Origin of the sequence: Actinoplanes sp. NPDC051346, from assembly GCF_040682215.1 — a bacterium.
Lineage (GTDB): Bacteria > Actinomycetota > Actinomycetes > Mycobacteriales > Micromonosporaceae > Actinoplanes.
Window position 1 is genome coordinate 845,483 of sequence record NZ_JBFBAJ010000002.1, and the last position, 57,671, is coordinate 903,153.

General features: G+C 70.1%; 38 protein-coding genes and 4 pseudogenes (2 of these 42 running past the window's edge). 19 read left to right on the top strand and 23 right to left on the bottom strand.

What is annotated here, in order from left to right; all coding sequences use genetic code 11:
- On the top strand, positions 1-451 hold the 3' portion of the coding sequence (locus AB0M36_RS08015) for a hypothetical protein (RefSeq protein WP_364154298.1). Its footprint begins 122 nt before the window's first position; 451 of the gene's 573 nt are visible here — the last part of the coding sequence; its start codon lies beyond the left edge, outside the window; it ends in the stop codon at positions 449-451.
- Here AB0M36_RS08015 and AB0M36_RS08020 read toward each other — a convergent pair.
- The 5 genes and pseudogenes from AB0M36_RS08020 to AB0M36_RS08040 all read right to left on the bottom strand — a co-directional run bounded on the left by AB0M36_RS08020 (position 385) and on the right by AB0M36_RS08040 (position 8,040).
- The gene (locus AB0M36_RS08020; RefSeq protein ID WP_364154101.1) at positions 385-1,737 is read right to left on the bottom strand and encodes an LLM class flavin-dependent oxidoreductase; all 1,353 of its coding nucleotides are present in this window, start codon (positions 1,735-1,737) and stop codon (positions 385-387) included. The two genes, AB0M36_RS08015 and AB0M36_RS08020, sit on opposite strands and share 67 nt — an antisense overlap.
- Positions 1,734-2,651, bottom strand: a complete 918-nt coding sequence (locus AB0M36_RS08025; protein WP_364154103.1) for a TauD/TfdA family dioxygenase — start codon at positions 2,649-2,651, stop codon at positions 1,734-1,736. The genes AB0M36_RS08020 and AB0M36_RS08025 overlap by 4 nt, the downstream gene beginning before the upstream one ends.
- Before the next feature lie 94 nt (positions 2,652-2,745).
- Positions 2,746-3,773, bottom strand: a pseudogene (locus AB0M36_RS08030) (ABC transporter substrate-binding protein).
- A gap of 632 nt (positions 3,774-4,405) precedes the next feature.
- The gene (locus tag AB0M36_RS08035; protein ID WP_364154105.1) at positions 4,406-5,035 is read right to left on the bottom strand and encodes a hypothetical protein; all 630 of its coding nucleotides are present in this window, start codon (positions 5,033-5,035) and stop codon (positions 4,406-4,408) included.
- 62 nt (positions 5,036-5,097) lie between these two features.
- The gene (locus tag AB0M36_RS08040; protein WP_364154108.1) at positions 5,098-8,040 is read right to left on the bottom strand and encodes a tetratricopeptide repeat protein; all 2,943 of its coding nucleotides are present in this window, start codon (positions 8,038-8,040) and stop codon (positions 5,098-5,100) included.
- 84 nt (positions 8,041-8,124) lie between these two features.
- Between AB0M36_RS08040 and AB0M36_RS08045 the strand changes: the two genes are divergently transcribed.
- Positions 8,125-8,532 carry a cellulose binding domain-containing protein gene (locus tag AB0M36_RS08045; RefSeq protein ID WP_364154111.1) on the top strand — a complete coding sequence of 136 codons (408 nt, stop codon included), beginning with the start codon at positions 8,125-8,127 and terminating at the stop codon, positions 8,530-8,532.
- A gap of 453 nt (positions 8,533-8,985) precedes the next feature.
- Positions 8,986-9,204, top strand: a pseudogene (locus tag AB0M36_RS08050) (tyrosine-type recombinase/integrase); the annotation flags it as partial.
- Here AB0M36_RS08050 and AB0M36_RS08055 read toward each other — a convergent pair.
- Entirely contained in the window at positions 9,201-9,617 is a 417-nt protein-coding gene (locus AB0M36_RS08055) for a hypothetical protein (RefSeq protein WP_364154114.1), read from the bottom strand. The pseudogene AB0M36_RS08050 and the gene AB0M36_RS08055 overlap by 4 nt on opposite strands.
- Before the next feature lie 534 nt (positions 9,618-10,151).
- Between AB0M36_RS08055 and AB0M36_RS08060 the strand changes: the two genes are divergently transcribed.
- Together AB0M36_RS08060 and AB0M36_RS08065 are read left to right on the top strand one after the other, a co-directional pair.
- Positions 10,152-10,712: a hypothetical protein gene (locus tag AB0M36_RS08060; RefSeq protein ID WP_364154117.1), complete on the top strand. Its 561-nt coding sequence runs from the start codon at positions 10,152-10,154 to the stop codon at positions 10,710-10,712.
- Between the two features lie 4 nt (positions 10,713-10,716).
- A pseudogene (locus tag AB0M36_RS08065) lies at positions 10,717-11,235 on the top strand (transposase); the annotation flags it as partial.
- 86 nt (positions 11,236-11,321) lie between these two features.
- Here the strand turns inward: AB0M36_RS08065 and AB0M36_RS08070 are convergent.
- Complete coding sequence (locus tag AB0M36_RS08070) at positions 11,322-11,687, bottom strand: hypothetical protein (protein ID WP_364154119.1); 366 nt, start codon at positions 11,685-11,687, stop codon at positions 11,322-11,324.
- A gap of 59 nt (positions 11,688-11,746) precedes the next feature.
- Positions 11,747-12,139 carry a hypothetical protein gene (locus AB0M36_RS08075; RefSeq protein ID WP_364154121.1) on the bottom strand — a complete coding sequence of 131 codons (393 nt, stop codon included), beginning with the start codon at positions 12,137-12,139 and terminating at the stop codon, positions 11,747-11,749.
- A 269-nt stretch (positions 12,140-12,408) separates the two neighbouring features.
- On the opposite strand from AB0M36_RS08075, the gene AB0M36_RS08080 reads away from it, so the two are divergent.
- From AB0M36_RS08080 to AB0M36_RS08090, 3 genes are all read left to right on the top strand, one after another.
- Positions 12,409-13,473 carry a LuxR C-terminal-related transcriptional regulator gene (locus AB0M36_RS08080; protein ID WP_364154124.1) on the top strand — a complete coding sequence of 355 codons (1,065 nt, stop codon included), beginning with the start codon at positions 12,409-12,411 and terminating at the stop codon, positions 13,471-13,473.
- Positions 13,473-14,063, top strand: coding sequence for a hypothetical protein (locus AB0M36_RS08085; protein ID WP_364154127.1), 591 nt, complete (start codon positions 13,473-13,475; stop codon positions 14,061-14,063). The genes AB0M36_RS08080 and AB0M36_RS08085 overlap by 1 nt, the downstream gene beginning before the upstream one ends.
- 107 nt (positions 14,064-14,170) lie before the next feature.
- The gene (locus AB0M36_RS08090) at positions 14,171-14,431 is read left to right on the top strand and encodes a hypothetical protein (protein ID WP_364154130.1); all 261 of its coding nucleotides are present in this window, start codon (positions 14,171-14,173) and stop codon (positions 14,429-14,431) included.
- A gap of 87 nt (positions 14,432-14,518) precedes the next feature.
- Here the strand turns inward: AB0M36_RS08090 and AB0M36_RS08095 are convergent, their stop codons facing one another.
- Positions 14,519-14,797 carry a hypothetical protein gene (locus AB0M36_RS08095; protein WP_364154132.1) on the bottom strand — a complete coding sequence of 93 codons (279 nt, stop codon included), beginning with the start codon at positions 14,795-14,797 and terminating at the stop codon, positions 14,519-14,521.
- Between the two features lie 43 nt (positions 14,798-14,840).
- Positions 14,841-15,284: pseudogene (locus AB0M36_RS08100) on the bottom strand (Hsp20/alpha crystallin family protein).
- On the opposite strand from AB0M36_RS08100, the gene AB0M36_RS08105 reads away from it, so the two are divergent.
- A complete protein-coding gene (locus AB0M36_RS08105) occupies positions 15,271-16,059 on the top strand; it encodes a hypothetical protein (protein ID WP_364154135.1) in 789 nt (262 codons plus the stop codon). The pseudogene AB0M36_RS08100 and the gene AB0M36_RS08105 overlap by 14 nt on opposite strands.
- A 55-nt stretch (positions 16,060-16,114) precedes the next feature.
- Here AB0M36_RS08105 and AB0M36_RS08110 read toward each other — a convergent pair whose 3' ends face one another.
- Positions 16,115-17,008 (bottom strand): FAD-dependent oxidoreductase, encoded by an 894-nt coding sequence (locus AB0M36_RS08110; RefSeq protein ID WP_364154137.1) that lies wholly within the window; start codon positions 17,006-17,008, stop codon positions 16,115-16,117.
- 106 nt (positions 17,009-17,114) lie between these two features.
- Between AB0M36_RS08110 and AB0M36_RS08115 the strand changes: the two genes are divergently transcribed.
- The 3 genes from AB0M36_RS08115 to AB0M36_RS08125 all read left to right on the top strand — a co-directional run bounded on the left by AB0M36_RS08115 (position 17,115) and on the right by AB0M36_RS08125 (position 19,508).
- A complete protein-coding gene (locus AB0M36_RS08115) occupies positions 17,115-18,008 on the top strand; it encodes a LysR family transcriptional regulator (protein ID WP_364154140.1) in 894 nt (297 codons plus the stop codon).
- A 140-nt stretch (positions 18,009-18,148) separates the two neighbouring features.
- The gene (locus AB0M36_RS08120) at positions 18,149-19,009 is read left to right on the top strand and encodes a hypothetical protein (RefSeq protein ID WP_364154142.1); all 861 of its coding nucleotides are present in this window, start codon (positions 18,149-18,151) and stop codon (positions 19,007-19,009) included.
- Positions 19,010-19,085: 76 nt separating this feature from the next.
- Entirely contained in the window at positions 19,086-19,508 is a 423-nt protein-coding gene (locus tag AB0M36_RS08125; RefSeq protein ID WP_364154145.1) for a GGDEF domain-containing protein, read from the top strand.
- Between the two features lie 472 nt (positions 19,509-19,980).
- Here the strand turns inward: AB0M36_RS08125 and AB0M36_RS08130 are convergent, their stop codons facing one another.
- A complete protein-coding gene (locus AB0M36_RS08130; RefSeq protein WP_364154148.1) occupies positions 19,981-20,439 on the bottom strand; it encodes an SUKH-3 domain-containing protein in 459 nt (152 codons plus the stop codon).
- Entirely contained in the window at positions 20,436-29,504 is a 9,069-nt protein-coding gene (locus tag AB0M36_RS08135) for a LamG-like jellyroll fold domain-containing protein (protein ID WP_364154150.1), read from the bottom strand. The genes AB0M36_RS08130 and AB0M36_RS08135 overlap by 4 nt, the downstream gene beginning before the upstream one ends.
- A gap of 258 nt (positions 29,505-29,762) precedes the next feature.
- Between AB0M36_RS08135 and AB0M36_RS08140 the strand changes: the two genes are divergently transcribed.
- Complete coding sequence (locus tag AB0M36_RS08140) at positions 29,763-30,791, top strand: carbohydrate binding domain-containing protein (RefSeq protein ID WP_364154153.1); 1,029 nt, start codon at positions 29,763-29,765, stop codon at positions 30,789-30,791.
- Positions 30,792-31,231: 440 nt separating this feature from the next.
- Here the strand turns inward: AB0M36_RS08140 and AB0M36_RS08145 are convergent, their stop codons facing one another.
- The 5 genes from AB0M36_RS08145 to AB0M36_RS08165 all read right to left on the bottom strand — a co-directional run bounded on the left by AB0M36_RS08145 (position 31,232) and on the right by AB0M36_RS08165 (position 35,476).
- Positions 31,232-32,611: an MFS transporter gene (locus AB0M36_RS08145; protein ID WP_364154156.1), complete on the bottom strand. Its 1,380-nt coding sequence runs from the start codon at positions 32,609-32,611 to the stop codon at positions 31,232-31,234.
- Positions 32,612-32,660: 49 nt separating this feature from the next.
- Positions 32,661-33,428 (bottom strand): glycerophosphodiester phosphodiesterase family protein, encoded by a 768-nt coding sequence (locus AB0M36_RS08150; protein WP_364154159.1) that lies wholly within the window; start codon positions 33,426-33,428, stop codon positions 32,661-32,663.
- 120 nt (positions 33,429-33,548) lie between these two features.
- Positions 33,549-33,926 carry an FAD-dependent oxidoreductase gene (locus AB0M36_RS08155; protein WP_364154162.1) on the bottom strand — a complete coding sequence of 126 codons (378 nt, stop codon included), beginning with the start codon at positions 33,924-33,926 and terminating at the stop codon, positions 33,549-33,551.
- Between the two features lie 57 nt (positions 33,927-33,983).
- On the bottom strand, positions 33,984-34,295 hold the full coding sequence (locus AB0M36_RS08160) for a MarR family transcriptional regulator (protein WP_364154165.1): 312 nt from the start codon (positions 34,293-34,295) through the stop codon (positions 33,984-33,986).
- A 326-nt stretch (positions 34,296-34,621) separates the two neighbouring features.
- Entirely contained in the window at positions 34,622-35,476 is an 855-nt protein-coding gene (locus AB0M36_RS08165; protein WP_364154168.1) for a DUF4142 domain-containing protein, read from the bottom strand.
- A gap of 76 nt (positions 35,477-35,552) precedes the next feature.
- Between AB0M36_RS08165 and AB0M36_RS08170 the strand changes: the two genes are divergently transcribed.
- The 3 genes from AB0M36_RS08170 (at position 35,553) to AB0M36_RS08180 (ending at position 36,885) form a co-directional block, all read left to right on the top strand.
- Positions 35,553-35,825, top strand: coding sequence for a hypothetical protein (locus tag AB0M36_RS08170; RefSeq protein ID WP_364154174.1), 273 nt, complete (start codon positions 35,553-35,555; stop codon positions 35,823-35,825).
- Positions 35,786-36,139: a zinc ribbon domain-containing protein gene (locus AB0M36_RS08175; RefSeq protein ID WP_364154177.1), complete on the top strand. Its 354-nt coding sequence runs from the start codon at positions 35,786-35,788 to the stop codon at positions 36,137-36,139. Before AB0M36_RS08170 ends, AB0M36_RS08175 begins: the two co-directional genes overlap by 40 nt.
- A gap of 542 nt (positions 36,140-36,681) precedes the next feature.
- Positions 36,682-36,885: a cold-shock protein gene (locus tag AB0M36_RS08180; RefSeq protein ID WP_364154180.1), complete on the top strand. Its 204-nt coding sequence runs from the start codon at positions 36,682-36,684 to the stop codon at positions 36,883-36,885.
- Between the two features lie 231 nt (positions 36,886-37,116).
- On the opposite strand, the gene AB0M36_RS08185 is transcribed toward AB0M36_RS08180, so the two are convergent.
- Positions 37,117-37,566, bottom strand: coding sequence for a peptidase inhibitor family I36 protein (locus tag AB0M36_RS08185; protein ID WP_364154183.1), 450 nt, complete (start codon positions 37,564-37,566; stop codon positions 37,117-37,119).
- Positions 37,567-37,625: 59 nt separating this feature from the next.
- A complete protein-coding gene (locus tag AB0M36_RS08190) occupies positions 37,626-38,540 on the bottom strand; it encodes a hypothetical protein (RefSeq protein ID WP_364154186.1) in 915 nt (304 codons plus the stop codon).
- A 147-nt stretch (positions 38,541-38,687) separates the two neighbouring features.
- On the opposite strand from AB0M36_RS08190, the gene AB0M36_RS08195 reads away from it, so the two are divergent.
- The 3 genes from AB0M36_RS08195 to AB0M36_RS08205 all read left to right on the top strand — a co-directional run bounded on the left by AB0M36_RS08195 (position 38,688) and on the right by AB0M36_RS08205 (position 50,857).
- Entirely contained in the window at positions 38,688-42,407 is a 3,720-nt protein-coding gene (locus AB0M36_RS08195) for a hypothetical protein (RefSeq protein WP_364154189.1), read from the top strand.
- A 1,227-nt stretch (positions 42,408-43,634) separates the two neighbouring features.
- On the top strand, positions 43,635-49,877 hold the full coding sequence (locus AB0M36_RS08200; RefSeq protein WP_364154192.1) for a DNRLRE domain-containing protein: 6,243 nt from the start codon (positions 43,635-43,637) through the stop codon (positions 49,875-49,877).
- A 242-nt stretch (positions 49,878-50,119) separates the two neighbouring features.
- Entirely contained in the window at positions 50,120-50,857 is a 738-nt protein-coding gene (locus tag AB0M36_RS08205; RefSeq protein ID WP_364154194.1) for a hypothetical protein, read from the top strand.
- 341 nt (positions 50,858-51,198) lie between these two features.
- Here the strand turns inward: AB0M36_RS08205 and AB0M36_RS08210 are convergent, their stop codons facing one another.
- The 3 genes from AB0M36_RS08210 to AB0M36_RS08220 form a co-directional block, all read right to left on the bottom strand.
- Positions 51,199-52,083 carry a transposase gene (locus AB0M36_RS08210; protein WP_364154197.1) on the bottom strand — a complete coding sequence of 295 codons (885 nt, stop codon included), beginning with the start codon at positions 52,081-52,083 and terminating at the stop codon, positions 51,199-51,201.
- A 922-nt stretch (positions 52,084-53,005) separates the two neighbouring features.
- Complete coding sequence (locus AB0M36_RS08215; RefSeq protein ID WP_364154200.1) at positions 53,006-54,370, bottom strand: hypothetical protein; 1,365 nt, start codon at positions 54,368-54,370, stop codon at positions 53,006-53,008.
- Positions 54,371-55,014: 644 nt separating this feature from the next.
- On the bottom strand, positions 55,015-57,671 hold the 3' portion of the coding sequence (locus AB0M36_RS08220; RefSeq protein WP_364154203.1) for a DUF5682 family protein. The gene runs 721 nt beyond the window's last position; the window shows 2,657 of its 3,378 coding nt (coding positions 722-3,378); its start codon lies off the right edge, out of view; the stop codon is at positions 55,015-55,017.

Sequence of the window (57,671 nt, forward strand, 5' to 3'; positions counted from 1 at the left end):
GACCTTGCAGACTGCCCCGGCGCTGCCGCCCCGCTTCGTCGACCGGGTACGGGTACCCCCAGGCCGCGAGGTCGGCGAGGCGCCGATAGGCCTCGTCGACCGTGCGGAGCATCCAGCCGCGATCGGTGAGGTGTCCGGCGCGCGCCTCACGCTTAGCCACGGAGTGATCCCGGGCGGCCGGGTCGCGCGGTACGTACCAGACGTTGTTGCCGCCCGCGGCGGCCGCGCCGCTGGTGCCGCAGTAGCCCTTGTCGGCGAGCACCATCCGGGCGTCGGCCCCGGCGGCGGCCCCGGCGGCGGCGACGGCGGCGGCGACGGCGGCCCAGGTGCCCGCCGGGCCGCCGCCGAGGACCAGGACGTCCGCGTCGAGCCGCAGATCGTCTGTCACGGCCGGGCAGCCGTCGGCTGTCGGGCGGCGGTGTTGCGGTTCGCGGGCCGGGGCAGCCCGTAGTGGTCCCGCAGGGTGTGGCCGGTGTAGTCGGTGCGGAACCGGCCGCGCTCCTGCAGGATCGGCACCACCCGGTCGACGAACTGCTCGAGGCCGTCGGGCAGCACCGGCGGCATGATGTTGAAGCCGTCGGCGGCGCCCGCGTCGTACCAGCCGGTGATGGCGTCCGCGACCTGCTCGGGGGTGCCTGTGAAGGTCAGGTGGCCGCGGCCGCCGCCGAGCCAGGCGATGATCTCGCGGACGGTGAGCCGTTCGCGGCGGCCCAGGTTGACCACGAGCGTGCGGCGGCTCTTGGCCCCCTCGAGCTCGTCCTCCTCCGGCAGGTGCGCCGGGAGCTCGGCGTCCAGGCGCAGGTCGGCAACGTCCACGCCGAGCAGTTCCGCGAGGCCGGGCAGGGCGAACTCCGGGCGGATCAGCCGGTTGAGTTCGGCGTCGAGCTCCCGCGCCTGCGCCTCGGTGTCGCCGATGACGGGCACGATCCCCGGCAGGATCTTGACGTGGTGCGGGTCGCGGCCGTGTTCGGTGGCGCGCCGCTTGAGGTCGTCGTAGAACTGCTGTGCGTCCGCCAGCGTCTGGTGTGCGGTGAACACGGCCTCCGCGTACTTCGCCGCGAAGGTACGGCCGTTCTGCGACGAGCCGGCCTGGACCAGCAGGGGGTGGCCCTGCGCGGAACGGGGCACGTTGAGCGCGCCCGCGACCCGGTAGAACCTGCCCGCGTGCGCCGGCGGGTAGATCCGGTCGCTGTCGCCCCAGACCCCGCGCTCCTTGTCCGCGAGGATCGCCTCGTCGTCCCAGGAGTCCCATAGCTTGAGCGAGACGTCGACGAACTCGGCGGCCCGCTCGTAGCGCTCGGCGTGCGCGGGCAGATGGTCCAGGTTGAAGTTGCGCGCCGCGTCCAGACCGGCGGTGGTGACGATGTTCCACCCGGCCCTGCCATCGCTGATCAGGTCCAGCGACGCGAACCGCCGGGCCAGGTTGTACGGCTCGTTGTACGTGGTGGAGGCCGTGGCGATCAGCCCGATCCGTTCCGTGGCCGCGGCCAGCGCGGTGAGCAGGACGGTCGGCTCCAGAGTCCCGGACGGACGCCGTTCCACCTGGTCCCACAGCACCGGGCCGTCGGCGAGGAAGAGCGAGTCGAGCTTGCCGCGCTCCGCGATCCGGGCCAGGTTCCGGTAGTGCGCGACGTTCACATGGGCGTACGGGTCGCTCTGCGGCAGGCGCCAGGCGGCCTCGTGGTGCCCGACCCCCATGAGGAACGCGTTGAGGTGCAGCTGTCCCGGCCGGCTCATGCGGCGTCCGCCTGCGGGGTGTAGTGCCCGGCCTCGTCGCCTTCGATGACGTAGCTCCGGGCGCCGTCCGAGCCGACCGGCACGTCACCGGCCACGGTCACCCGGTGCAGCTTGCGGGGCAGATCGCCGTAGTCGTCGGCGGCGTAGTGCTGGGTGGTCCGGTTGTCGAAGATGACCACGTCGCCGACGGCCCAGCGGTGGCGCAGGGTGTTCTCCGGCCGGGTCACGTACGCCTGGAGCAGCCGCAACAGGTCGCGGGACTCCGTGGCCGACAGCCCGAGGATGCTGCTGGCGAAGCCGCCGATGAACAGGTTCGGCAGGCCGGACTCGGGATGGATGCGGACCACCGGGTGCGCGGTGCGGTAGCGCTGGGAGACGAAGACCTTGTGGTACTGCTCGGCCTCATCCGTGCGGAACTGCGGGTGCGGCGCATAGTCGTGCTCGTTGGTGTGCACCGCCCACAGCCGGTCGGCCAGGATCCGTAGGTGCTCCGGGAGGTCGGCGTACGCGGCGGCGGTGTTGGCGAACAGCGTGTCCCCGCCGTACGGGGGGATGACCAGGCTGCGCAGCGTGGTGGCCTTGGGCGGGGCCACCACGAACGTGACGTCGGTGTGCCAGGCGTTGGCGCGGGCGCCCTCGCCGCCCTCCACGTTGAGCACGTTGGCGTTGCCCTCGACGGACGGCACGGTGGGGTGCGCGGTGGTGAGCGGTCCGAATGCGGACGCGAACCGGACGTGGGCGTCGTCGTCGAGCTGTTGGCCGCGCAGGACGAGCACCTTGTGCTCGACGAGGGCGGTGTTCAGCGCGCGGATCGTGCCGTCGTCGAGTGGCCGGGCGAGGTCGAGGCCGACGATCTCGGCGCCGAGGCGACCGCCGATGCGGCGGACGTCCGGGATGCTGGGTGCGAGGGTCACGGTGAGGGTCCCTTCTAGTTGGTCGTGCGCCAGGTCGAGGAGCGGCGTTCGGTGAGGACGAGGAGCTGGTTCACGATCAGCTCGATTTTGGTGGTCACTTCGCCGCCCCGGCGGCGAACGGATTGAACTCGTTGGTGTAGACATTCGCGGCGCTGACCTGCTTGCCCTTCAGCTCACCGGACCGGTCCAGCCAGTCGATCCAGGTACTGAACTCCTTGTCGCTGATCAGACCGCCCTGCCCGGCGACCCCGAAGCTCTTGAAGTACCGCAGGGTGCTGGTGTCCTCGTTGCGACCGTGCGCATTGATGATTTTCTCGAACCGGGCGATGACCTCCGAGCGCGGCGTGCTCCGCGACCACTCGATGGCCTTGGCCACACCGGCGACGAACGCGCGTACCGTGTCCGGGTTCTTCTTGATGAAGTCCTGCCGAAACACGTAGCTGCCGGCGCTGAACTCGCCGAGCAGGTCGTAGTCGGTGTACAGGGCCCGCACCCCGCCGCGGGCGACCGCCTTGTCGCGCAGCACCCCGCTGAGCGCGGCCACGTCGATCTGCCCTGCCGCAACGACTGATCGGTGTTCACCGGCGGCACGACGACCAGCTCGACCTGCTTGATCTCGGCATCGGTCAGGCCGTTGCGGGTCAGGTAGGTTTTGGTGATCGCCTCGGCGTGCGCGCCCAGGGTGTTGACGCCGATCTTCTTGCCGATCAGGTCTCGGGCATTCCTGATCGGGCTGTCGTCCAGAACGTAGAACCCGTTGAACGTGTCCTTGTTCGCGCCGTAGTAGCCGATCACCGCTTTGATCGGGGCCTTCGAGGCGGCGAGCTTGACGACGGCGCCGTTGAAGGCGCCGCCGAAGTCGACGTCGCCGGTCGTGGCCGCCTGGATGTCCTGCGGGCCGCTGATCGTGTTGCCGATCCACTCGAGCTTGACATCGCCCAGGTAACCGAGATCCGCGGCCAGCTCCGGCAGCGTCACCTGCCCCACCCAGCCTTGATACCGCAGCTCGGTCACCTGTTTGCCGTCGGCGGCGCTACTGGCCTTTCCGCAACCGGCGAGAGCCGACGCGACGAGCAGGGCGCTTGCGAGGACGGCCGCCAGGGCGGATCTGTGGAATCTCATCGGAACTCTCCTCGTGGTCGGGTGACAGCGGCCAGTCGGGCTGGCGGTCGCTCGTGGACGGTGGCCATCGCTGCGCAAGCGGCGGCTCTGGTGCGTGCGGAGACTCGGCAGGCGTGCTCGTCCAGCGAAGGCACAGTCGTGGGTGAACGCGGGCGCGCTCGGCGTACGGTGCTCAGAGGTCGCTCTCGGATCACCCGAGGCGCTGCCGGCAGATGGCGGAGTCGGCGTTACCGGAACGCAGCCAGATCCGCGGGTCGGGTCCGTGGAGGTTCGGTCGCGGCGGGACGGGCTGACCGGACGGCACCGTTGCACGGCTGGATCGGTCCGTGGGAAGCGACCGGAGCCTGACGCTCGGTCAGGACGCGGGTGTGCTGCGCTTCGCCGGCGGACTCAACAGGTGCAGGTGCACACCCGGAGAAAGTCGACGAAGCGGCGCCGGGTAAGACGCTTGCTCCGTTTCATGCGAGCAACGTAGCTGGTGGACGTCGCTCGGGGTGGTGTCGCAAGGGGCACTCCACCCTGGGGAGGGGATGACGAGGTGAGGAGAGCGGCGGCCATGACGCAGGACGTTCCATTCGCGCCGGCGCCCACACCGCATTGCCGCGGCACCTGAGGCAGCGGGCATGCCTATCTCAGTAGACCTCCAGACCGATGGAGAAGCCGTCCGGGTCGTAGGCGTTCGAGTCGTATGCCCATCCGCTGAACCCGCCGCCGTCGTACAGCCACGGCGTGAACTGCCGGAGTCCGTTCTGGTCCCGCCCACCGAGGTCGACGGTCTTGATGGAGGCTCGGATGTCGTAGAGGTCGATACCGGCCGGCATTGTCCGGGTCTCCAGGCAGACCCGGACCCGGTCGGGGTCGAAGAAGTTGGCGTCGAACGCGTCCGGGCTCATGCTGCCGCCCTCGCTCGCCCACCTGGTCCACTGCACCGGCCCGCGCTCGCTGCCGTTGCGGTCCTCGACCTGGATGCCGAACCGCAGGTCACGGTCGCCGAGCCGGCCGCGCGGGGCCGGCATGAGCTGCACGCGGGCGCCGTCCGGGTCGAACGCGTTCGGGTCGCCGGCCCACTCGGAGCAGCCGCCGCCGAAGGTGGCGAACGGGGTCATCTGCATCTGCCCGACCTCGCTGCCGTTGTCGATGAGCTGGATGCCGAGCTGGAAGTTCGGCAGGTCGGAGTCCGCCATCGCCGGGGTGGCCCCGGCGAAGGCCAGCATTCCGGCGGCCGTGGCGATCGCCAGCGTACGAAGGATCGCTCGTCGCATTTGTTCTGTCCCTCCTGGTCATCGGTCGATGTGCCGGGACGGAACGTAGGACGGAGCGCTGGTCAGGCACTGGACGCCGGCGGGCCGGTGCTGGACAGCCCGCGGACGGCTCGCTCCCGCTGGTGGTGGTCGCCGATCTCGGCGGCCAGGGTGAGCGCCGCCTCGTGGTATGCCCGCGCCTGTTGCACATGCCCCGAGGCGGCCAGCGCCTCACCGAGGCTGTTGCCGGCGTTCGCCTCACCAGCCCGCTCACCGAGGCGGCTGAAGGTAACCAGCGACTCCCGCAGCAGGTCCAGCGCGGCGGCGTGGTCACCGGCACCGAGCCGGGCCAGGCCGAGCGCGTCGAGCGCGTACCCCTCGCCGGCCGGCTCGTTGTTGTTGCGGCACAGTTTCAGGGCCGTCCCGCACAGTTCGGCGGCCCGGTCGTGGTCGCCCTGCCGCAGCGCGATGTGCCCCAGGCTGATCAGCGCGTACGCCTCGCCGACCGCGTCGCCGGTGCGCCTGTTGATGGTGAGCGCCGCGCGCAGCCGCTCCTCGGCCGGGCCGGGCAGCCCGCGCCGCAGCAGCACCTGGCCGAGGTTGCCGAGGGCGCGGGCCTCGCCGGTGCCGTCGCCGGCCGCCCGGCACAAGATGATCGCCTCGTCGAGCCGGTCGGCCGCCTCGGCGTACCGGCCCTGCCGCTCGTGCAGGTGGCCGAGGTTGCCGAGCGCGCGGGCCTGCGCGACCGGGTCGGAGATCTTCGCGGCCAGATCGGCGGCGTGCCGCAGCCGGAGTTCCGCCTGCGGGTACCGCCCCTGTTGGGCGAGGATGACGGCGAAGTTGGTCTCCAGGTGCGCCTGCTGGCGGGTGTCGCCGAGCTGTTCGGCGGCCCGCAGCGCGTGCGTGTGCAGGGTGGTGGCCTCGTCGTGGTGCCCGCCGGCCTCCACGTAGCGCAGCAGTACCAGGGTCAGTGCGGTGGTGTGCGCGGGCAGCCCGTGTCGTTCGGCGTGCACGGCGACCGCGACCAGGTTGGCCCGTTCCGCGTTCAGCCAGGCGAGGCTGCGGGCGGCGGTGTCCAGCGACGGCCCCGGTGTTTCCGGGGCTGTGCCGGCAACGAGGCGGTGCCGTTCAGCCGGGTACATGGTCTCGACGGCGGTCTGCGCGGTGTGCCGGTAGTAGTGCAGCAGCCGGTCCAGGGCGGTGTCCCGTTCGTCGTCGTCGGCGGCGAGCCGGGCGGCGTAGGCCTGCAGCAGGTCGTGCAGCACGAACCGGTCGTCGTCGTGGCGCCGGATCAGGTGCGCCCGGGTCAGCTCGTCCACCGCCCGCCGGGTGACGGCCGGTTCCCCGCCGCAGAGCGCGGCCAGGGCGTGGCCGTCGATGTCCGGGCCGGGATGCAGCCCGAGCAGCCGGAACACCCGGGCTGTCGCCGGTGGCAGGTGGCCGTACGACCAGGAAAGCACCACCCCGACGTCGGTCTGCGGGTCCGACCCGGTGGCCAGCAGGTCCAGGCGCCGGTGCCGGTCGGACAGTTCGTCGACCAGCGCGGCCAGCGGCGCGGTGCGGCGCATCAGGGCCAGCTCGGCCGCGATCCGTAGGGCCAGCGGCAGGCGGGCGCACTGGACGGCGAGAGCGGCCACCGCATCCGGTTCGCCGTCGGTTCGTGACCGTAGCAGCCGGCCGGCCAGCGCGACCGCGTCGGCGAGCGGCAGCAGGTCCAGTTCAAGGCGGTCGGCGCCCTGCCTGGCGACCAGCCCGGCCAGCGAGTCCCGGCTGGTCACCAGCACCACACACGATCCGGTGCCGGGCAGCAGTGGGCGGACCTGCTCGACCGTGGCCGCGTTGTCCAGCAGCAGCAGTACCCGTCGGTCGGCGAGCAAGCTGCGGAGCCGGGCGGACCGTTCGGCGAGGTCGGCCGGCACCGAGTCGGCGGGCAGCCCGAGCGAGCGGAGCAGCCCGGCCAGCGCGTCACCGGCGGCGACCGGCTGCTCCGGGTGGTATCCCCGCAGGTTGACATAGAGCTGTCCGTCCACGAACCGGTCCCGCGCGCGGTGTCCCCAGTGCACCGCGAGGCTTGTCTTGCCGACCCCGGCGGTCCCGGACAGCACGATGATCCGTAGCGCCTCGCCGGGGTCGTCCACGAGCCGGTCCAGCTCGTCGAGTTCGGCCTGACGGCCGGTGAAACCCCCGGTGTCGGGCGGCAGTTCGGCGGGCGGCGGCGCCGTCCGCGCCTCCGGCGGATGCGGGGGTACGGCGACCGGCCGGCCGGTCGATGCTGACATCGTCCGGCGCACCGGCTCCTCGGCCAACAGGGCTTCGTGCGCCGCGGTGAGTTCCGGCCCGGGGTCTACGCCCAGTTCCTCGGCCAGTTGTCTGCGTACCGTCTGGTAGGTGTCGAACGCCTGGGCCCGTCGGCCCGCCGCCTGGTAAGCGCGGATCAGCCGGGCCTGACCGGTCTCGTCCAATGGGCGGGCGGCGGCCGCCTCGGCGAACAGCCGGACCGCCCGGTCGGTGCGCCCGTCGGCCAGCATCGCCGCGGCGTACCGGGTCAGCGCCGTCCTCCGCTCTTCGGCGAGCGCGATCACCGCCGGATGGTGGCTGAGCACCGGCACGTCGGCGAACGGCTCGCTGTGCTGCCACAGCAGCAGCGCCTCGCCGAGCCGACGGTCGTCGTGCTCCTGCCCGGCCAGTCGGACCAGCCGCCGGAACTCGGCCAGATCGACACTGCCCGGCGGGGCGTTCAGCCGGTACCCGTCCCCGGCCCGCGGGATCAGCTCGCTGGGCTGCCTGGCCGAGCGCCGCGGTTCCAGGTGGCGGCGCAGGTGCTTCACCCGGGTCTGCAGGATGTTGACCGCGCTGTCCGGCGGCTCGTCCGCCCACAGGGCCTGGACCAGTGCGGACCGGCTCACCGGCTGCCCCTCGGCGAGAAGCAGCAGCCCCAGGACGGCCCGCTGCCCGGCCGGGCCGAGATCGGCCGGTTCCCCGCCGACCCAGGCCCGGGTCAGGCCGAGAACCTGTATCCGTAGCACCAGTCTCCATCCAGTCGTTGTCCAGTGGCGACCGTCATCGTCTGCTATCGAGCATGGAGAGCACGAACGCAGAGGGGAACGGGTATGTCGCGAATCTTTCGGTTACTGGCCGCGGGGCTACTGGGCCCGGCGATCACCCTGCCAGCCGCCCTGCCGGCCCCAGCCGTCGTGGCAACTGCGGCGGTGGGTTGTTCCGTCGACTACCAGGGGCGGCAGGTGGACGCATCGGTCCATCTTGCAATGTTGATGATCACCAACACCGGCACCGAGCCGCTCGAGGGCTGGACGCTGCGCTTCACACTGCCGTCCGGGCAGACGATCCTGCTGATCAAGGGCGCCTCCCTGGAGACAACCTCGGGCGCGATCGTCGCGCACGACATCGTCACGAACGCGACCGTCCGCCCCGGCGGTACGGTCACCGTCTCCTACCAGGCCTCCGGCCAAGCCACCCGGCCAGCCGCGTTCACCGTCAACAGCGTCCCCTGCACCTGACAGGATCCCCGGCCAATCTCCGCTGGCCCAGCAACCCACTCCTTGAACACGGCCTCCGCGACGGCACCCAACAGGCGTATCGACAATGAGAAACTGCGTCATTGTTGGACCAAGTCGACCAAGCCGATCATGAGACCGAGGATCCGCGCCCAGTTCAACCGCCGCCTGCGTTTGCGCAGGTCATCGACGGTACTTCGTCGGGCTGGCAGTGTGCTGGCTCAGGACATCGCAATGGGTGTCTCGGGTATCGGCATGGCGCCGTAGCCGACCCGCTGACCTGCCGGCGGGTGCGGCGTGTCGAAACGTCACCTCGGCATCACCGCAGTCCTGGCCGGCACGTCGCAGTCCGACTTCGCCCGCACCAGCGGCGTCTCGCAAGGCTGGATCAACCGGATCCTGACCCGCGCCGGGCAGGTGACACCCGCTCCAGGGAGATCAACCGAGCCGCGCTGTGACCGGGTGCCTTGGGGTGCTCAGTTGCACGCGTTGCGGCAAACGTCCGCGACGCGGTTGGCGGAGGATGGGGCGAACGCGTCGGAGATCAGGCGATCGCTGGGGCATCGGTCGTCGACGACGTCGCAGAACTACATCGAGGTGACGGCGGCGCAGACGCGCGCGGCGGTGCGGGCGAACCGCACCAACCGCGCGCTGGACGGTCTGGTCAGGTCTTAGACGATGACCTCCCGGCCGCCGTACTGGATGACGGTGCCGGGCGGGCCGCAGATGCCGCGCAGGTCCTGCTGGCCGGTGACGACGGGGCTCCAGTAGGTGACGTTATCGTTGCAGACGATGAACAGTCGGACGGCGCCGGCGGTGATGTTGCAGACGAAGTCGACGTAGTAGACGGGTCCTGGTGGGATGAAGACGTTGCAGCTTCCCTGAACGAGGTTGGTCTGGAAGCCGGACATCGGGATGCCCTTGCCAGTGGTGGTGGCCGGCGCCTTGCCGAAGCCGAGTTTGGCGGCGGCGAGGGCGGGCGCGGCCTGTCGCGGACCCGCGACGGCGGTGGCCGGTGTGCCGATCAGGAAGCAGGCTGCGGCAACTGCGGCGAGCGCCATGGTCACGAGGGATTTCGGTCGGTGCATGTTTCCTCCCTGGTAGGTGTGACCAGTCTGTGAGGGGGGCTTGGACGGGAACTGGACGGCGGCTGGACGGCATTGGCCGTGCCTTCTCCGCGGCCTGGGAGCGGATCTGGCGGACAGGGCGCCATCGGGACGGCCACCGTCACCCGAACAGCAGCGAGTCTTCGTCCGTCCCAACGGTCATGTAGGGCGAAGGACGTCACTCCGGTAGGTGGTCGCGGTCGACCTTCGAGTGCCTCTTAGCGAACGCTGGCGTCGGCGAGCGCGGCTGGCGGCAGGCCGGCGTGCTGCCACATGCGGGCGTACAGGCCTGCGGCGCTGGCGTTGAGCCATACGCGCTGGCTGATTTCGTACAGTGAGCCGTTTCAACCTGACGTTGCAGCTCAGAACCGCTGACGGGTGGCGCATGGGCCGGTGTCGAGGTCAGGAGAGGCTTTCATGGTCGCCGGTCACTGACCCGACACTGACGGGACCGTGACGCCGCAGTGCCAGCCTTCTCACGGCCGCAGGAAGCGGCTCAGCAACGAGGAGGAAGCCATGGCCCTTTCCAGCCCGCGGCGCTGGATCATCGCGGCGGTCGGCGTGCTGCTGCTGGGCGTGCTCAGCGCCGGGCAGTCGCGGGCCAGTCAGCCGTTGAAGATTTCGAGCGAGGTCCTCTCCGACGACATCGTCTCCTGTAACGGTGGCGCGCAGGAGCAGGTGCTCGTACAGATCAACAACGCCCCGACGCCGGTCGTAGAGAACGGCGCGTGGGCCCCGCTGCCCGGCATGCAGGTCAACTTCAACGTGCCGAACGGCGACTCGGACCACTTCCTGATCCAGGTCAGCTCCGAGACGATCCTGGACAACCAGGACGCTGGCTACAACTGGCCCGGCGACCATGTCGCCATCCAGATCCTGATCGACGGTGCGGTCGTGGTGACCGACCACATCCTGACCACCGACGCCGGGCAGTCCAACGCGCTGCAAACGTGCAAGCGGCTCGGAGCCGGTGCGCACGTCGTGACGGTCGAATGGATGGCGGTCGACCTGCTAGGCAACGCGATGCTGACCGGTGAGATCGACAACACCGTCCTCCACGTCCAGCGCAGCGACTAATCCGGTACGAGCTGCGAACGCCTCCACGCCGGGCGTGGAGGCGTTCGGCCGTACGGCGTGCAGCGGCGGCCCACCTCAGAGGCCGGTTGTGACGTTCTGGTGGGCTTGGCCGTGGACACGCTCGGGCTGATCATCGCGGTAGTGGTGACCGCGGCATCGGTCACCGACACCGTGATCGGCGTGCGCCTGCGGAACAAGGTGGCCGAGCACACTGCGACCGTTACGCGGGCCTGGGTCGACGCCGGGTTCAAGCACGACTTGGCGATCCACGGTGCCGTCCTCGGTATCGACGTGGAGGTGGAGGTGGTCAAGCGCAGCGACACGAAGCCGGGGTTCGTACCGATCGCCAAGCGGTGGGTGCTCGAGCAGGTCCAACGGCACATTGATGCTGCACCGCCGCCTGGTCCGCGAGTACGAGAGCCGTCCGGAGTCCTCGGTGTCACGCACGCTCTGGGCCTCGGCAGCCAATCTCATCCGCCGGCTGACCGGCACCAGCACACCGTCCTGGCGGGACCCGGCATGAAACACGGCCACGATCCTCACCGGCCTCTGAAAGAACGGAGGGGGTCCGTGCCGGCGCACGGTCCCCCTCGTCATCGGCGCGCGGGATCAGGCCAGCGAGCCGCCGCCTCCGCTGCCCGAGGACTGCAGGCAGACGGCGAAGTACATGCTGCTCAGCCCCTCGATTGCCTTGCTCTTCGACTCGAAGTCACTCCAGAAGTTGGCCGTCACACTACCCACTTCGATGCCGTTGTATGAGTCGTAAACCCGGCATGTGACCTTGCCCGAACCCGGCCGGGCGGTGACGGTCACCGCATTGTCCCTACCGGCCGTGACGTGACCGGTGGTGCAGCTCATACTCTGAATCGAGCACCCACTGGAGGCGAATGCCGGTGAGGCCCCCACGCTGATGACGGCGGCGCCGGTCAGGGTCGCGAGCGAGAGGCCGATCACCCGTCGTGCCTTCTTACCCATAATCGTTCTCCTTTGCTGTGATGGATCGCTTACGCGGTCGTCGGTCGTCGTGGGCCTGCCTAGCCGCTGATCGATCCCTCGCCGCGACTATCGGCAGAGCCTGTGCAGACCAGGAAGTAGCTGCCGTACACGCCGCTGATGTGCTTGGACGTCCGCCACCACGGGGTGCTGGAGGTGACCGAGCCGACCTGGACGCCGTTGTTGGCATCGTGCGCGCGGCAGGTGATCGAGTTGCCGGGCCAGGTCGACATGGCCGAGATGCCGATCTGGTGGTTGCTGTTCGCCGTCACCGTTCCGCTGCTGCACCCGTACTCGTTTAGTCCGAACGAGCAACTGGCCGCGCCGGCCGCCTGGGCCGGCGCGGCCGGCAGCGCCACCAGAGCCCCCGCCGTGAGGGCGGCGGCGACAACGCCGCCGCGCATGGCCCTGGTCAGGGATCGCTTACGCTCCATGAAGTCCTCCGTGTATCTCGTCGTCCCGGTGCCGATTCGGCTCGATGGCGTGGCAATTGCGCCATCCGGGTACCGCCGCCGTCGAGATCCGCGGGCAGATTGGCTGCGCAACCGCGCAACGATGGTCGACAATGTCGGGCCGGCCCGTCGGAGGGCCCGGACCGCCCGGCCGCGCGTTGCGCAAATGAGCAAGGAAACGGCGAAGGGGACTAGCGCCGGAAGGGTCGGACGCGGTTCAGTTCGCACAGTTGTCACGGGGGAGGCAGCAGGTGACGTTGGCGCAAGGACCGGCTACGCGGCAAGGAGCGGCTACGCAGCCGCGCTTCGGTCCGGCGGTCGTGCCGTCGCTGGGCCGGTGGGGCCTGTCGGCGCACGCGGACCTGGCGTACCGGACACTGGCTCTGCTCGGGCCTGGTACCTCCCGCCTTCTGGCCCGGCACCTCGGTGTCGAGGTGGTGCGGATCAGCCGGGCGCTGGACGAGTTGGCCGCCGTCGGCGCGGTGCGGATCCGCGTCCAGGGGCGTTCGCGGTACTGGCATGCCGTCGCCGCCGACCAGGTGTTGTCAGTGCTTCAGCAACGGCGTGCCCCACAGCCGTGGAGTGAGCAACTTCGCCGACACGTGGCCGCGGTGTCCAGCCTGCACCTGGAGCGGATCCCGACGGCTGCCGTGTGCCGACTGCCGACCAGGCCAGCCGCCCGGACCCGCATCGCCGAACTGGTCGCCGCGGAACGCTGCGAACATCTGGCCATCAACACCGAGGACGTGATCAGCGCGGACGCCGCCGCTGCGGCAGCCCCGCTCGACCGGTCACTGCTGTCTCGGGGGGTCCGGATGCGCATGCTGGGACTGACACCCCGCAACGGCAGCCACGGCAAACGACTCCCCACCGGGGCCGATTACCGCGAAGCCGCGTCGTTGCCGTTGAAGCTGATGGTGTTCGACCGGCGCGCCGCCCTGCTCCCCGCGGATCCGGCCAACTTCGAAGCCGGGGCGGTCCTGCTCACCGACCCGGACGCCGTGGGCCACCTGACCCAGCTCTTCTACAAGATCTGGAGTACCGCCCGCGACCCCTACCAGCACGAGGTGCCCACCATCATGCTCAGCGCCCGGGAACAGGCCATCGTGTCCCGGCTCAGCGCCGGTCACAGCGAAGCGGCAGCCGCCGCCGAACTCGGGCTGAGTCGCCGCACCGTCGTCTACACCCTGCGCGCGTTGATGGATCGCCTCGGCGTCGACAACCGCTTCCAACTCGCCCTGGTCCTCGGTGCCGCCCGCGCCGTACCTCTCCCGGATGTCTGTCCATCGACCACCCGGAACACGCAGGAGTCCTGATGCGAAATCCTCGCCACCGTGCAGTCACGATCGCCGCGGCGCTGGCCACCCTGTTCCCCGGCGCTGTACCCGCCGCTGCTCAACCGGCTGCCCGGCAGGCGGAGCCGGTGCCCTGGGCCATGGCACCATGTGCCACCGCACACCTGTCCGAGACCGAACTGGACCCCGACGGGAGCTGGTTCGTCACATTCGGCGGCGCCGTCCAGTGCGTACCGGTGGTCAGCGGTGGTGGGATCCGTCTCGCCACGTATCCGGCGGGCGAATCCACCGGTACCGCGCCCGGATACAACGTCCGGTTGTTCCCGTCCGCGGATCCCGGCGCGTCCCGCGCCTTCGGTGCCGCGACCATGCCGCGGCGGGCCACGGGCGAGTACGGCGTCTGCGTCCTGGCGGGCGACGATTCCCGCATCTCGTGCGCACGGGTGACCATCTCCAAGGACAGCTCAGGCGTTCCACGCGCCGCGACGGAACCGCTCGATCCCGACGCCCCACTGGTCACCAAGCAGGTCGTCGCCGGAACCTACACCGGCACCGTGCATCCACCCACCCGACCCGGCAACCCCGTCGGCGTCTGCGGGACCTGTTTCTGAAGCATCCTCGCGCACCGTCGGGCCTGAAGACCCGCGGACGGGGACGTCTGGAACGCGGTCACGGTGACCCTGTCCACCAGGCCATCATGTCGTGCTGCACCGGCGGCGTGGTCTCCGTCATTGGCGTGTACGGCGGCCTGCTCGACAAGTTCCCCGCCGGCGCCTGGATGAACCGGTCCTTGACCCTGCGCACCGGACAATGCCACGTGCAGCGCTACATGAAGCCTCTGCTGCAGCGCATCGAACGCGGCGAGATCGATCCCACCCGGATCATCACCCACACTCTGCCACTCGACGAGGCCGAGCGCGGCTTCGACATCTTCAAGAACAAACAAGAGAACTGCGAGAAGGTCGTCCTCAAACCCTGACCGGACGCGGCCTTGAACCGGCCGGGAGCCCCGCGGAGGGAGGGGCTCCGCGGGGCTGTTGTGCTCGGTGATTTCCGTCGACTGGTCTCACGGAGGCGAGCGTTGATGCCGCCACCCGTTGTCCGGCTCGCGATGCGTCAGCCGCCGTTCGGCTTCGATGACGGGCGCGAACGAGTGTCCGGCTGCCGGCGCGGACCGTTGCGGGGATGCCGGTGGCGGAGGCCCGGGTGGTGTTTGCCAGGATGCCGCGATCAGCTCGTCGAACTCCGCGCGGAGCAGCTGCTCGTCGTGGCAGACCAGGTCGATGAACGCCGAGCCGGCCAGCGGGGCAGCTGGCGGCTCCGCGCCCGTCACTGCGGTGTCCATGGCAGCCTCCTGCAGAGTTCACTCGACCAGAGGAGTGCTCCGGTCAGGCATTGATCGCGGCCTGCTCGCCGGCGTGGACGGCGACCTTCACCTTGCGCGGTTTCGCCTTCTCCACCACGGGGATCCGCACCACCAGCACGCCGTTGTCGTAACCGGCCTGAATGCGCTCGCTGTCGAGCACGTCACTGAGGATCAGTTGCCGGGAGAACACCCCGAGAGGCCGCTCGGACGCTTAAACCTGCGCGTCGCCGCCGAACTCCAAGGGGCGCCGCTCGGCCTTGACGGTCAACACGTTGCGTTCGATGTTGACGTCGATACTCTCGGGTGCCACGCCGGGCAGGTCGAAGGCCACGATGTACTCGTTGTCGGTGCGGTAGGCGTCTATCGGCATCGCGACCGGCCGTGACCACGTGCCGGGCCGGGGATCGCCGAACAGCTGCCGGGTCAACCGGTCCATTTCCTGGAACGGGTCGGTGCGCATCAACATTGCTCTACCTCCGAAGTTCGGCTACTACGGGTTGCCAATGCGCTTATCAACCGTTTTACCATGTCGTCGGAAAGACGACAAGAAGGACGTCAACGAAGTGATGACGGGGTGGCGTGTGGGCGAGTCGGAGCACGACGACGGCCAGACCGGCTTGGCCCAGATCATGGCCGCCACCAGCGCGGCCGAGCCCCCGAACCGCGAGGTGGCGCTGGCGGCGCTGATCACGCTGCGCCGCCTACGGGAGCGCCTGAATGCTTGCGAACCCGAGCTCATTGCCGCCGCCCGCGCGGCGGGGGCCAGCTGGGCCGACCTGGCTCCCGCGATGGGGGTGACCAGCCGGCAGGCCGCTGAACGCCGCTACCTGCGAATCCGCCGTACCGACCGGGATGAGGCCAGCGTCACCGCTGACCAGCGCGTCACCGCCGAACGCGACCGCCGCGCCGGCACCCGCGCCGTCGCCGAATGGGCCCGCGCCAACAGCGCCGACCTACGTCAACTCGCCGGCCAGGTCACCGCCCTCACCAACCTGGGCCCCCAGGCCCAGGCCGGCATCGACCAGCTGCACCACGCTCTGGGCACCGCCGACCCCACCACGCTCCTGCCCCTGCTCGCCGCCATGCAAGAACACCTGCAAGCGCACCACGGCACCCTCGCGCAACAAGTCAGCACCGTCTCTCACCACGCTGACCACATACGCCAGAGCACCCAACAACGACGCGAATACGACCGCCACGCGGGCTCGACACAGACAGGCCGGACGGCAACGACCCCCTGACGCGGAGCAAGACGGACCCTGCTGGGGGGTCGCCAACGAACGGTCCGAATAGGGATCAGCCGAGGACCAGATCGGCGACATCGTCGGCGCAGCCCCACGACATGGTCATGCCTGCGCCTCCGTGTCCGTAGGCGTACACGATGCGCCCTTGCGGGCTGTCGACCGCCTCGACCCGCGGTCCGCCGCGGCGGGCGGGGCGCAGCCCGACCCGGTCGCCGAGCACCCGCGCTCCGCGCAGTTGGGGGACCACGGCCGTGCACCGGTCGATGATCGCCGCCCGTTCCCGCGGGTCGGCCTCCAGGCCGGTACGGTGCGGCTCGAAGGTGCCACCGAGGACGGTGTCATGGCGACGCGGGTGGACGTAGGTGATACCCGCCGGGTTGTCTTCGTCGCGCACCGACTCGTCGAGGCCGGGATTGGCGACCAGGACGAGTTGGCCGCGTACGGGATAGACGTCGGGATCGGTCGCGGCCAGACCGGTGGCGTTGACCACCACCGTCGACTGCCCGAGGAGTTCCGACGGGTCCTCGACGTGGCGTCGCACGAAGCGGCCACCCGACGAGACGATCCGGTCGCGCAACCACGGGAGGTACAGGTCCATCTCGGTCAGTGGTGCGGTGAAGCGCAGCTCGTGCGCCGAGATCGTCGCATCCGGCGGCGCCCACCAGGGCAGAGCGGCGCGTACCAGCATCCGGGTACGCCGCAGCAGCACCCCTGGCACCCCGGCCTCGGCCTGCCGCAGGAACTCGGCGTAGCTTCGCTCGACCCACCGTTGCACCCGAGGTTCCGGATCGGTGTGGGTCGGGTACCAGACCGCAGCCGCGACCGCCGACACCGTCTCCAGGGTGTCGGCGGCACAGACGACCGTCACCCGCGCCCCACGTTGCTGAAGCCGGATCGCCGCGGTCATTCCGATGATCCCGCCGCCCAATACCGTCACATCTGTCATGGGCGCATCGTGCGCAGGGCCCGTCCTGCGTGGCCAATAACTGGTGCCGTACTGCCCATAAGAAGCGGCTATCACGGCGGTCCACCTGCGCGGATAGGGTCGGTGCATGGCTGACGAGCGGATGACCGGAGCAGATTTGGACCGGCTGCGGTCGTTCCGGGTCCTCGCCGAGGAACTGCACTTCACCCGGGCCGCCGCCCGCCTGCACCTGACTCAACCGGCGCTGAGCCAGCAGGTCCGGGCGCTGGAACGCCAGCTCGGTGCCGAACTCGTGCGCCGCGACGCCCGCGGTTGCACCCTGACCGAGGTGGGCCACCTCGTCGCCGCCGAGGCGCAGCGCCTGCTGGCCGACGCCGACGCGGGTGCCGCCCGGATCAGGGCGGCTGTCGGCGGGCTCGATGGGCGCCTGCGGCTGGCGTACACCCGGTCGGCGCGCGGGGGCCGGGTCGATGCTTTGATCGCCCGGTTCCGGGAGATGTATCCGCAGGTCGAGCTCGTCGCGGAAACGGCTTGGACAGCACCGAATGTGGCCGGCCTGCTCGTCGGGCGCTACGACGTGGCGTTCGTGCGCACCCCGATCGAGGAGCCCACGCTGACCTGTCGGCACGTCGACCGCGAGGAGCTGCTGTTGGCCGTGCCGCAGCGGCATCGCCTGGCCGCGTGTCGACGCATCCAGCGCAGCGACATCGTGGATGAACCGGCGGTGATGTGGCCACGCGAGAACGGCCCTGGAATGTACGACCGCATCATCGCGCAGGTCTGGCCGCACGGCGGCTTCCGTCTGGTTCACCACGAGCCCGACGACGAACAACTGCTGCTGGCCGTGGCCGGGGGCAAGGTGATCGCGGCGGTGCCGGCGGGCCGCGCCCGGGCGTTGACCATGCCGGGGGTACGCCTACGCCGGTTCGCCGCCCCTGTCCCCACAGTGGACACCGCCCTCGCCTACCAGACGAATTCCACCAACCCTGCTGTGCGCCGCCTCGCCGCCTTGTTGGCGTAGGACACGGCCGCAGGTGCGACTCGTCGAATGAAGTAAAGACGAGGAGCGCGTCGCCGGCGACGACGTGGTTCAGCAGTTCAGCAGTAGCGGCCTCGTTCGCGGGCGCCGTTGACGGACCGATGACGAAGTGGGGAGATGGCATGGCGCAGTCCGGAAATGGCAGCGGTGTGCAGGTATGGAGAGTGGTCGTACTCATCGGAGCCGCGGGGACCGCGGTAGGCCTGATCGGGAAGGTCCCGTGGCTGGGCTTGGTGGGCGGTTTGTTGAGCATTATCGGCGCACCGGGGCTGTTGGTCGCGCGGCGCGCGTCGGCACGCTCCGCTGCCGTCGGGGCGCGCGAACCGGGCACCGTGCGGCCCGGGTCCGAGCCGGCCCGGCCGGGCCCGGCACGCACCGCGCGGCGCCGGCCGGCGCGGGTGTGGGTCTGGGTGGGTGCCGCGGTTGCGGTGGCGATAGGAGCGGCAGTGCTGCTGGTCCATCCGTGGCGGGATGACCAGTCGGCCAAGCCGGAGGCGGCCGGAATGCCGCTGAATTTCTACCTGGTGCAGGACGTCAGGCAGGGCCCGTGCGGGTCGGGTCCGGCATCGACGCCTGTCCCGGGGGGTACGTCAGCGACGGGGGCCACCGCCTCCACCGGTGCCTCCCCGTCAGCGCTGGAGTACACCGCGTTCGGCGGCAGCGAATGCACGCGAGTGTCGGCCGACGGCGGGTTCGCGGTGCGGCAACTGGAGCAAGTGCGGGTGCGCGACGAGACGGACCAGGGAAACGATTGGACGGTGGCGGTGACTTTCGCGAGCCAGGACGCCGCCCGGTTCGCCGACCTGACCGGGCGTCTGAGCGTTCTACCCCAGCCCCGCAATCAGCTCGCCATTGTCATGGGCATGCGCATGCTCAGCAATCCGACGGTCGAGGAACGAATTACCGGCGGCAGCGCAGTGATCGCCACTCGTCTGACCCAGGCCGAGGCCAAAGCCCTGGCCAGCGAATTGGGCGCGCGTTGAGCGACGGTCCGGTGAGCTGCTCCTGCTGATCGTCGAGCAGCGCGACGCTGGAAAAGGTTTCCGGTATCGCGGGCGCATGATGGTCTCACGCCATCGCTGTCAGGGCGTCCGTCCCGGACCGGGCCCAGTCCGAGAATGCGTTCTGATCCGGCTGGTATCCCTTGCCCTGGAGGGGGTCCACAGAGGAACAATCGGCTCGGTCCGCCGCCGACGGTGCCTGCGGCGACGAGCGCTCGCTGCGGTAGGCGAGGAGTTCGTCCTGGTCCTGCCCGGTGTCGACGCCGACGAGTCGGTGCGGCGCTGCGAGCGGCTGCGCCGCTCGATCGCCGGGCACGCGTGGCGCCCGATCACCGGCGACCTGCCGGTCACCGCCAGCATCGGCGTCACGACCGTGGCGGACGGCGCCAGCACGCCGTCGGCATTGCTCGCCGCGGCGGACCGGAATCTGTACGCGGCCAAGCGCAGCGGCCGCAACCGGGTCGTGGCCGACCCCGCCTGAGGGGACCGGCGCAGTACCTCCCGACGCCCGGCCATTGCTGCCCTGGCCGCTCAGTGCGTCGGGGCCTTGGGCGAGGTGTTCATATCTGTGGCAGCGCAGCAGGCGCACGTGGGATGGAGCCACCGCCACTGAAGGGCTTCCTGATGCGCTGGAGTGGCGAAGATCTGCCCGGGGCGCTCAGCTGAGCGTTGGATCGGTGTCCGGCTCTGCCGGGTAGTGTTCTGGGTCCGGCGAGTCGGTGACACGGTGGTGGGCGGCCTCTGCCGTGGTGGCGAGCCGCTTTTGAACAGGGTCGTGGTGAGGTCGGGGACGGGTGGCGTCGACGGCGCGGATGCGGGCGGTTGTGGCGAGTACGGCGTCGGCTAGCTCTTTGATGCCGGTGTTGAGGCGTTGTGCGCGGCCCGGCGCCCCCCGCCATACCCGCTACCAGGCCGATCTCGCTGCAAGACGCAATCCGCGCCTTCGTTGATCTCTAGAAGAAGGTTTTGTCCCAATCGTCGGCGAGCAGCGCTTGCACCGTTTCCTCGAAGCCGTTTGCCACCTTCTGCAGACCGGCGTCGCCGCCGAAAAGTATTTCGCCGTTTTCTGCCAACAAGACACGCTCTTCCGTCATGAAGACCATACCCACAGGCAGCAACGGACGACCCAGCCGCTTGGAGTAGATCCGAATGTTCCGGATCGGTGCTTCGAGAGCATCTTCGACAGTCGTGGTGAGCTCGTTGTCATCGCCACCATAGGTCGCGGGCCATGACACCGTTATCTCTCCGTACCGATTGACGAACTCTAATAGCCAAGGGGTTACTGCGTAGCCGGCCGCCTCGTACTTCCGGCACGCACTCTCTGAGTCAACATGGCCGAAGTGAATCCGTGCCGGCGGTCTGACTATCCGCTTCAACGCTGCCTCGCGGGGAGATGCCGATTCGTTTGTCATCCTGTGAGCACCTTATTCACTGCGCCTGGAACCCAGGATGCACAGTTTAGACACATTGGAAACTTATCACCCTTGGGGTTCAGCGTGATCATATCAAGATTGGCAAGGTCGGCCCCGTCGGCACGGGCATTACTGCACATCCGCACCTCGGCACAAACTCCCGGCGGGCGGCCTCCCGCATGCAGGGACTTACTCGGCAGCAGACCGGTAACGTCAGGATGCAGCCCTACCGCGGGTCCACTCTCACCGTAGTAAACGATCCCCGTCGTTCGATCTCGACCGACGCTGAATGCGCCCGGTAGCACTTGATCGTCATCGAGGGAAGCCTTGACGGCTTTGATGCGCTCTTTCCCGATCGTCGTCAGCGATTTCTTGATCTCTGCATCGGTCTCGCAGGCACCACAGGAGCTGCCGGCGCTCGAGTTGGTCCGGCCGCTCGGTGGGTCGGCACCGGGAGTGGAATGTCTCGGCGGGGCGGCCTTCGCCGGGGACGGGTCCTGGCCGCGGGGAAGGGGACGGTCGGGGCCGCCCGTGGTGGCGGCGGGCTTCCCGGCGGAGGTGACCCGGCCGGCCCGTTCGGCGTCGCGCCCCACTTCGGCCGCGCGTTCGGCGGGACGGCCGGCGCGGAGCGCCTTGTAGCCGCGCTTAAGAAGCTTTCCGGCCCGGGTGAAGATGCCGAGCGCGGGCACTGCCGTGAGAGCGAGGTTGACCACGCTCCAGGCGCATGAGGAGATGTCGTGGTCGTGGAGGCATCGGTGGAGATCCCCCGCGCCGGTGATTTCGACGGCGGCGTCGACGAGGTTGCCCGTGAATTCCCCCAGCGGGCCGCAATACTGGCAGTCGGGAAATACGTCCGCCACCCAGTCACCAGCGGTCACCTCGCCGTCGCCGTCGGTGTCCGGGTCTTTGTGGGGACCCACGAGGCTCCGCTCCGGACTCCCGCTGCAGAGTGGGCCGAAGATGCAGCGGCCGCTGCTCATCGACGCCGTCCCTTGCCTGGTCGCTGGGACTTTTGCGTCGCGTATCCGAGCGGTGGCTTTCACCACCTTCCGGGTGGCGTTGGCGACCACGACCACTCCGGCCCGGACGGCCGCCCTGAACACTCGCTGGGCCTGCTGCTTGGCCTGGCTGACCGCCTGGGTCACTGTGGCTTTGACCCTCACGGCGGCCTTGAGGACCGGCTTGACTATCGGCTTGAAGACCTTCGTGACCGCCTTGAACGCCCGCTTGACGAACTTCGGCCAGTGCCCGGTCGGGTCGGTGGTGAGCAGTGGTGAGTTGTCGGCGTAGGCGAAGCGGTTCGCCGAGATGGGGTTGGGCACGGGGCTGTTGGCAACCGAGTCGCGGCTGTCGAACTGGCCGGTGTCCGGGTTGTACCAGCGGGCGAGCATGTTGACGCGGCCGGTGCCGCTGTCGGTCCACTCTTGCTGGTAGCCGAGGGAGCCGCTCATGGTGCTGCTGTTGAGGACCTTCCCGAGCGGGTCGTAGGTGGTGGAGCCGGTCAGGGTGGTACCGGTGCCCGTGAACTGGCCGACCTGGTCGCTGTGTTGGTCGGTCCAGGAGTACCGGGCCGTGCCGGCGGTGACGGTGCCGAACAGGTCGTCGGCGGGGTCGCGGAGGTAGCCGGAGACGCCGTCGGAGGCGAGGGTGTTCCCCAGCCCGGAGTAGCTGAAGCCGGCGCGCATGACCCGGCCGAGGGCGTCGTAGCCGTACGCCTGGGTCTGCCCGTTGGCGGCCTGCTGGTCGATGATCTGCCCGAAGGCGTCGGCGTGGGTACGCGTGGTAGCGCCCGCTTTGACGGTCTCGGCCAGGTTGCCGCGGGCGGTGTACGCGTATTGGGTGCCGTCGCTGGAGGACAGGAGCTGGTCACGGGCGTCGTAGCTGAGGGTGCGGTCGCCGATCCTGGTGCGGTTGCCGGCGGCGTCGTACTCGTACGCCACCTCGGTGACGCCGTTGTCCCAGGAGGTGAGCTGGTCGGCGAGGTCGTAGGTGTATGCGTTTTCCGTGGTGGTGCGGCCGAAGCCGGTGGTGGTTTTGTCGGTCACGTTGCCGGCGACGTCGTACAGGTAGTCGATGGCGGCGACCTCTGCGCCGGCGGGGGTGTGCATCTGGTCGCGGGAGAGGCGGCGGAAGGCGTCGTACTCGAAGGTGCGGGTGTTGCCGCCGGCGTAGCGGATGGCGGTGGGCTGCGACAGCGCGTTGTAGCCGTACGTCGCGGACAGTCCCGCTTGGGTGTTGGCCAGCGTGCCGAGGCGGCCGGCGACGTCGTAGGTGTAGGAGGTGGTGCCGGCGGTGTCGGCACGTGAGATGGGTTTGCCGTCGGGGTTGTAGGCGAAGGTGGCGTCGCCGGACGGGCCGGTGGTGGTGCGCAGCAGGCCACGGTCGTCGTAGGTGAAAGTGTTGGTGCCGCCTGGCGCGGAGGCGGAGGTCATCCGGTTGTCGGCGTCATAGCCGAAGACCCGGTCGGTGGTGGCGACCTCGGCGCCGGTGCCGCTCTGCCGAATCAGGTTGCCGGCCGGGTCGTACTGGAAGGCGGTGTTGACGTTGCCCGGCGCGCGTTCGCCGACCAGCTGACCGGCCGCGTCGTAGCTGCGGGTGAAGGTGCGGTCGGCCGGGTGGGTGAAGCGGCTGGTGACCGGCTCGATCACCGACTCGGGCAGGTTCAGGCTGTTGTAGGTGGCGACGAACGCGTGTCCGCGCCCGTTGGTGTAGCGGGTGCGGTTGCCGAGCACGTCGTAGCCGAAGCTGGTCTGGATGGCCTGGGTGGCCGACATCGGCTGGCGTTCGGCGGTGAGCTGCCCGGCGGCGTCGTAGGTGAAGGTGGTGCGGGTGCCCCGCTCGTCGACCGACGCGGTGCTCTGGCCTGCCAGGTCGTACTCGGTGAAGGTGTCGGCCAGGTATTTGCCGGTGGCGGAGAGTTCCCACGTCTTGACCGGGCGGCTGGCGGCGTCGAAGAGGACACCCGTCTCGGTGCCGTTGGGCAGGGTCGTGACGTCCTGGCGGCCGAGTTCGTCGTAGTACAGCTTGGTGACGCTGCCCGCGGCGTCGGTGCTGGTGACGACCTGCCCGACGGCGTTGTGGGTTTGCGAGGAGGTGACGCCGGCCGGCGACTTCACCGCGGCGGCCCAGCCGCCGGCGTTGTAGCTGTAGGTGGTGGTGTGTGCGGCGCCGTCCTGCCGGACCGCCGCGGTGCTGGTGAGGACGTGACCGAGGTAGTCGTAGGTCGCGGCGGTGACGCTGCCGCCGGGTGTGGTGGTGGAAAGCCGGTCGCCGAGCAGGTCGTAGGTGTGCCGGGTGACCCGCTCACCCGGTTCGGTGCGGGATGCGACCCGGCCGAGCTGGTCGTAGGCGTAGGAGGTGGTCTGGTTGAGTGCGTCGGTCACGGTGCGCAGCTGGCCGAGTTTGTCATAGGTACGGGTGAGCTGCGGCGTCACCGGGGTGTCGGCGCCGGGTGCGGTGTAGTTCGGCAGCCGGGTCGTGGTCACCCGGTCGGCGTTGTCGTAGGTGTGTGCGGTGATCAGGCCGGCCGGGTTCTTCTCCTCGACGGCGTTGCCGAACGTGTTGTAGCCGGTGGTGGTGGTGGGCCGGGTGCGAACCGGTGCGCCGCCACCGGTTTCGGTCTGCACGGCCGGGGCGGCCACGACGGTGAGCCGATCCGCCTCGTCGTAGGTGTAGTCGGTGGTGTCGCCGTTCGGGTCGGTGGCGGCACGCACCAGCCCGCCCTCGTCCACCCGGTAGGAGGTACGGATCACCCGGGCGTCGCCGCCGGGGCCGTCGCCGTCGCGGGCGGCGGTGACCTCGGCAGCGGTCAGGGCCTTCTGATAGAGCTGGACGTCGTCGATCTGGCCCTGCCAGAAGTCTGTGACGGTGCCGTTCCACCGGCCGGCTCCCACGGTGAGCCCGCCGGAGGAGGCGAACGGGTGGGCACCGGTGTCGGTGTCCTCCGGCGCGCCGTTGACGTAGAGCCGCATGGTGGCGCTGCTCGCGTCGTAGACGCCGGCCAGGTGGGTCCAGGTGCCGGTGGCCGCCGTCGAGGTGGAGGTGGACGCAATCGCGGTCGGCGCGCTGGAGTCGAACTGGCTGGTGATGAACTGCCACCGGTTGATGGTGGCGTCGTAGCGCAGCTGGAACGGGCTCTGCTTGCCGCCGTCCGCGCTGACCGCCTGGCGGGTCCGGCCGGTCGCGTCCAGCTTCACCCAGGCCGCGACGGTGAAGCTGCGGCTGCTGTCGACCGGGGTCGCCGCGCTGGTCAGCCGGGCGTCAGTGCCGGTGAGCGTGGCGGCGCCGCCGCGTTCGGCGGAGAAGGTGACCCCGCCGGTGGGCGTGAGCGCGCCGTTGCCGACGTCGTCGGTGGCCCGGCCGTCGGTGAGCCCGTCGAGCCGCCAGCGGGCGGCCCGGTCGGCGCCCTTGAGCCACAGTGCTTCGGAGATCTGGTTGCCGGCTGCGTCGTACGCGTACGAGATCCGCTCCTTGACCGGGCCGGTGCCGACCCGGCGGTTGGTGGCCATCAGCGCGTCGTCGTCGCTGTACTCGTACTGGGTGATGCGGTTGACGCCGGCCGGGTCCACGGCCGATGCGGTGGTGCGCCCGGCGGCGTCCACGGCATGGGTGGTGAGCGTGACGCCATTGTTGGTCTTCTGCGAGGTCAGGTTGCCGTTGGGGTCGTAGGTGTTCTGTTCCTGCACGAAGGCGGCGCCGGTAGCCGGGTCGCGGCGGGTGATCGTGGCAGTGAGCCCGTTGTCGGTGTACGTGTACGCGGTCACCCAGTTCATCGCGTCGACGTCCGAGGCGAGCCGGCCGGCCGGGTCGTACGTCTTGGTGCTGATGGTCAGGTCGCGGGCCGGCGACGGGTGATTCGGGTCGCCGGTCCAGCCCACCATCGTGGTGCTGGTCAGCTGCCCGTTGAGGTCGTAGGCGTTGCGGGTCACATCGCCGTCGGGTTCGGTCTCGGTCAGGATGTGGCCGAGCACGTCGTAGGTGTAGCGGGTCTGGTTGCCGGAGCTGTCGGTGACGGTGGAGTGCTGGCCATGCTCGTTGTAGGCGTATGTGACGGTGCGGGGGGCGTCGCCGCCGGTCTTGTCGACAGTGCTCTGCTCGACGACGAAGCCGTCGGAGTCGTAGACCAGGGTGGTGGACGCGGTGTGCACCACGCCGGTGACCTTGTTGGTGACTGGCGGCTCGGTCTTGCCGGTCACGCGGCTCAGCGCGTCGTAGCCGTAGGAGGTGGTGCGCCCGCCCGGGAAACTCGAGGTGGTTGCGGTCTCGGCGGTCAAGCGTCCGGCCCGGTCGTAGACGTAGGACGTCACCTTGCCGGTGGCCTCGGTGACGGCGGCGACGTCACCGGTCCGGTAGTAGGTCGCGCTGCGGCGGGCGCCGCCCGGCGTGGTGACGGCGGTGGGGAGCCCGGCCGGGACCAAGCCACCGCCGACCGCCGCGCCGGTGCCGTCGGAATACGTGATCCGGGTGATGCGGCCGAGCGGATCGGTGACCGCCGTCCGGTTGCCTTTCGCGTCGTAGGTCAAGGTCGTCAGGTAGCGGTCGTCGGTGGCCGACGAGGACCGTCCGTCGCGCACGGTGAGCAGGACGTCGTTGCGGGGGTCCGGGGTCAACGTCGTCGAGGTGGCGTCCGGGTAGTAGGTGTAGTAGACGGTGGAGCATTTACCGGCGGCCTGGTTCTGGCAGGTAGTGGAGGACACGATATTGCCGCGTACGTCGTGGTCCTCGGTGGTGACGTGGCCGTTGGGGTCGGTGGTCGTGCGCAGGAAACCGCCGGTGTCGTAGCCGTATCGGGTGGTCTTGCCGAGCGCGTCGGTCGAGGAGACCTTGCGGTCCTCGGGCAGCTCGTAGACGTCGGTGAGCCACTTGCCGTTCGGGTCGGTGGTGATCACCGTCCTGACCGGCTGCCCGGTCGACTTGGCGCGGGCGCCGAACTGTCCAGCGGCCTGCGCGGCCGACAACTCTGAGCGGTAGTAGGCGAACTCGGCGATGTGCCCGGGGAAGAAGCCGTTGGTGCGGTCAGCGGCCGGCGACGGCCAGTTCAGCGTGGTACCGGCCCCCACGTAGGCGTGCAGGGCGGTGGACGCATCGACCGTGCGGTTGGCGGTGCCGACCGCGGCGCCGTCCAGATAGAGCGTCTGCATGTCGGCGCCCGCGGCGAGCGCGACGTGGTGCCACTGGCCGTCGTTGACGGTGCCGCCGGTGGTGATCGGGGTGGCACCGTCGCAGTAGCAGAACTGACCGCGCAGCTTGCCGTCGGCGCCGACGTAGAGCGCCGGCACCCAATTGTCGGCCTCTTTGTCCGGGGCGTCCCAGATCTCGTGGGACTGGAAGGAGTACAGCACCCCGCCGGTGCTGGCGCCCGCGTTCATCTTGAACCAGAGACCGACCGAGACCGGCCCAGCCTGCGGAACATTCGCGCCGGTGAGACCGACGTGCGACGCTTCACCGTCGAAATAGGCGACCGGATCGTCGAGCGGCCCACCACTGCGGCCCAGCCCCACAGAGCTGTACCAGGACGGGTTGCCGATCACCTGATTGACCGGCTGCCAGGTGCCGGACTCGGCGAACCGCAGGTAGTCGGTGGGCCGGGCGGCCAGCACCGACGCCTGGTAGATCTTGCTGGAGCCCGAGACGCTGGGCTTGCCCAGCCGCCACACACCGCCGTTGGAGTCGGTGACCGCGCTGACCGTGCCATCGGCCCGGTCGTAGTCGATCGCCGTCGTGGCGTTCCCGGACGGGCGCAAGATCTTGACCACGGGATGCGAATCGGTGGTGCCCGCGCGGTGCATGGTGGCGATCTCGTCGGCGGTCAGCGGCCGCTCGAACCGGGCGGCCTCGGCCAGCGAGCCCTTGAAGAAGCTGGGGGCGGGGGCCGTCGACGGCTGGTCCGGCCAGCCGCCGCCGTTGAAGCCGGCGCCGAGATAGCGCCGGCTGCTGCCGGTCAGTCCGGCGATGCTCACCGCCGCGGTCTTGGTGCCGACCTCGGCGCCGTCGAGGTAGAGCCACTGCTTGCCGCCGCCGGCGACCAGCGCCACATGGTGCCACTTACCGTCGTTGACCGCGCCGGTGGTGGCGATCGTGGTGGTCGTTCCGGTCCAGAAGCCGCCGTGCAGCCGTCCGCTACCGCCGATGTAGAGAGCGGGCGTGTAGTGGTTGCTGGTGGTGGCCTGGGTGATCGGGTCGGCAGAGTAGCCGAACAGGACCCCCCGGTCACCGGGGTTCGCCCTGAACCACAGCGCCACCGATTGCACGCCGGTAGCGGCGTCGAGCGCGGCCGGAAGTTCCACCCGCGACGAGGAGCCGTTGAAGCCGGCCGCGGTGGCCGTCGCGCCGACCAGCGGTCCCGGCTGCCCGAGACCGACGTCGGTGTACCCGGCGTTGTCGACGCCCTGGTTCGTGTGGACCGCGCTGACCGCCGTGGCGCCGGAGGCCTCGGCCAGCCGCCAGTACGACTGCGGGCCCGCGTTGCCCACGATCGACGGGTATTGCGAGGCGGAAGTGTGCTGGTAGACCGTGCATTTGTCGCCGTTGCCGGGCGGGCAGACCTGACTCAGCTCGTCGTCCGGGCCGTAGTGGTAGGTGTGCGTGAAGCTGGTCTTCGGGTCGTCAGGGTCGAGCCGCTCGGTGCTGACGTACTGCACGTGCCAGCGACCCGACCCGGTGTGCGTCCAGTCGATCCACAGCCGCCGGCCGGACGCTGCCGTCACCGACTCGGCGCGCCCATCGGCGTACTGCAACGTCAGCACCCGGCCCTGCGCGTCGGTGATGGCGGTGATCCGGTACTGCGCCGAGCCGGCGCCCAGGCCGAACGTGTAGACGGCGCCGTCCTTGTCGACCAGCCGATACCCGCCGCTGATCGCGGTGAGCGTGGCGAACCGGCCGATCGGTGCGAGGAATGCGCCGTCCGGATTACGGCCGAAGCCCACCTCCTGGCCGTTCGGGTAGGTCACCACCACGCCCTGCAAACTGCCCGCCCGGTCGCGGACCTCGGTGGCCTTGGCGTCCAGCACGCTGGACCAGCCACCGCCGAACGCGGTGTCGCGACGCACGTCGAGGGTGTTGTAGAAGCGGTCCAGCGTGAGCGAGGGGCCCACCGTCGGGACGTCGACGTCAGTGACCGTCCTGGTGAAGTTGCGGGTGGTCGGATCGAAGCCACGCCCACCGTTCTGCGACAAATCGGTAGTAACCAGCGATTGCGGGAAGCGCGGCAGGAGGCTGTTGAGCTGCTGGGAGCTGCTGGTGGCCGCGCCGTCGCTGGCGGTCACCGTCCAGACGTAGCTCTTGCCCCAGCGCAATACGCCCGCCGGCACCGTCCAGTTTCGCGCCGCGATGGCCCCGGACTGCCCGACGACCGCCCCGGCGGCGTCATGAACGGTGAACGAGTACCGGATAGCCGATGGTCCGCCGTCCGGGTCACTAGCCGTGGCCAGTAGCTCGGGGGTGAGCGTGGGCACGGCTGCGCCGCTGGCCGGATGTTGCGCGTCGATCTGCGGGGCGACGTTGCCGGCGAAGGTCGCCTGCGCCGCGGGATCCTTCCGCGGGTTCGCGGAACGCCGCCACGAGCCGTCCGCGGCCTTGACGTTGACCGACTCGGGAAACACCTTGCGTGTGTAGGACCCGTCGCGGTTGCGGTACACCTCGCTAGCGGCGCTGCCCCGCTCGGGAAGCAGCGTGCTCGTACGCGCATCGAAGCTCTTGCCGGCCACGGTGCGCGGCGTCGTCGACTGTTTCACCGGGCGCCGCTCGGGTATGTGCGGCGGCAGCGCTCCGATGCCCTTGCCCGGAGCCCGCCCGGTACCGCCGCCGACCCGGGTCGCGTCAGCCGAGGCTGAACCGGCGCGCAGCGGCCCTCCGTCGCGCTGCTGCGGCAGTGGGGGCTGAGGACGATCCGCCCCCGGCGGTGGAGGCCGCAGATGTGCCTTCAGCGACGCCAACGCCGCGAGCAACGACGGTCCGCGCTCCAGTTCGCTGGCCACTTGCAGCGGCACGGCGCCGCTGACGACCAGCGACATCGAGACGAACGCGCCCAGCACTCGTCGTCCGAACAACGGTGATCTGGCGGCCATGGCACCCCGTTCGTGGGTCACGCAACCGCACGTACACCGATGCGCGTTGCTCTCAACGCTTTCAGCGCACCGGGACGTGACGCTCCGATGCAGACCGCCACAGTGGATCAGCCCCTACGCCGTCCAGGTAGTGTCCGGATCCTGCCCGTACTGTCCGGAACAGTGTCGAACGCGCCGGACAGCAGTCCGCCGTCGTTGGTGCCGGGCGAACAGCCCGCGTTCCACAAAGGACCGACAAGATAAACTAAGGTCCCTGCCGTGACCCGAAAGATGAATGCAGTTCACGGCGCTGGGTCTGCCGGGCAGGCTGCACATACCCCGGAAGATTTCGTCGCCGAGCTGCGCCGACTGCGCACGCAAGCCGGCGATCCGTCGTTTCGGCAGCTCAGCCGGATCGCTCAGAAGCGGATCACCGATACGCCCGGTGAGAACCGGATGGAACCGCTACCACCGAGTACCACCTCCGAGGTGCTCTCCGGCAAGCGGCTTCCGCGGCTGCCCCGCCTGGAGTTCGTCGAGTCGTACGTGACGGCCTGCCTGAGCGCGAGCGGTCTGGACGAGCCGGCCCTCAACGCCGAGGTGGCCCGGTGGCGCGAGTTGTGGCGTGCCGTGGCGGCACCGGAGAGGCTGGCCGAGCCGGCAGGTGCCGGACGGCCGGATCGGTCACCCCCGCGCCGTCCGCTGACGCTGCTGGTCGTGGTCTTCGTCGCGGGCCTGGGCGGCGGCATCGCGGGCACCCTGGGATGGACCCGCCTCCAGCTGTCCGCAGCGACCCGGACGGCGGTCGCCGAGCCCAGCGCCGAGGCACCCGACGTCTGCCTGCCGCCAGCGACGGCACTGCCCCAGGGCCAGGACGTCCTGCAGCTACCACCCGCAGGGCAGCGGGCCGGCTCCTGGTGGGTCAACGAAGCCCGTGCCGCCGCGCTCAGCACCGACGGGCGCCAGTTCCGCGCCGACGTCACCGCGGGCACCTCACGCCCGGGCGACGTGATCATCGTGAAGAGCGACATCGCGCTGGTCCAGGGCCGGTCCTACGCCCTGTCCTTCGCGGCCGCCGCCGATCGCGCCACCACCATCCGGGTCCGCGTGCAAGACAGCCGACCGCCCGCCTACCAGGACTCCTACGACCGAGAGGTGTCGGTGGACCAGAACACCTGCCTGCACCGGTACCAGTTCGTCGCGAAGAAGACCAGCGCCCACTCCGAACTCACGTTCCAGGTCGGTGGGCGCCCCCACGACTTCCGCCTCGAGGTCCGCGACACGTCACTGACCACGACCCTGGACTGACCAGTCGAGACGCCGCGGCAGAGACGTGTTCGATACGACGGGAGCACGGCCGATGGCGGTGGCCGTGGTCCCTCGAGGCTGCTGCCCGCCCGCGTCGACCGCCTGGTTGCTGTCACAGCGGGACGTGTCGGACGTGCGTCACCGGTCTGCCTTCGACCCAGAGGTCGGCTCCTGCGCGACGGTGGGCCCGCCAGTGCCTGCGAGAAGCCCTGGACCCATCGGAACCGGGCGACGACGGTACGGCTTGGTGGCGCGCTCAGCCGATCAGCCGCAGTACGTCTTGGCGACTCCGATCGCCGCGACTGCTTCCCCGCAGCACCCACTGAGGTGCGACGTCGGGCCGGGCGTCGATGGTGGTGGGGGATCAGGTGTCGTGTCCGGGTCGTGGGCCTCCGGCGTCAGGAGCGCGCGCCCCCATCCGGGCATTGTCGACAGCGCTGTCAGAGCACCCGTGGCGGGGTGTTGCCCGCGGCGACGATGGCCCGGCGCATCGGTACCGCCGCCAACAAGGTGAACCCGATCACGAAGAAGATCAGCAGGGAGACCAGGCCCACCCGGTAGCTGGCGGTGAGTTGGAACACCAGCCCGAACGCCAGCGGCCCCAACCAACTGGTGCCCTTGTCGCTGATCTCGTAGAAGCCGTAGTATTCGGCCTCCTTGCCGACCGGGATCAGCTGGGCGAACAGTGACCGGCTCAGCGCCTGGCTGCCGCCGAGTACCAGCCCGATCGCCGCGCCGAGCACCATGAACGGCACCGGCGCCTCGGCCGGAAGGCGGAATGCCGCCACGATCACCGCCGTCCACAGCACGAGGCTCAGCAGCACCGTCTTGTGCGCCCCGATCCGTGCGGCCAGCCCGCCGAGCAGCAGCGCCCCGCCGAAGGCCAGGAACTGCACGAGCAGGATCGTGACAACCAGCGTGGTCTGGTCCAGGCGCAGTTCCTCGGTGCCGTACTGACTGGCCAGCGCGATCACCGTCTGGATGCCGTCGTTGTAGACCAGGAACGCCAGCAGGAAGAACAACGTCAGCGGGTACGCCCGCATCGCACGCATGGTGCCTCGCAACTGCCGGAACCCGTCGACCAGTACGCTATCGCGCCGCTCGGCGGCCTCCGCGCCCGGACGTTCCCGCAGCCAGCGCAGCGGCACCAGGGTGAACAGCGCCCACCACAGCCCGGCCGACACGATCGACCAGCGGGCCACGTCGAGTGTGCGCTGTGCGTCGCCGTCCACGGCGAACGCGCTGACCGCGGCCAGGTTGCCCAGCAGCAGCAGCCCTCCGCCCAGGTAGCCGAGCGCCCAGCCGCGGCTGGAGATGGCGTCGCGCTCGTTCGGGCCGCCGAGCTGGGGCAGGAACGAGTTGTACACCACCACCGCGGCGCCGAAGGCGATGTTCGCCACCACGAACAGCGCCCCGCCCAGCAGGTACCGTTCGCCGGTGACGAACACCATCGCCACAGTCGCCCCGGCACCGGTGTACGCCGCGACGGCGAGCAGCCGCTTCTTGTGCAGCGACCGGTCGGCGACCGCCCCCATGATCGGCAGCACGAACACGGTCAGGAACACCGACAGCGACACCAGATAGGGAAAGTACGACCCGGCGGCCACCGAGATGCCCAACGGATGAACCGATCCGGCGCATTCGTCGGCGCCGAGCGGGCAGCCGGCCGCCTGTTCGGCGACGCTGGTGAGGAACGGACCCAGGAACACGGTGATCACCGTGGTGGAGAATGCCGACATCGCCCAGTCGTAGAAGTACCAGCCGGTGCGTTCGGCGCGGGTGCTGCGGCCCGGGGTGGCGTCGGTGATGGACGCGGCCATGCGGGGTCCTCGTCTTCGGACGGCCGGCGCGGCCGGCAGGGGCGGTGGGTCAGCCGGGCCAGTGCCCGCGCTCGGCGTACACGTCGCGCAGCACCTCCAGGTGATCGGTCATGATGCCATCCACGCCGAGATCCAGTAACCGTCGGATGGTCGCGGCGTCGTCTACCGTCCAGACATGTACCTGCAAGCCGAGCCGGTGCGCGGCGCGCACGAAACGCCGGTCGACCACCGGCACCCCGGCGTGGCGCAGCGGCACCTGCGCGGCCACCGCCCCCACCGGCACCCGCATCGGCAGGCCGGTCAGTGACGTCACCCGCAGCCGGGCCACCTCCCGCATGCCCAGCGACGTGGCCACCTGCGGGCCGGCCAGGGCGCGTAGCCGTGCCAGCCGGGCGTCGCCGAACGAGGTCAGCAGGACCCGTCGCTCGGCGCCCGTGCGGCGCACCACCTGCACGGTGGCCTGCTCGGCCCCGTCGGCCTTGACGTCGATGTTGAACCGTACGCCGGGCCACGCGGCCAGGATCTCCTCGAGGCGTGGCACCGCGGCGGCGCCTCCGACACGTACGGTGGCCAGGTCCGCCATGCGTAGCGCGGCCACCCGCGCCGGCTGCCCGGCGACGCGGGCGAGGGAGGGGTCGTGCACCACCACCGGCACCCCGTCGGCGGTGGTGTGCACGTCGGTCTCGATGTACCGGTAGCCCATCGCCACGGCCCGGGCGAACGCCTCGGCGGTGTTCTCGTCGCCGGCGGCGGCCCCGCCGCGGTGGGCGAACGCCAACGGCGTCGGGGCGTCCAGGTACGGGCACGGCTGCGACATGCGGGCACCCTACGCGGCCGACGCCGTGCCGTAGTCGGCCGGTCGGGGCGGACAGGGACCGACCGCTAGGCAGTGTCGTCGAACGAGCCCCGTCCGACATGCTCTGACGCGTGTCCGCCGCTATGAGCCGACTGACGCCGAGTGGGACTCATCAATGCCCAGCCGGCCGGTCAACGGCAGGACGTGGAGTGCTTCTCCAGCCGCCCGCCGTCCGGTGTCGTAGGCGCCGGGGACCGTGGTGGGGTCGGTGATGCTGGTCGCCTCACCCGCGAGGAAGACGACGCCGTCGACCGGTTGCGCGAGTGCTGCCGCGGCGTTGGCCACGCCCGGCGTGACGAAGCTGCAGGCACCCCGGGTGTAGGCGTGCGTGGTCCAGTTGTGCAGGGTCGTCCGGACCGGGCTCAGCGGGTGGTCCCGGGTGACGAGGCGAAGGGTAGCCCCCGCCGCACGCCGTCCGGATCTGTGAGATCGACAACGCTCGCTCGAACGGACCTGCAACTAGATCAAGCCTGATCCGCCCAGTCGGATGCGCACCCGCTAGCTGTATCTGCCCGATCAGTCGGTGAACAGGTTGAGCAGGTCGCCGATGTGCCGGTCCGCTTCGGCGGGGTGGCGGAACCGACCGGCGCCGTTAACGGTGTACTGATTGCGGCGCCCGACGCGCTCACGAGTAAGGTATCCGTCGGTTTCGAGGTCCGTGACGATGGCTTGCGCGGCGCGTTCGGTGATGCCGATCGTGTCGGCAACATCGCGCAGGCGCACGGTGGGGTCGCGGGCGATGGCCAGCAGTACGTGGGCGTGGTTGGTCAGAAAGGTCCACGTCCGCACGCGCGATTCCGAGCGCTTCACCGCTTCCGGCACCGACATCTCTCGCCCCCATCTCCGCCCGTTCCCGATCAAGTCACCCGCGTGAACGCGCACGACCAGACGAGAATGGCACATCGTAGGTTATGGCGACTTGGAAGGCCGGCTTCCCTTTTCACCTTCCCAGGCAGCTTCACGCACGAAGCACGATTCGTGGATACTCAAATCCAGCGAGGGAGAGAACTCGAACATCGTAGGCGTGACCGTCAGTCCGGGCCCGGGTTCCGACGGTGCAGCCATGGACGGATGATTGCGTCCAAGATCGTCCTGCCTCTACCTGCATGGCCAAGACCGCCGAGCCCGGAGCCCAGCAGACCCGGGCAGGCGAATCAGGACTCGAAGTACCGGCCCTGTTGCCGTCGGTAACGCCGCCTCGGAGCCTGCGACAGGCGTCGCATCGCGAACACCGTTCCGGCCACGCTGACCAGCACGGCGGCGACAATCAGTAGCATCGATGTGCCGGTTATCGGCGATGGGGTCTCGGAGTTGTCTGTCGCCGCGACGCGTACAGCGCTCGCCGACCCACCGTTACCAGCTGCAGGCGGCGGTGCCGTCGGCAGCGCGGCGAAGTTCACGATGCCGCTGCTCTCCAACAGGGTCATATGCGTCATCACGAACTGGTTGGTGCGCTGCGCCAGTTTGCGGATCGTGTCGTTGCGGGTGCTCGCCCGGATCGTCGCGATGGCCGGGAAGATCTTGCCGTGAGCGGCGCGGAGCCGGTCGATGTAGATCTTGTCGAAGTCAGTGCCCTCGGCGTTGCCCATCTCGTCGAGCCACCCCTGCTGGTCCGCGTTGGGCTCGTCCGGCAGAGCGATGTCCAGCTTCTTCGCGGCATCACGTACGAACTTGTCCAGAATCTGGTGCTGAGCCGCGATTTCGCGCCCGATGGACTGGATCCGGGGGTCGTCCGACCTCTGCTGCGCCATCTCGCCCGCGGGAATCTCCCACAACCCGGCGAGGCGAACCTTCGTCGCGAAATCGCGGTCGGCGTCCGAGAGGTCGCCTCTGCCGCGGTCGCTCAGCAACCCGTTCGGCGGCGCGGGAACGCCGGGCTCCGCCCGCGCGCCCTGTGGATCGAGCAGGACCGCTGCGACGACGAGCATCGCCGCACCCGAGAGCCAACGACGCCACGACAACATCCCCGGGACGGCCAACACGTGAATCTCCATTCGTGAATTCACCATCTATGCAGGCTGAAGTACGTACGCCAGCCCGCTCGGGATCAACCCATGTCAGAAGTAGTTGCCAGAGGCAGGGGACATGACGAGGTCGCCTGCCAGCGGACGGCATGCAACGACGCCTCGCCCGGAGCTGAACCGGCAGGTCACCTTCTGCACAGGCGGGGCACTACGCCCAGAACGCCATGAGGCGTGTCATCACCCGCCGCGGCGGGTGCACGGCGCGCCTGCCCCGGATCTGGCCGAGGTCGTGGCGAAGGTCAAGGCGATCGCGCAGATCGGCTACAGCACCAACCCCGGCGACGCCCTGCGCGCGTGGGTACGACGCCGGGCGCGCGCACCCCGGCGCTGGTGAGCGAGTCTGACTATCTCCGAACGCAGCAGGTCACCGCCCTGGCGGCGCCGGAGGACGGCACCACAGACCCGTATCAGCTGACCGGTCTGGTGATATGCGGACTGTGCGGGCGCCGCGCCGAAGGGCATTGGGCGCATGGCCGGGCACGCTATCGGTGCCGGCATGGCTACACCAGCCCGAGCGATGCCCACCTCGAGCGGCCGAAGATTTGGTACGTGCGGCAAGACCAGATCGTCGCGCAAGCCCGCGTCCAACTCGCACACCTGCTCGATGTCGGCCCGGAAGATCTGACGCCGCGAGAGCTGGACCGATAACTCCGCGCCAAGGGGATCACGATCGTCTGCACGCCGGTCAGCATTACCCTCGACACCGCAACGGGCCCGCTCCCGAAGAGCATTGTCAGTCGAAGCGGGGAGTCCGGTCACCTCGTTCTGGCTGGGTCAGCTCTGCCGCGACCGCACCGGTGCGCGTCCTGCACTGCAGCGTAGAGCGCCTCCTCGCTCTCGAACCACGCGGAAGTGGCTCTCCAGAACTCGTCGCGCGTCATGGAACGTCGGGACAGGAATTCCCGGAACTCGACGCGAAGCCTGTCTACGCCTTCTGGCCCGCCATTGATCAGGCTGCTGCGCAGCATCGGCCGCGCTCCGGCCAGTTCCTCGGAGAAGTACCCCGTGAGCAGATCGGTTACTGCCGGCGGCAGCTCGCAGAGGCAGCGGCCCAGCCGGCTGACCGGGCTGACGAAGACGCGTAGGAGACCCTCATGAGCGGGCGGCTGTGGTGCCGTTTCGGTCGACGCGCCTGCGCACCAGGCCGATAATTTACCGCGCATGAGGGCGCTGGATGTACCGTGGCAGCCATGACTACAGGCACCGTGAAGTGGTTCAACGCCGACAAGGGCTTCGGCTTCATCACCCCCGACGACGGCGGCGCAGACGTTTTCGCCCACTTCTCCGCAATCGCGACGAGCGGCTACCGCAGCCTCGACGAGAACCAGAAAGTCGAGTTCGACATCACCCAGGGTCAGAAGGGCCCACAGGCCTCGAACATCCGCCCGCTCTGATCCACACTCTGCGAACGGCGGTCCACTGAATCGGTGGACCGCCGTTTGGCGTTCCCGGCCCGTGGTGGTGACGAGGTCCCGCTTAGCCGGTTCTGCCCGCCGGCCGACGCCGCAGCCGCCCACGCCGACCTGGTCGGACGCCGCTCGACCGGCAAGCTCCTTCTCGGCCGCGCGTCTGACGAGGCGCCGGTTCCGGGAACCGGCGCCTCGTCAGGGTCATTCACACCGGCGTCAGCGCCCGCACTGGGTGCTGGTCCATCGGAAGCTGGCGATCTCGTTGTTCGTGCTCAGATACTTGCCGTCGGCGGGACCCCAGGTGAAGTAGTAGTTGCTCAGGTTGTCCCAGTAGTCCCCGGGGGCGATGCAGGCCCACGCGCCGCCGTGGTTCGGGTGGTAGTACAGGTTGGCGTAGTTGCCGTGCGCGCTGTTGTTCTGCACCGACGAGGCCCGGTTGCGGAAGTTGCCGCAGTTGTCGCCCCAGTTGGTGTCCGAGTTGAACCATCGGCAGCTGGCACCGCCCTTGTAGGGCAGGTCCCAGGCATAGAAGTACCCGTCGCCGAGCAGCTTGGCGCCGGCCTGAGCCGGTGTGGTGGCCGGCTGGGCGTGTGCCGCGGTCGGAAGGCCGACCAGCAGCCCGGCGGCGATCGCCGCGCCGGCCATGAGGCCTCGGATTCTCTTCATGTGATCCTCCTGAATGGTGTGTCACCGTGACGGATGGCCACGGAGTCGTGGGTCCCCGGTCAGCTGGCCAGAACGATGGCTCTGGCGCCGGGGAGCGCGTCGTGCCGCAGCCGTCGCCGGTCGGCGATGTCGGCCGCGTACCGCGCATCGACCTCTTGGGCGTACCTGCGGTCGAGCTCGGCCGCGGTGGCGGTCAGGCCCGTCCGGTCGGCGCAGGTGGCCTCGGTGACCGCCAGGGCGACTTCCCGTTCCCGCGGCATCGGGGGATCCGCGGCGAGCACCGCGCCGAGGGTCTGAGCCGGGGAGTCGTACGGCTGGCCCGCGTCGGTCATGCACCGGCCCCACGCGGTGACCCCGCGCTGGTAGCGGGCGTCGCGATGCACCATGTGAATGCGGAGATCGGCCAGGTTCTCGGTCACCCGTTCGACCCGGTACCAGGTCTGGAGGTCGCCGTAGAGCACGCGTTGCGCCTCCGAGGTGCAGCTGTCAGCGCTGCGCCGGGTGGTGACCCCGGACGGGAGGACGGCGCTCAGGTCGGTGCGTGCGCCGGGAACGCCGTTGAGCGCGGACAGCGCGGCAGCGCGAGCCGGCTCCGGCATTCCGTTCAGGCGTTTCGTGTTGGGCTGCGTTCGTACCGCCATCTCCTGCTGCCGGCGCAGATCCGTGCCGTACCCGTGCTTCCGCGCCCACTCGACGTCGTCGACGACGTGTGGAAAGTCCCGGTACTGCAGGTGCGCGGGGCGGGCGACCGCCGTGTACTCGAACCCGCGCCGTCGCATGCAGTCGCGGATCAGGAGTTGCTCGGCGCGATCCAGCAGATCTGATTCGCTGGTGGTGAGGTCGCCCACGACCGTCGAGGGCGGGGCCCCTCCCGGCGGGTTCGGCTTCGGGCTGCGGCAACCGGTGATCAGAAGTGTCGCGACTACCGCGATGGCCACCGTCGGCCGGCGGATACCCCCTGGCCTGATCGTCACGTTCATTGCTCCCTCCGCGTCTTGGGCTCTGTTTCTAGCCACAGGGGAGTTGTCTGGCCCCTGCTCGGGGTCGTCAGACAAACAACGCTGGACAACGCAGTGACAATGGACGATGGATGCCGCCGGAGTGACTGGGGGAGGTCGGGGATGCCGAGACCCGAGCGACCGTTGGACGGGAGGGAGGGCCCGGCCGTGCAGCTGGCGGCCGAGCTGCGGCAACTGCGGGAGAAGGCCGGCCGGCCGGGTTACCGGCAGATGGCGGCGCGGGTGAACTTCTCGGTGGCGACGTTGTCGGCGGCGGCGTCCGGCCGGCGGCTGCCGACGCTGGAGGTGACGCTCGCGTACGTGGCCGCGTGCGATGGTGATCGCGCGGAGTGGGTGCGGCGCTGGCGCGAGGCGGAAAGGCTGAGCGTGGCGCCCGCCGACGACCCGGCGGTCGCGTACGGCGGTCACACGTCGCCGTACCTGGGGCTCACGACGTTCCAGCCCGAGGACGCGGAGTTGTTCTTCGGGCGGGCCGCGTTGGTGGCCGAGCTGGTACGCCGCCTCGGCGAGCGGCGGTTCCTGGCGGTGTTCGGCCCGTCCGGTGCGGGCAAGTCATCGGTGGTCCGGGCAGGGCTGGTGCCGGCCGTGGGCGGGTCCTCAGTGGTGTTCACGCCGGGCGTGCATCCCATGGCGGAGCTGACGGTGCACCTGGCGCGGCATGCCGGCGTGCCGGCCGGCGGGCTGCTGGACGAGTTGCGCGCGGACCCGAGCCGGGCGTCCCTGATGGTCCGCCAGGGCCTGCCGGGCACACCGGGGGACGGTGATCTTCTGGTTGTGGTGGATCAGTTCGAGGAGGTCTTCGCAAGCTGCCCGGACCCGGCCGAGCGGGCGGATTTCGTCGATGCACTGCTGGCGATGTGCCGGGAGCCGGACGGCCGGGCCCGGGTGGTGCTGGCCGTCCGGGCCGATCATTACGCCCGGTTCACCGAGCTTCCGCAGCTGCTGGCGGCGTTGGCGGACGCGCAGGTGCTGATCGGTGGGATGAGCCCGGCGGAGCTGCGTGAGGCGGTCACCAAGCCGGCCGAGGCCCGCGGTGCCCGCGTCGAGGGCGCTCTGGTGGCCACGATCGTCGCGGAGGTGGCCGACTCGCCGGGTGCCCTCCCGCTGGCCGCGCACGCGTTGCGGGAGGCATGGCACCGTCGTCAGGGCGCGATGGTCACGCTGACCGGTTATCAGGCGACCGGCGGGGTGGCTGGCGCGGTCGCCCACACCGCGGAGCAGGCGTACGAGCGGCTCTCCGAGCGGGAACGCGACGTCGCACGGCGGGTGCTGCTGCGGATGGTCGACGTCGGGCAGGACGGGTTGATCACCCGTCGCCGGTTGAGCCGGGCCGAGCTGGCCACGATCGAGCATTCGGCGGCGGTGGTCGAGGCGTTCGTGGACGCGAGGCTGGTCAGCACGGACCGCGACACCGTGGAGGTCGCGCACGAGGCGCTGATCCGAGGGTGGCCGCGGCTGCGTGGCTGGGTCGAGGAGAGCCGGGCCGGGCTACGGCTGCACCGCCAGCTGACCGAGGCGGCCGCGGTTTGGGCGGCGCTGGGTCGCGACGAGGGCGCGCTGTACCGGGGGCTGCGGTTGTCGGCGACAGTGGAAGCCACGAGGGCCGAGGTCATCGACCTGACCGGCGCGGAACGGGAGTTCCTGGAGGTCAGCCGGGAACGGCAGGCCCGGGAGACCCGGTCGCGTCAGCGACGCGTGCGGCTGGCGCTGATCAGCCTGGCTGCCGGGGTGACAGTGACGAGCCTGATCGCGGTGCTCGCGTTCCGGGAGGCGAACCGGGCCAACGACGAGCGTGAGCGTGCCCTGTCGCACCAACTGGTGGCCAACGCCCGTGATCAGTCGCAGGTCGATCAGGAACTGGCCGTGCTGCTGGCCCGGGCGGCCTATGACACCAAACCGACCGCCGAGGCCGCCGCTGTGCTCCGCCGGGCGGTAGTCGACTCCCGGATGCGAGCGAGGCTCGTCTCGGGACAGCAGCAGGTCTTCGGCGTGGCCTACAGCCCGGACGGCCGGCGGGTGGCCAGCAGCGGCGCGGACGGCACTGTCCGGGTCTGGACGTTGATCGGCCCGGACACGTTCGCGGAACCACCTCGCATCCTGCGTGACCACAAGGGCTACGTCCGGGTCCCGGTGTTCAGTGCGGATGGCCGCTATCTCGCGGGCAGCGGGGTCGACGGTCTGGTGACCGTGTGGGACCTGACCACCGGCGCGCCTCCGCTCGTGCTGCGCGGTCACGGCGGAGAGGTGTCGGCTGTCGCGTTCAGCCCGGACGGACGACTCGTGGCCGGCGCCGGCAACGACGGCACCGTACGGGTCTGGGATCGCACGAACGGGAACCCGCGACCTGTTCGGGCCCTGCCGCTCGGCGGAGGTCCCGCCCGGGCGGTGGCCTTCAGCCCAGATGGCGTCCATCTCGCCGCCGCCGGCGGCGATGGACCGGTCGTCGTCTGGAAGCTGAGCACGACCAAGCCACCCGTGGTGCTGAAAGGGCACGAGGACACCGTGTGGAGCCTCGCTTACAGCTCGGATGGGCGCCGGCTCGCCAGCGCGAGCGCCGACCAGACAATCAGGGTCTGGTCCACCACCGGTGGCGGGCCGCCGGTGGTCCTTCGCGCCGACGACGGCACCGTCGAGACCGTAGCCTTCAGCCCGGACGGCAAACGGGTCGCCAGCGGCCACAGCGGAAGCGACACCATCCGGGTGTGGGACGCGGCGACCGGTGACGGCGAGGATCCCCTGCTGCTGCACGGTCACAACGGACCGGTGTGGAGCGTCGCCTTCAGCCCCGACGGCCGCCGGCTGCTCAGCGGCAGCGGCGACGGCACGCTGCGGCTCTGGGATCCGACGTACCCCGGCGATCCGCAGGTCCTCGACGGTCACCGTGGGCCCGCGTGGAGCGTGGCGGTCAGCGCCGACGGGAACACCATCGCCAGCGGCGGCGCCGACCACACGGTCCGCGTGTGGCGGGGCCCGTCCCGGACCAACCCGTTGGTGCTCAAAGGCCACGGCGACGAAGTTCTCTCGGTGGCGTTGACCGCCGACGGCGCCCGGGTGGCCAGCGCTTCGCGCGATCGGACCGTACGGGTGTGGGACACCCGCAGCGGCGCCCCCATCGCCGTTCTGAAAGGTCACACGAAGACTGTCTGGGGTGTCGCCCTCAGTCCCGACGGGCGGCGGGTGGCCAGCGGCGGCGCCGACGAGGCGGTGCGGATCTGGGACGTCGGCGGTGCGGGCCCGCCCGTCGTGCTCAAGGGACACGAGGCATCCATCCGGGGGATCGCGTTCAGCCCGGACGGCCGGCAGGTCGCCAGCACGAGCCAGGACACCACGGTGCGGGTATGGAGCGCCGACGGCCGCGGAGATCCGGTCGTCCTGCGAGGGAATCCCGGCCTGGTCTGGACCGTCACGTACTCCCCGGACGGCCGGTCGATCGCCACCGGCGGCGACGACGGCAACATCAGGATCTGGAACACGACCGGGAAGGAAGCGCCTCGGATCCTCCGCGGACACCGAGGGCCGGTCTGGAGCGTGGCTTTCCGTCCAGATGGCCAGCAGATCGTCAGTGCCGGACATGACAGCAGCGAGCGAGTTTGGGACACGGCCACCGGTGACGAAGTCGTATCGCTCCACGGCCACGGCACCTTCGTCGAACAGGCCCTGTTCGGCCCCGACGAAACCCTCGTCTCGGCCCACGGCGACGGCACCGTCCGAGTGACCCGATGCGCGGTCTGCAGCCCGATCAACCACGTCCTGGAGCTCGCGGACGCCCAGGTCACCCGCCCGCTTAGCGCCGACGAACGTCGCCTCTACCTGCACGAATAGGTCCACGTAGCGCGGCCCGCAGCGGGCGGGGCCGGTGAACAGGTGGGTACGCGGGCCGAGGCGCTGGGCGGCATCCAGGTTCCCGGCGATGTCGTCAATGAACAGGATGCGGTCGGGCGTCAGGCCGAGCCGGTCGCAGCACCGAAGGTAGGCGGCGGGCGTCGAGATCGTGCTCGAAGTCGACTACCTGAGCGAGCTGACAGCACTGCGCTCGCTGGCTCGACTCGCCGCGGCGGTTCCGTCCGTTGCGGGGCCGCACGCTGACCGACGGCGGGTTGCGCCAGGTGTTCGGTTTCAGCAGCCGGATGGCCCAGTAGAAGTAGCACCGGCCGCCAGGCGCCTTCGTGCATGTCTCCGGGGCGAACAGCCGTGTGGTCGCTAATTTCGTTCCAGTTTGCCCACCTAATCGGCCTGGACCCGCAAGCACTGGTTCTCGATGACCTCGCCGGACGGTTGCGACAACGACAGATCACCAACGTGTGCACGTCCGTCAGCATCACCCTCGACGTCGGCGCTGATTCTCCAGCCCACCTTCAAACTGCGCCGCGCGTCGCCCGCGACCTGACAGATTCGATGGGGGAGGAGGCGGCATCGATCGAAGTGGCCGCAGAGACTTCGGAGCGGCGATCTCGCCGAGTGGCTTCTGTCCAACTACGGCTGCCGGGATTCACGATCCCGAACCAGCGGCGGACAGCATTTAACCCCCACCACGGTCTAGTACTCCAGCAGCGGGCGGGCGTGCAGCTCGGCGCCGACCGAACGATCGCTCCGTCGGTGGCCAGAGAAGTTTCGCCGGGGCTGAGGAGACCAGCGCAGAGTCGCGTCCGGATTACTTCATCCGTCCGATGACGTCCCGGTTTCTGGCCGGGGGCCCCGTGTGGTCCATCCCGGTGCACGGGTGACGGACTCGCACGCATGACCGACCCGGATCCGGGGTGACCTTGGCAGAGTCCGTAGCTGAGGCCCTTACCCTCTCTGATCCGGTGCTGCGCAAGACCGCTTAGCGGGCTCGGCTCGGCGTTTCTCGAAGCCCCAACCCTGGGTCAGCGGGGCTATGCCGTTCGTTGTGCCAATGATCACTGCCGCCGTCTCTCCGGCCCTCATGATCATTAAAGTGCGCTCTCGTTCGATCTGAGCGGGGGAGATGTGCTGGTGAATCCACCAATGACAGGGCGGGGTTGCGTCCGCTGGTTCGATGCGGTTCTGCGGGGGCCGGCCGGGCGGACGATGTCCGCTGCTTTGGTCATGCTGCTGGTCGCGACGGTGCTCGGAGTGCCGAAACCTCAGCCGGTGTCAGCGGCGCCGGCTGCTCCGGCCGCCGCGGCCGAGCCGCTGGAGCGTCCGGATGAGACGGCCGCACTGATCACTGCCAGGCTGACGGGCCAGCGGGTACGGATCTCCGGGCTGACCTCCGAGACTTCGGAGTTCTTCGCGCTTCCGGAGGGCCGCATCGAGGCGACGGTCTCGGCGGGTGTGGTGCGGATGCGCCGGGGCGGGACGTGGGTGCCTGTCGATCTGACACTGCGCAAGCAGGCGGACGGTTCGGTGGCGCCGGTTGCGCATCCGCAGAACCTCAAGGTGGCCGGCGCGCGGACGACGTCGTCCGGGGAACTGGCGTCTGTCGGCACCGGCGCGGACAGAGTGACGCTCGGCTGGCCGGGGACTCTGCCGGAACCGGTGCTGGACGGCAACAAGGCGACGTACCCGGATGTGCTCCCGCAGACCGATCTTGTGGTGGAAGCGACCCGTTCGGGGTTCGAGCAGTTCGTGGTGGCCAAGTCGCCGGCGGCGGTGCCGCACCTCGATGAGGTGCTGGTGCCGCTCTCTGGCAAGCGGGTGGCCGCGATCGACGAGGATGCCACCGGCAGCCTGGAGGTCGAGGACTCGGCCGGGCGTATGGTGGCGTCGGTCCCGACGCCGATGATGTGGGACGCCCAGCTCGCCTCGAACGGGGAGAGCCCGGCGCGGATGACCGAGCTCGACGTCACCGCTCAGCAGCCGAAGCCGGCCGCGCGACAGACGTCGCAGGGGGGCCGCCAGGCGGCGCTGAAGCTGACACCGGACGCCACGTGGCTCAAGGACCCGGCGACGAAGTATCCGGTGACGATCGATCCGCAGATCAACAAGCTGCTGACGACGTTCGACACCACGGTCAGCGAGGGCTCGTCGGCCGATCAGGGCGGGGCGGACTACCTGCGCCTGGGCGTCACCACTGAAGCGAAGCCGAAGAAGTCGCGTTCCTTCGTCAACTGGGACATCACGGCGCTGCGCGGTAAGCAGATCACCGCGGCCTCGGCGCACTTCTTCAACTGGTACGCCACCACGTGCGCAGCGACCCCGTGGGAGATCTGGACCACCGAGGGTGCCGACGGCGACACCCGCTGGGCGAACCAGCCGAAGTGGCTCACCAAGGAAGCCACCTCCACGCAGACCAAGGGCTTCAACTCCTCCTGCGGCGACGGCTGGGTGTCCGTCGACGCGAAGAGCTTCTTCCAGCGTGCCGCGAGCAAGAACGAGACCCGGGCGAACATGGGGATCCGGGCGGCGAACGAGGCGGACAAGAAGCAGTGGAAGGAGTTCCGGTCGCGGAACGCCAACGACACCGCCCAGGTGCCGTACGCGAAGGTCACCTACAACTCGTACCCGGTGATCGGCACCCGCTCGGCGACGCCGAGCATGCCCTGTGTCACCGGGGCCGACCGGCCGTATGTCAACAGCCTCGTCCCGCAGCTCAAGGCCGTGGTGTCGGACCCGGACGGCAGCAAGGTGAAAGCCACCTTCGAGTGGCACGTGCTGGACGGCCGCAAGATCGGTGAGAGCAGCACCGGGACCGCCGCCTCGGGCTCGACCCTGTCCGCCACGGTGCCCGCCGGCGCCCTGGCCGACAACGGCACCTATGCCTGGCGGGTCTCCGCCAACGACGGTACGGTCAGCAGTCCCGCGTCGTCCTTCTGCCAGTTCAGCGTCGATGTCACCGCGCCCGGTGCGGCCCCGGTGGTGTCCTCGCCGGACTACCCGCAGGGAGCCTGGGGCAGCGCGGCCACCAAGCCCGGCGCCTTCACCCTCGCCGCGGCGGGTGTCAAGGATGTCGCCGCCTACGAGTACGGGCTGGACGTCAGCACCCCGACGCAGCGGGTCAACGCCTCCACCGTCGGTGGCAACGCCTCCGTGTCCGTGACACCCGGATCGGACGGCCCGCACACCCTGGTCGTACGCTCCGTCGACCGGGCGGGGAACCGCTCGCCGATGGCGCGCTACGCCTTCCAGGTGGGCGCCGGTGCGGTGACCAGTCCCGAGAACGGCGACATCAGCGCGGGGATGACCACGCTCGAGGGCGTGGGCAAGTCCGGTGCCGGCGGCGTCGAATACCAGTGGCGTCGCGGTGAGGCCGACACCTGGCGGTCCGTGCCCCCGGCGGACGTGGCTCTCACCGAAGGCGGCGGGGCCGTGACGTGGCCGCTCCCGGTCAGCGGCAGTAGCCCTGCGAAGCTCAACTGGAACGTCGCCAAGACGCTGAACGAGGCGGAGGCCGGCCCGGACCCGCTGGACGGACCCGTACAGGTCCGTGCGGTGTTCACCGGTGCCGGAGCCGGCACGTCGAGCGCGGTGAAGTTCACCTTCGACCGCAACCGCGCCTCGGCCGCGAGCCAGGACCTCGGCCCCGGTTCCGTGAACCTGCTCACCGGCAACTTCACGGTGTCCGACTCGGATGTGTCGGTGGACTCCGCCGTCGGCGACCTGACTGTCTCGCGGACCTACACCTCCCGTCAGCCGGGCAAGGCGGATGCGATGTTCGGCCCCGGCTGGACCTCCTCCGTCGGCGTGGAGGACGCCGAAGCCCCGTACACGGCGCTGACCGTGACCGGCTCGCTGGTGCAGGCGGGCCTGCCCGACGGCGACAGCATCGGTTTCACCCGGGACGCGGACACGAAGACCGGTGCCAGTTTCGCGCCGGAACTCGGTTCCGAGGACCTGACGCTGAAGTACTCCACCGACGGCGACCGGTACGTCCTGCGGGACCTCGGCGACACCACGGTCACCTTCACCCGGCCTGCGGGCACCCCGGCCGGGCAGTACGTCCCGACGAGGGTCGACCTGTCCGCCACGGGACAGTCCAGCACCTTGTCGTGGGAGAAGAGCGTCGTCGACGGGGCCGTGGTGATGCGCCCGACCCGCATGATCGCCCCGGCACCGGACGGGGTGAACTGCGGCGCGACTCTCGTCAAGGGCTGCCGGGCACTCACCTTCGGCTATGCCAGCGACAGCACGGCCACCGGCGCGGACCAGGCCGGCTGGGGTGATCACGCCGGACGGTTGCGGGAGGTGACGTTCACCGCCTACGACCCGGCGGCCGAGAAGATGGCCACCGTGGCGCTGGCCCGCTACGCGTACGACAACACCGGCCGGCTCCGTGCGGCCTGGGATCCGCGGCTGGACTCCGGCAACGGCGAACATGTCGGCGACACCTATCGCTACGACGGCGCGGGTGGCGTGCTGTCGGAGTTGCGTCCCGCCGGGCAAGAGCCGTGGCAGTTCGACTACAGCGCCATCCCGGGTGATCCGGGCGTCGGCCGGCTGCATCACATCAAGCGGTCGGCCCTGGCGGCCGGAACCGCGGTGTATTCGCTCGCCTACCGCATTCCGACCAGCGGCGCGGGCGCACCCTACGACCTGTCCCCGGCGCAGACCGGCCGCTGGGGGCAGACCGTCGCGCCCGTCGAGGCGACGGCCGTGTTCGGCCCCGACCAGAACCCCGGCGGGGATTTGTACACCGGCAAGCTGCCCACGTCGTACGAGCGTGCCGACATCACCTACGTCGATGCCAATGGCCGCGAGGTCAATACTGTCGTCCCCGGCGGCCACACCTCCGCCACCTGGTACGACCAGTGGGGCAACACCGTGCGGGAGCTGACCGCCGGCAATCTGCGCCGGGCCTTGGACACCGCGGGCGACGACGGCGTCGAGCAGGAGGCCCGGGCGGCGCACGCGCTCTCCACGGTCAACGTGTACTCCCCGGACGGGCAGGAGCTCCGCGAGACCTTCGGCCCGGAGCACGAGGTCGTCCCCCCGGGCGGTGGATCGCAGCGCGGCCGCGACCACACCGTGACCCGCTACGACGAGGGTGCGCCCGCCGAGGGAAGGCCGTTCCACCTCCCCACCACGGTGACGAGTTCGCTGTCGTACGCCGACAACGGCGAGATCCGCGACGCCGAACCCCGCGTCACCACGACCGAGTACGACTGGGACCTGCGCCTGCCGACCAAGTCGACCGTGGAGGTGTACGGGAAGAAGCTGACCACCCGTACCCGCTACGACGACGCGGGCCTGGTCGTCGCCACGACCACTCCTCGCGGTGGCGACAGTGAGAACACCCCGTCCACCCGGAAGACCGTGTACTACCGTGCCGGCGGCGGATCGGGCAGCGGCGAGTGCGACAACAAGCCGCACTGGGCGGATCTGCCCTGCCGGGTCGAGCCCGGCGGCCAGCCGGACAGCGGTCCCGCACTGCCGGTGACCGTGACGACGTACGACATGTTCCACAAGCCGGCGATCGAGGTCGAGAAGACCGGAGACACGGTACTGCGCACCACGCGCGTGGACTACGACGGCGCCGGCCGGATCCGCGACGTGACCGTCACCGGCCCCGGGGAACCCGTCGCCACCGAACGCCACGTCTACGACGCGAAGACGGGATCCCTGACGGCCACCCAGTCCGTCGCGGACGGCAAAGTCACCGCGCAGATCACCCGGGAGCACGACGGCCTGGGCCGGCAGGTCGCCTACACGGACGCCGACGGCAACCGGTCGACCACGGCGTACGATCTGCTCGGCCGGGTGGTCGCCACCAGCAGCGGCAAGGGTTCGCGGACGTACGCCTTCGACGGTGGTGACGAACGGCGCGGGCTGCTCACGAGCGTCACCGACACCCTCGCCGGCGGCACCTTCACCGCCGGTTACGACGCGGACGGCGCGGTGGTGAGCGAGACCTGGCCCACCGGACTGGCCGTGACCCACCGCTACGACGAAACCGGTCTGCCGTGGTCCGTCAACTACGACCGTCCGGGCTGCGGGCAGGAGAACTGCGGCGTCTACTACGACATGGTGGGCTACAACACCCACGGCCAGAAGCGATGGGCGTCGAGCACCTTCGCGTGGAAGGTGTACGACTACGACCCCGCCGGCCGGCTGGCCTACACCACCAGCACCCGCGACGGCGTCTGCGCCATCAACAAGTACGAGTTCGACGCGGCCAGCAACCGCACCGCCAAGAACACCTACCGGGGCGGGGACGGCTGGGACTGCACGGTCGAGAACCCGGCCGGGTCCACCAGCTACACCTATGACACCGCCGACCGCATCACCGGCGGACACGTGTACGACGCATTGGGCCGTACTACGGTCGTACCCGCAGCCGGGACCACGGATCCGGCCTCGGGCGACCTGACCGTCGGCTACCACAGCACCGACCTGGTCCGGACTCTCTCGCAGGGCGGACGGACCACCACCTACACCCTCGACGTCGACGGTGACCGCGTCCGCTCGTGGAGCGACAAGCGTGCGGACGGGACCACGGTCACCCGGCGGCACCACTACGACGACGACACCGACAGCCCGGCCTGGACCGACGAGGGCGACAACACGTTCACCGCCCCCGTCGCCGGCGTCACCGGTATGGCCGGTATCCGGACCGGCACCGGCGTCGACTGGCAGATCAGCAACCTGCACGGCGACCACGTCGCGGTCGTGCGCGGCGACGAGGCCGGCGTCAGTGCGACGTACGACAACGACGAGTTCGGTATCGCGAACGGTGCCGGTGAGGCCGGGGCGCGCCGGTACGGGTGGCTCGGTGCGCACCAGCGCGCGGGCGACACCCCGGCCGGCGTCGTGCTCATGGGCGTGCGGCTCTACAACCCGGCGGCAGGTCGCTTCCTGTCCGTCGACCCTGTCGCCGGCGGCTCCGCCAACGACTACGACTATTCCTTCCAGGACCCGGTCAATATCGACGACCTGGACGGTAGATGCCCCATCTGCGTCGTCGGCATCGGCATCGGCGTCAGGATCGGGGTCCGGCAGCTCGCCAAGCACCTCGCCAAGCAGGCCGCTCGGCGCGGTGTGACCCCGAGGACGCCGCCGAAGGTCCCGCCGAAGCGGCCGACCAAGCCCAAGACATCCAGCAAGAACAAGCGGAAGCGGGACTACCGGGGCCCGTCCATCGTGTACACGATCTACTATTTCCTCGGTAAGAACAAAACTGTATGGAAGTACGGCATCTCCACGAACGGGAGATCGCGGCCGGACGTGCAGTTGAGGCGACTGCGGAGGCAGTTCTCCAACCTCAAGTGGGACTACGACGTCCAGGGCAGATATAACAGCCGGCATAAGGCTGAAGTGGTGGAAAATACGCTGGTGAAGCGCTATTTCCGAAAACACGGGCACTGCCCTCCGGGCCAGCGGTACAGCTGCAGATAACGCAGTCAGGGACATGCTCATGTGCCGTGCGGCCGGACCTGAAATGGTGTGGTCGCACGGCCCGGCGGTGTTCACCGGGCTTCTTCGCCACCGATCGGCTGGTGGGGTGGCGTACGGTGGTGGGTCGTATCAGAGCAGGCGATGACAACAGCGGAGGACTTGTGAAAACGCCGTGGTTCTTGACCGTCACGGGTTCCGAGGCCGATCGGCGTCGATTCCCGCCAGGGCATAAAACCAGGTTCGTGCTGTGTGTCGCGAAGGCCGAGGAGCTCCTCTGCGCTAGTTATGACGGTCACTCCTGGTTGGCGAAAGCGCCCCAGCGGTCGTCATGGAAGGACGGTCGCGCACTCGACACCGTGGTCGTCATCGGGGAATACGAGAAAGTGGGCATCCAGTACAAGCCACGGGGCGGCCTCGTCTACGAGGTCACCATCCCGGTGGAGGTGGCGGTACAACGCTTCGCTGATGCGGACGCGGAGGCCGAGGCGGTGGAGTTCCTGCTGGAACTCTTCCGCGCGTGTGTCCAGGATGCCGGGCAGCGGTGGAAGATCGGGATGCCGGCGGTACTCACCGCCTCGGTGCCGGGCGATGCGGGGGGACGGGTCGAGGTCCGGTCCGCGCCGGAGGGCGAGGAGCAGGCCAGGCCGGTCGTCGAGATCCACGTGCCGCTCGAGCCGGCTCCCGGAGTCGGTCCGGACGAGTACCAGTACCCGTGGATCGATGATGTCCAGGACATGGTGGCGGAGCTCGACGAGGCGGCCGACGGTGCCGAGGAGTTCGACGACGGCGAGGAGTGGGGCGAGCACTACGTCTTCTTCATCACCGGCCCCGACGCGCAGACACTGTTGGCGGTGGCGTCGCGGTTGGCCACTCTTCCCCGGGTGCCTGCAGGCGCTTTCGCCACCGTCACCGACGACCAAGCCGGTGAGGTGTGGGGGGAGGGGCCTCGCGTGCCCCTGCCCGTCGCGATCCCGGACTGACGCGCGGCTCGCTTCCGGAGCACCGTCGTGCAAGGGGTTCCGCCGGTCTCGGTGCCGGCCGCATCACTCGTTGTCTATTGGCGGCTCGACCGCTCGGCTCGGCTCCTAGGTTGCCTCTCGACGATCACCCACCGGTCGACCTGGTCGCGGTACCGACGGCCGGTACCCATCAGGGCCCTGCCGACGGCGCCTGGACGCGACCATGTCGAGGCACCGATGGCGAAAGGCGCCGGCTGGTGGCCCGACCCTGCGCGCACGGCAAGCAGTTCGTAGCTCTTCTCGTGCCAGGAGCAGAGCAGCAGTACTCGGCCACCTGCAATCTCCTCGCTCGTTAACACCTATCAGCCGACAGCCGCGATACGGCGAGCGCCTCCCACCGGTCGCCGCGTATCAAATGCGACAGTCGGTGCCGGTTCTGGTCGCCGGACGAGGCGTCGATGGGTGCCGTTCCAGGACGCGAAGTGCCCGCGGCTGGCGAAACGGCTGATGTCACCGATATCGCCAAGCAGACGAGCGGATCCGGACGGGCCGATGCCGGTGAGTTCTTGCAGCGTGCTGCCGGTCGTCTGCACCAATTCGGTGAGCTCCGCGTCCGCGATCTTGATCTTCTTGTCGATCACGGCGAGTTCGTGGATCAGCTCCGAGGCCAGCCAGCGGCGAGTCTTGCCGACCACGTCACGCGGCCGCACGGTGTTGAGCAACGCGCGGGCCTGCTGGGTCGACAGGAACTTCTTCGCCCCGCCCGGCACCAACTCGAGCAGTAGGTGATGCAGGCGGCTGACGGTCTCGGTGCGGGTGCGGCCGAGCAGTTCGCGGCGGTCGACGAGCAGCCGCAGCGCCACGGTGGTGTCGTCCACGGTAACCTGACGCAGGTTGTCGGTGCGCAACGCGGCCACGGCGACGCTGTGCGCGTCGACCGGGTCGGTCTTACGGCCCTGGCCGGTAGCGAACACCCGGGCTTGGGCCGAGAGCTTCGCGGGCACATCGAGGACGGTTTCGCCGTCGGCGACCAGGCATTGGGCGACGTGCCGGCCGATGCCGCTGCAGCCTTCGACCGCCCAAACGCGGTCGGTGTGTCTGCGGCCGGCGGCGAGCATCGCCTGGTAGCCGTCGCGGTCGGTGCCGAAGCGGCCTTTGCCGACGGCCTTCTCGCGGTGGTTCATGATTTCGATGGTCGCGGAGCGCTTGTGCGGGTCCACGCCGATGACAACTCGCGCTATGGTCATTCCTCCCCAGTTCCGACGATGCGTCGGCGGGAGGGCAGCGCTACTTCGAGCTGGGCATACCCCTGAGCCTCTCCGCGCCGCGGTGACCGGCGAACGCACGCCAAAAGAGAGTCACACCAAACAGCGGTGACAGCCGCCGACAGAGCGTTCCGCCGGTCACCTCGACCAAGCCTGGCCGGGCTGCGGTCGTACGACCAGTAAATAAGTAGCCGCAATCCGCGCACAGCGCAGTGTCGCCGGTCCGGAACCCCGGCTATTGGGACCGAGCCTGTTCCTCGGCCTGATTGAGCCATCCGCGGTACCAACTGGCAAACCCGTCGGGCTTCCGGCCGGCTCGTGCAGGGGACGGAACCCGCTGGCGTCGGCGATGTCGTCCGCCCACAGCTGACCGCGTGAAGACCCGCTGATCACGAGAGCGTCACGGTAGGCGCAACCGAGGTGGCAAAAAGCAAGAGCATCCCGATGTAGTGCTCGGGTGCGCATACGACGGCATCGTGCCGCTCCCAGTAGGCGCCCTCAGCCGCGTTGAACTTTTCAGATTCGAAGTCGTCCTCGTCGGGCGTTTGGGCAGGCCGTCGGCCGGGTTGAACGCCTCGGTGTGCGGGAATGGCCGGCTCAACGTCGCCAGATTGGTCAGGCTGGCGCCGTCTCCCACCCAACGCCAACGGCCTTCGACACGGCAGAGCGGAAATAGAACCATATGCGGGCCCGGTGCCTCCACGAATGACCTGTAGGAGAAATGTCCGATACTCGGCAGGCAGGTCGACACCCAGCTGTATCGAACAGCCCCAGACCACGCCGCACCGGTTAAAACGCGAGTTAGCAGCAGCGCGCCGACGACACCGGGGAGCCGGCCCCGGCAGGGCAGCCGTCCCGAGGTCACGACGTCGTCCAGATGAGGGATCACCGTCCTCTGCCGGAGTCATTCGGTACCGCTGCTCGTACCTGCCCAGGCTGCCCGGATCGTCTCGCGGGCGGCCGCCTGCTCAAAGACGGCCGCGGTCAGCCATGCCTGCGCCAGCACCTCGACATCGTGCGGGTCGAGACGGCCGAAGACGTCGCGGGTGCGCCGCATGCCCGCCGAGCCGAGCGCGGCCAGGAGCGCGGCCGCCCCGCCCAGATGTGCTGCGGTCAACCGCTGGGCGTCACCGGCGACACCGGTCAACAACGCAGGGCGGCCCGCCGAGACGACTCGTTCGAGTTGGTGGCGCAGAAGGTGCAGCGGGGCAGGAGCGGGCGGTTCCGTGGCTGAGGAGGGCGGGACCGGCTGGGAGCCGGGCATGTCCGCGCGGGTCAGCCGTTCGGTGCCGAGGTCGGCGTGGCCGCCGTGCAGGGACGGCAGCCATTGGGCGGCGAAGGCCAGCCCGGCCACTCGCCGGGCACCAACGAAACGTCCGGCAAGCCGCACCGGATGGCCGGCGGCGTGGGTCGCGAGCAGCCGGAGGTTGGTGACATGGGGCAACGCCGGGTCATCGAGGGCGGCGGTCACCGCCAGTATGCCTGCGTGTTCTGTGGAGAGCAGCAGCCCTCGGCGGTCGGCGCCGACGATGGTGCCGTCGAGGAAGGCGAGGTCGTGCGGGGCGGAACGCTCCTGTGCGGGCAGAGCCGCGGCGGTGAGCCAGCGTTCCACCTGTGCGGCCAGGCCGACCTGCCAGAGCGCGTTGAGCGGGGTGTCGAACCAACCGGCACCAGGCACGGACACGGCCTGCCGGGCCCGGCCATGGCTGAGGCGGCCGGTGGCGGAGGCTTGAGCGTTGACGGCGAGCAGGCCACCGCGGGCGAGGTCGTGGTGGCTGAGGCGTACCTCGCCAAGCTCGACGGATGCGTGGGCAGCGGACACAGCGGCTGCCGGGTCCGCCGGCTTGACGTCGGAGACCACCCAGATGCGGCCCCCGGCGTCCGCCAGGTAGGTGACCGCTCCGGCGTGACCGGTCGCCGCCCGGACCGGCTCGCAGAAGATCCCGTGCAGCCGCAGGTCGCCGACCGGTTCGTAAGCGCGGCGGGCGACACCGACCGCGGAAGCGTCCCCGGACGTCACCCGGTGGCAGGAAACGAGCACCTCCCGCAGATCGTCGGTAAGGACAGCAAGCCGGAATGTCGGATCGTCCCGCCGGGCAGCGCGCAGGTGTTCCACGACCCGGACGGCGGCCGCTGCGGGCGCGAAAAGCTTGACGGCCCGCGCCTGATGCACCGCGCGGAGCAGTTCGGCCTGTGCCACCGCTCCGGCGCCGGGGATCCCGGTGGCGAGCACCGCGGAGGCGGCCGTGACCAGGCCAGACGCCGCCAAGCACTGAGCTTCCGTGACAGGCGGCCGTACGTCTGCGATGGCACCAACCGGCGCCGGGGCACCTGGCCGAACCTGCGGCGACCCAGCAGTGCCCGGTTCGCCGGAGCTGCCGCGCCGTTGTCCGTCCCGCGCGGCGCTGGTGGGTTCGGCTGCCAAAGCCTGGCTGCCGCGGGAGTCACCGGGCGGCGTGGCGCCGCCGGGGTGCTCCAGGCCGCCACGCGACGACCCGGTGCTACCGGGCTCGGCCTGTGGGGTCCCAACGCTGCCGCGTGATTCTCCCTGCGAGGGCTTGGCCTCCACAGCGGCACGCGGATCAGCGTCGCCGATCGCAGCCTGGGCGGCATGACCACCGCCGATCGCTTTGCCCCCGGCGGCGGCAAGAACGGGTGTGCAGCTGAGCACCGCCGCCCGATGCAGGCAGCGGGGCGCCAGCAAGCAACTGCAGACAGCATCCCCGGCCGCCATGACCGGCGTGCTCAGCGTGACGATCGTCTGGTCATCAGCCCGCACCGTGACCACGCCACCATCACCCGACACGGGCCAGGCGTGGGCCTGCTCGACCACGGCATCGAGCCGTTTGGCCAGGCGTGTAGGCAGCGCCGCAACCGCTTCGGCGGTCACGTCAGCGGCAACCGGAGGCAGGTTCATCGCACCTGCTCCCCGATCCAGCGGGCAAGTTCGGTCGGGCTCAGCGCCGCCACCGGCATGCCGGCCCCGACCAGCTGTGCCGCGATGCCGGTGCTGTAGCGGGGACGGCCCTTGTCGTCGAGGCTGGCGCAGCCGAGCAGGGTCGTTCCGTCGTCGGCCAGGGCCCGGACCGCCGCGAGCAGGTCGCCGACCGCGTACCCCTCCTCGAAGTCGCTGATCACGATCACCATGGTGCGCTGCGGGACGACCGTGATCTGGCGGGCGTAGCGCAGGCCGGCGGCGATGTGCGTGCCGCCACCGACGCGGATCTCCAGCAGCAGCGACAGCGGATCGGTGACCTGGTCGGTAAGGTCGATGACCTCCGTCGAGAACGTGACGAAATGGGTGCGCAGCGCTGGGACCCCGGCCAAGATCGAGGCGGTCAGGGCCGCCCACACGGTCGACGGTTCCATCGAGCCGGAGACGTCGACCAGCAGAACGACCTGCCAGTCGACGCTGCGCCGGCCGAGGCTGCGGAAGACCGGCTGCTCGGGGAGGATCCGGGCCCGCCCGTCCGGCCCCGGCCGTACGGTGTGCAGATTGCGCCGCACTGTGGCACCCAGATCGAGCCGTCCGGTGTGCCGGCGGGTCGGGCGGGGCGTGCCCAGACCGGTGAGAGCGGGACGGATTCGGCGGGCCAGTTGCGCGGTGAGTTCGGCGACGAGACGGGCGACGAGCGGGCGCAGCCGGGCCAGACGGGACTCGGGCAGCCCGCCGGCCAGCGACAGCACCGCGTGCAGCAGGTCCACCGACGGGCGTACCTGTCGCGGGTCGGCGGCGAGCACCGCGTCGAGCCGGCCGCGTTCGGCGGCGCGCGCCAGGACCTCGTCGCGGACTTCCGTGCCGAACAGCGACTCCAGGTCCTCCAGCCAGTCGCGGGCCTGCGGATAGGCCGGTTCACGCCCGGCACCGCGGCCGTCGATCGTGTACGCCCCTTCGCCCCGGCCCGCACCGTAGATCTCGTCGAGCGCGGTAGCGAGCCGCCGCTGGTCAGCGGGAAGCCGGTCGGTCTCCCGGCCGAGCAGCAGCCGCCACCGCTCTCCCGGCGAGATCGCACCCGGCACCACCGCCCTCGGGGCTGCGGGAAGTGCGGGCCCGACGGCGGCGACCGGCTCCATCAGCCCGAGCGTCCGCACCGCCGCCAACCCCGCCCGATCCGCCGCCAGCCACGCCGCGACAGTCACCGGGTCGGCCGCGAGCCGCTCCTCCACGGCACCGTGCCGCTCACCGACCGTGTGCAGGAGACGATCTCGATCCGCGGGGCTCAGAGCGTCGAACCCGCCACGCAGCGCGGGCAGCCGCCGTACGAAATCGTCGTCGGACAGATGGTCGACCACATCGAGCAGCGGTTCGAGAACCGGCCCGCCCGACTGCAGCAGCGCCCCGGCCACGCTGAGCGCCCCGCGCAGCCGATCGGTCGCCTCGGCCGCGGGCAGGTCCGCCCAGGACGCGAGCCGCCGCCCGAACTCCTCCGGTGAGCTGTGCCCGAGCAGTACACCCACCGCCACCGCCGCACCGCTCATCAGCGGCGTCCCGTCCCGGGCCAGACCACGAACGGCGTGATCGAGCCGCATCAGCCGCCCCGCCTCGTCGGCCGCCTGCACAAGATCATGCAACGCCCGGGCGTCCTCGACCCGGGTCGACCCGGTGAGCCCGCTGACCGCCCCGACCGCGGCGGCGTGCAGATCGTCGCGGACCTCGGCGATCCCGTCCGGCGGCGTGGGCAGCCCGGTGACCTGACCCCGCTCGACCCGGTCGAGCAGGTTCAGCCCGGCGACGATCTGCGCGACCCCGCCGCCGTGGCACACCGCCTGCCGTACGTCCCCGAGGCGCAGTGCGGCGAGCCCCGCCAAGCCGCACGCCGCGGCCAGCTCCAGACCGGTCAGTGCCTGCTCGGCGGTCGGGCCACCCTCCTCGACCTCCCGCCGGCGACGCATCGCCATCAGGCCCTCCGTCGCCTGTGCGAGGGTCACCCCGTGCATGCCGGCGGCGGCGAGCGCGGCGTCCGTGGAGGGCGTCCACTCCACCCGCCACACCGTGGTCAGTGCTTCGCCGCCGAGGACCGGCCCGGCCGTGCCGGGATCGCCGTAGGCCGCGCCGCACGCGCCGAGCCGGCGGATGGCGAGTTCCCGGGCGCGGTCGGTGGGGGAGCGCAGCGGGTCGAGCCGGATGCGCTGCGCGGCCTGTCCCGGCCCGGGAAGCCGGAGCCGGCCCAACTCGTCCTCGACGGCGGGCAGCAGGCCGGTCCGGGGTGCGCCGGCGGGCAGCCGTCCCCGCCGGCGTCCGATCAGGACGGCGTCCATGGCGCGAGCGACACCGCGGCCGATGCCGGTGGGCGCGCCCTGCGCGAGGACCGTTTGCAACGCCTCCACCAGTTCGCCGCGGCCGGGCGCGGGCAGCGTACGCAACGCCGCCAGGTCACCCGCCAGCCGTACGACCTCCGCCGCCTCCCCGGGCCCGGCCGGACGTCCCTGTGCCCGTAGCTCCCGGGTGACCTCGACGGCGAACGTGTGCGTGGCGAGCCTGATCCGCTCCGCATCACCCCCGCTGTCGAGGACGGCCTGCTGCCAGCGCGGATCCCGGATGCCCGCCGGATAGCCGGAGCGTGCGTCGA

Coding starts and splice junctions, on each gene's coding strand:
- AB0M36_RS08020 (WP_364154101.1), bottom strand. CDS start 1,737: ATGAGCCGGCCGGGACAGCTGCACCTCAACGCGTTCCTCATGGGGGTC.
- AB0M36_RS08035 (WP_364154105.1), bottom strand. CDS start 5,035: ATGCGACGAGCGATCCTTCGTACGCTGGCGATCGCCACGGCCGCCGGA.
- AB0M36_RS08045 (WP_364154111.1), top strand. CDS start 8,125: ATGTCGCGAATCTTTCGGTTACTGGCCGCGGGGCTACTGGGCCCGGCG.
- AB0M36_RS08055 (WP_364154114.1), bottom strand. CDS start 9,617: ATGCACCGACCGAAATCCCTCGTGACCATGGCGCTCGCCGCAGTTGCC.
- AB0M36_RS08060 (WP_364154117.1), top strand. CDS start 10,152: ATGGCCCTTTCCAGCCCGCGGCGCTGGATCATCGCGGCGGTCGGCGTG.
- AB0M36_RS08070 (WP_364154119.1), bottom strand. CDS start 11,687: ATGGGTAAGAAGGCACGACGGGTGATCGGCCTCTCGCTCGCGACCCTG.
- AB0M36_RS08075 (WP_364154121.1), bottom strand. CDS start 12,139: ATGGAGCGTAAGCGATCCCTGACCAGGGCCATGCGCGGCGGCGTTGTC.
- AB0M36_RS08085 (WP_364154127.1), top strand. CDS start 13,473: ATGCGAAATCCTCGCCACCGTGCAGTCACGATCGCCGCGGCGCTGGCC.
- AB0M36_RS08095 (WP_364154132.1), bottom strand. CDS start 14,797: ATGGACACCGCAGTGACGGGCGCGGAGCCGCCAGCTGCCCCGCTGGCC.
- AB0M36_RS08110 (WP_364154137.1), bottom strand. CDS start 17,008: ATGACAGATGTGACGGTATTGGGCGGCGGGATCATCGGAATGACCGCG.
- AB0M36_RS08115 (WP_364154140.1), top strand. CDS start 17,115: ATGGCTGACGAGCGGATGACCGGAGCAGATTTGGACCGGCTGCGGTCG.
- AB0M36_RS08120 (WP_364154142.1), top strand. CDS start 18,149: ATGGCGCAGTCCGGAAATGGCAGCGGTGTGCAGGTATGGAGAGTGGTC.
- AB0M36_RS08125 (WP_364154145.1), top strand. CDS start 19,086: ATGATGGTCTCACGCCATCGCTGTCAGGGCGTCCGTCCCGGACCGGGC.
- AB0M36_RS08130 (WP_364154148.1), bottom strand. CDS start 20,439: ATGACAAACGAATCGGCATCTCCCCGCGAGGCAGCGTTGAAGCGGATA.
- AB0M36_RS08135 (WP_364154150.1), bottom strand. CDS start 29,504: ATGGCCGCCAGATCACCGTTGTTCGGACGACGAGTGCTGGGCGCGTTC.
- AB0M36_RS08145 (WP_364154156.1), bottom strand. CDS start 32,611: ATGGCCGCGTCCATCACCGACGCCACCCCGGGCCGCAGCACCCGCGCC.
- AB0M36_RS08150 (WP_364154159.1), bottom strand. CDS start 33,428: ATGTCGCAGCCGTGCCCGTACCTGGACGCCCCGACGCCGTTGGCGTTC.
- AB0M36_RS08160 (WP_364154165.1), bottom strand. CDS start 34,295: ATGTCGGTGCCGGAAGCGGTGAAGCGCTCGGAATCGCGCGTGCGGACG.
- AB0M36_RS08165 (WP_364154168.1), bottom strand. CDS start 35,476: ATGGTGAATTCACGAATGGAGATTCACGTGTTGGCCGTCCCGGGGATG.
- AB0M36_RS08170 (WP_364154174.1), top strand. CDS start 35,553: ATGACGAGGTCGCCTGCCAGCGGACGGCATGCAACGACGCCTCGCCCG.
- AB0M36_RS08180 (WP_364154180.1), top strand. CDS start 36,682: ATGACTACAGGCACCGTGAAGTGGTTCAACGCCGACAAGGGCTTCGGC.
- AB0M36_RS08185 (WP_364154183.1), bottom strand. CDS start 37,566: ATGAAGAGAATCCGAGGCCTCATGGCCGGCGCGGCGATCGCCGCCGGG.
- AB0M36_RS08195 (WP_364154189.1), top strand. CDS start 38,688: ATGCCGAGACCCGAGCGACCGTTGGACGGGAGGGAGGGCCCGGCCGTG.
- AB0M36_RS08200 (WP_364154192.1), top strand. CDS start 43,635: ATGTCCGCTGCTTTGGTCATGCTGCTGGTCGCGACGGTGCTCGGAGTG.
- AB0M36_RS08210 (WP_364154197.1), bottom strand. CDS start 52,083: ATGACCATAGCGCGAGTTGTCATCGGCGTGGACCCGCACAAGCGCTCC.